Source organism: Sphaerochaeta sp., assembly GCF_050256055.1.
Classification (GTDB): Bacteria; Spirochaetota; Spirochaetia; order Sphaerochaetales; family Sphaerochaetaceae; genus Sphaerochaeta.
Genome location: NZ_JBFWIJ010000021.1, coordinates 1 through 54,059, shown reverse-complemented (window position 1 = coordinate 54,059; position 54,059 = coordinate 1). Strand labels below are relative to the sequence as shown.

50 protein-coding genes and 1 pseudogene are annotated in these 54,059 nt (G+C 51.9%); 38 read left to right on the top strand and 13 right to left on the bottom strand.

Going from position 1 to position 54,059, the window contains the following annotated elements; genetic code table 11:
- The 4 genes from AB7C91_RS09490 to AB7C91_RS09475 form a co-directional block, all read left to right on the top strand.
- Positions 1 to 330, top strand: a 330-nt coding sequence (locus AB7C91_RS09490) for a carbohydrate ABC transporter permease (RefSeq protein ID WP_428590940.1), incomplete at its 5' end; no start/stop codon positions are given.
- Positions 320 to 1,153, top strand: a complete 834-nt coding sequence (locus AB7C91_RS09485; RefSeq protein ID WP_332445896.1) for a carbohydrate ABC transporter permease — start codon at positions 320 to 322, stop codon at positions 1,151 to 1,153. The genes AB7C91_RS09490 and AB7C91_RS09485, both read left to right, overlap by 11 nt.
- 16 nt (positions 1,154 to 1,169) lie before the next feature.
- Positions 1,170 to 2,531: an FAD-dependent oxidoreductase gene (locus tag AB7C91_RS09480; RefSeq protein ID WP_428590937.1), complete on the top strand. Its 1,362-nt coding sequence runs from the start codon at positions 1,170 to 1,172 to the stop codon at positions 2,529 to 2,531.
- Entirely contained in the window at positions 2,528 to 3,535 is a 1,008-nt protein-coding gene (locus AB7C91_RS09475; protein ID WP_332445898.1) for a LacI family DNA-binding transcriptional regulator, read from the top strand. The genes AB7C91_RS09480 and AB7C91_RS09475 overlap by 4 nt, the downstream gene beginning before the upstream one ends.
- On the opposite strand, the gene AB7C91_RS09470 is transcribed toward AB7C91_RS09475, so the two are convergent.
- Positions 3,518 to 4,261, bottom strand: coding sequence for an AAC(3) family N-acetyltransferase (locus AB7C91_RS09470; protein WP_332445899.1), 744 nt, complete (start codon positions 4,259 to 4,261; stop codon positions 3,518 to 3,520). The two genes, AB7C91_RS09475 and AB7C91_RS09470, sit on opposite strands and share 18 nt — an antisense overlap.
- 88 nt (positions 4,262 to 4,349) lie before the next feature.
- On the opposite strand from AB7C91_RS09470, the gene AB7C91_RS09465 reads away from it, so the two are divergent.
- The 6 genes from AB7C91_RS09465 to AB7C91_RS09440 all read left to right on the top strand — a co-directional run bounded on the left by AB7C91_RS09465 (position 4,350) and on the right by AB7C91_RS09440 (position 11,419).
- Complete coding sequence (locus AB7C91_RS09465; protein WP_332445900.1) at positions 4,350 to 5,531, top strand: AGE family epimerase/isomerase; 1,182 nt, start codon at positions 4,350 to 4,352, stop codon at positions 5,529 to 5,531.
- A 195-nt stretch (positions 5,532 to 5,726) separates the two neighbouring features.
- Positions 5,727 to 6,743 carry a LacI family DNA-binding transcriptional regulator gene (locus AB7C91_RS09460; protein ID WP_332445901.1) on the top strand — a complete coding sequence of 339 codons (1,017 nt, stop codon included), beginning with the start codon at positions 5,727 to 5,729 and terminating at the stop codon, positions 6,741 to 6,743.
- 30 nt (positions 6,744 to 6,773) lie between these two features.
- The gene (locus AB7C91_RS09455) at positions 6,774 to 8,060 is read left to right on the top strand and encodes an ABC transporter substrate-binding protein (RefSeq protein WP_428590932.1); all 1,287 of its coding nucleotides are present in this window, start codon (positions 6,774 to 6,776) and stop codon (positions 8,058 to 8,060) included.
- Positions 8,061 to 8,128: 68 nt separating this feature from the next.
- Positions 8,129 to 9,025: a carbohydrate ABC transporter permease gene (locus AB7C91_RS09450; protein WP_428590929.1), complete on the top strand. Its 897-nt coding sequence runs from the start codon at positions 8,129 to 8,131 to the stop codon at positions 9,023 to 9,025.
- A gap of 3 nt (positions 9,026 to 9,028) precedes the next feature.
- The gene (locus tag AB7C91_RS09445; RefSeq protein WP_332445904.1) at positions 9,029 to 9,886 is read left to right on the top strand and encodes a carbohydrate ABC transporter permease; all 858 of its coding nucleotides are present in this window, start codon (positions 9,029 to 9,031) and stop codon (positions 9,884 to 9,886) included.
- Positions 9,887 to 9,898: 12 nt separating this feature from the next.
- Complete coding sequence (locus AB7C91_RS09440; protein ID WP_428590926.1) at positions 9,899 to 11,419, top strand: sulfatase-like hydrolase/transferase; 1,521 nt, start codon at positions 9,899 to 9,901, stop codon at positions 11,417 to 11,419.
- A 10-nt stretch (positions 11,420 to 11,429) separates the two neighbouring features.
- On the opposite strand, the gene deoD is transcribed toward AB7C91_RS09440, so the two are convergent.
- Genes deoD through AB7C91_RS09400 form a run of 8 tightly spaced genes read right to left on the bottom strand, consistent with a single transcriptional unit; the run spans position 11,430 to position 20,186 of the window.
- Positions 11,430 to 12,146: a purine-nucleoside phosphorylase gene (gene deoD, locus AB7C91_RS09435; RefSeq protein WP_332445906.1), complete on the bottom strand. Its 717-nt coding sequence runs from the start codon at positions 12,144 to 12,146 to the stop codon at positions 11,430 to 11,432.
- A 2-nt stretch (positions 12,147 to 12,148) separates the two neighbouring features.
- On the bottom strand, positions 12,149 to 13,630 hold the full coding sequence (locus AB7C91_RS09430; RefSeq protein WP_428590922.1) for a sulfatase-like hydrolase/transferase: 1,482 nt from the start codon (positions 13,628 to 13,630) through the stop codon (positions 12,149 to 12,151).
- Positions 13,623 to 15,029, bottom strand: coding sequence for a sulfatase family protein (locus AB7C91_RS09425; protein ID WP_428590919.1), 1,407 nt, complete (start codon positions 15,027 to 15,029; stop codon positions 13,623 to 13,625). Before AB7C91_RS09425 ends, AB7C91_RS09430 begins: the two co-directional genes overlap by 8 nt.
- Positions 15,026 to 15,865: a carbohydrate ABC transporter permease gene (locus AB7C91_RS09420; RefSeq protein ID WP_332445909.1), complete on the bottom strand. Its 840-nt coding sequence runs from the start codon at positions 15,863 to 15,865 to the stop codon at positions 15,026 to 15,028. The genes AB7C91_RS09425 and AB7C91_RS09420 overlap by 4 nt, the downstream gene beginning before the upstream one ends.
- On the bottom strand, positions 15,862 to 16,764 hold the full coding sequence (locus AB7C91_RS09415; protein WP_332445910.1) for a sugar ABC transporter permease: 903 nt from the start codon (positions 16,762 to 16,764) through the stop codon (positions 15,862 to 15,864). Before AB7C91_RS09415 ends, AB7C91_RS09420 begins: the two co-directional genes overlap by 4 nt.
- A gap of 47 nt (positions 16,765 to 16,811) precedes the next feature.
- Positions 16,812 to 18,110: a sugar ABC transporter substrate-binding protein gene (locus AB7C91_RS09410; RefSeq protein WP_332445911.1), complete on the bottom strand. Its 1,299-nt coding sequence runs from the start codon at positions 18,108 to 18,110 to the stop codon at positions 16,812 to 16,814.
- Positions 18,107 to 19,498, bottom strand: a complete 1,392-nt coding sequence (locus tag AB7C91_RS09405; RefSeq protein ID WP_428590914.1) for a sulfatase family protein — start codon at positions 19,496 to 19,498, stop codon at positions 18,107 to 18,109. The genes AB7C91_RS09410 and AB7C91_RS09405 overlap by 4 nt, the downstream gene beginning before the upstream one ends.
- Complete coding sequence (locus tag AB7C91_RS09400) at positions 19,482 to 20,186, bottom strand: Crp/Fnr family transcriptional regulator (protein ID WP_428590911.1); 705 nt, start codon at positions 20,184 to 20,186, stop codon at positions 19,482 to 19,484. The genes AB7C91_RS09405 and AB7C91_RS09400 overlap by 17 nt, the downstream gene beginning before the upstream one ends.
- Positions 20,187 to 20,557: 371 nt before the next feature.
- On the opposite strand from AB7C91_RS09400, the gene AB7C91_RS09395 reads away from it, so the two are divergent.
- From AB7C91_RS09395 to AB7C91_RS09355, 9 genes are all read left to right on the top strand, one after another.
- Positions 20,558 to 21,520 (top strand): tripartite tricarboxylate transporter substrate-binding protein, encoded by a 963-nt coding sequence (locus AB7C91_RS09395; protein ID WP_428590908.1) that lies wholly within the window; start codon positions 20,558 to 20,560, stop codon positions 21,518 to 21,520.
- Positions 21,521 to 21,583: 63 nt separating this feature from the next.
- Positions 21,584 to 22,108, top strand: a complete 525-nt coding sequence (locus tag AB7C91_RS09390) for a tripartite tricarboxylate transporter TctB family protein (RefSeq protein WP_428590905.1) — start codon at positions 21,584 to 21,586, stop codon at positions 22,106 to 22,108.
- A 9-nt stretch (positions 22,109 to 22,117) separates the two neighbouring features.
- Positions 22,118 to 23,599, top strand: a complete 1,482-nt coding sequence (locus AB7C91_RS09385) for a tripartite tricarboxylate transporter permease (RefSeq protein ID WP_332445916.1) — start codon at positions 22,118 to 22,120, stop codon at positions 23,597 to 23,599.
- A gap of 13 nt (positions 23,600 to 23,612) precedes the next feature.
- A complete protein-coding gene (locus tag AB7C91_RS09380; protein WP_428590902.1) occupies positions 23,613 to 24,989 on the top strand; it encodes a sulfatase-like hydrolase/transferase in 1,377 nt (458 codons plus the stop codon).
- A complete protein-coding gene (locus AB7C91_RS09375; RefSeq protein ID WP_332445918.1) occupies positions 24,970 to 26,100 on the top strand; it encodes a GntR family transcriptional regulator in 1,131 nt (376 codons plus the stop codon). The genes AB7C91_RS09380 and AB7C91_RS09375 overlap by 20 nt, the downstream gene beginning before the upstream one ends.
- A 101-nt stretch (positions 26,101 to 26,201) precedes the next feature.
- A complete protein-coding gene (locus AB7C91_RS09370; RefSeq protein ID WP_428590899.1) occupies positions 26,202 to 27,611 on the top strand; it encodes a hypothetical protein in 1,410 nt (469 codons plus the stop codon).
- Positions 27,612 to 27,653: 42 nt separating this feature from the next.
- The gene (locus AB7C91_RS09365; RefSeq protein ID WP_428590896.1) at positions 27,654 to 28,766 is read left to right on the top strand and encodes an SPASM domain-containing protein; all 1,113 of its coding nucleotides are present in this window, start codon (positions 27,654 to 27,656) and stop codon (positions 28,764 to 28,766) included.
- A complete protein-coding gene (locus AB7C91_RS09360) occupies positions 28,763 to 29,368 on the top strand; it encodes a chromate transporter (protein WP_332445921.1) in 606 nt (201 codons plus the stop codon). The genes AB7C91_RS09365 and AB7C91_RS09360 overlap by 4 nt, the downstream gene beginning before the upstream one ends.
- A complete protein-coding gene (locus tag AB7C91_RS09355; protein ID WP_332445922.1) occupies positions 29,365 to 29,919 on the top strand; it encodes a chromate transporter in 555 nt (184 codons plus the stop codon). The genes AB7C91_RS09360 and AB7C91_RS09355 overlap by 4 nt, the downstream gene beginning before the upstream one ends.
- Positions 29,920 to 29,938: 19 nt before the next feature.
- Here AB7C91_RS09355 and AB7C91_RS09350 read toward each other — a convergent pair whose 3' ends face one another.
- Positions 29,939 to 30,310 (bottom strand): iron chaperone, encoded by a 372-nt coding sequence (locus AB7C91_RS09350; RefSeq protein WP_428590892.1) that lies wholly within the window; start codon positions 30,308 to 30,310, stop codon positions 29,939 to 29,941.
- 123 nt (positions 30,311 to 30,433) lie between these two features.
- Between AB7C91_RS09350 and AB7C91_RS09345 the strand changes: the two genes are divergently transcribed.
- From AB7C91_RS09345 to AB7C91_RS09320, 6 genes are all read left to right on the top strand, one after another.
- Positions 30,434 to 31,843 carry a sensor histidine kinase gene (locus AB7C91_RS09345; RefSeq protein WP_428590885.1) on the top strand — a complete coding sequence of 470 codons (1,410 nt, stop codon included), beginning with the start codon at positions 30,434 to 30,436 and terminating at the stop codon, positions 31,841 to 31,843.
- Complete coding sequence (locus tag AB7C91_RS09340; protein ID WP_428590882.1) at positions 31,840 to 33,312, top strand: response regulator transcription factor; 1,473 nt, start codon at positions 31,840 to 31,842, stop codon at positions 33,310 to 33,312. Before AB7C91_RS09345 ends, AB7C91_RS09340 begins: the two co-directional genes overlap by 4 nt.
- A gap of 90 nt (positions 33,313 to 33,402) precedes the next feature.
- Entirely contained in the window at positions 33,403 to 34,413 is a 1,011-nt protein-coding gene (locus AB7C91_RS09335; protein WP_332445926.1) for a TRAP transporter substrate-binding protein, read from the top strand.
- A gap of 57 nt (positions 34,414 to 34,470) precedes the next feature.
- The gene (locus AB7C91_RS09330; RefSeq protein ID WP_332445927.1) at positions 34,471 to 34,965 is read left to right on the top strand and encodes a TRAP transporter small permease; all 495 of its coding nucleotides are present in this window, start codon (positions 34,471 to 34,473) and stop codon (positions 34,963 to 34,965) included.
- A complete protein-coding gene (locus AB7C91_RS09325) occupies positions 34,962 to 36,248 on the top strand; it encodes a TRAP transporter large permease (RefSeq protein WP_428590878.1) in 1,287 nt (428 codons plus the stop codon). Before AB7C91_RS09330 ends, AB7C91_RS09325 begins: the two co-directional genes overlap by 4 nt.
- Before the next feature lie 8 nt (positions 36,249 to 36,256).
- Positions 36,257 to 37,708 (top strand): sulfatase-like hydrolase/transferase, encoded by a 1,452-nt coding sequence (locus AB7C91_RS09320; RefSeq protein ID WP_428590875.1) that lies wholly within the window; start codon positions 36,257 to 36,259, stop codon positions 37,706 to 37,708.
- Between the two features lie 68 nt (positions 37,709 to 37,776).
- Here the strand turns inward: AB7C91_RS09320 and AB7C91_RS09315 are convergent, their stop codons facing one another.
- Complete coding sequence (locus AB7C91_RS09315) at positions 37,777 to 38,433, bottom strand: helix-turn-helix transcriptional regulator (RefSeq protein WP_428590872.1); 657 nt, start codon at positions 38,431 to 38,433, stop codon at positions 37,777 to 37,779.
- Between the two features lie 334 nt (positions 38,434 to 38,767).
- Here AB7C91_RS09315 and AB7C91_RS09310 point away from each other — a divergent pair, with 334 nt between their 5' ends.
- From AB7C91_RS09310 to AB7C91_RS09250, 13 genes are all read left to right on the top strand, one after another.
- Positions 38,768 to 40,228, top strand: a complete 1,461-nt coding sequence (locus tag AB7C91_RS09310) for a sulfatase family protein (RefSeq protein WP_428590869.1) — start codon at positions 38,768 to 38,770, stop codon at positions 40,226 to 40,228.
- Between the two features lie 36 nt (positions 40,229 to 40,264).
- On the top strand, positions 40,265 to 41,692 hold the full coding sequence (locus tag AB7C91_RS09305) for an ABC transporter substrate-binding protein (protein ID WP_428590866.1): 1,428 nt from the start codon (positions 40,265 to 40,267) through the stop codon (positions 41,690 to 41,692).
- 20 nt (positions 41,693 to 41,712) lie between these two features.
- Positions 41,713 to 42,630 carry a carbohydrate ABC transporter permease gene (locus AB7C91_RS09300; RefSeq protein WP_428590863.1) on the top strand — a complete coding sequence of 306 codons (918 nt, stop codon included), beginning with the start codon at positions 41,713 to 41,715 and terminating at the stop codon, positions 42,628 to 42,630.
- Positions 42,627 to 43,478: a carbohydrate ABC transporter permease gene (locus tag AB7C91_RS09295; protein WP_428590860.1), complete on the top strand. Its 852-nt coding sequence runs from the start codon at positions 42,627 to 42,629 to the stop codon at positions 43,476 to 43,478. Before AB7C91_RS09300 ends, AB7C91_RS09295 begins: the two co-directional genes overlap by 4 nt.
- Before the next feature lie 3 nt (positions 43,479 to 43,481).
- Positions 43,482 to 45,263: a glycoside hydrolase family 2 protein gene (locus AB7C91_RS09290; protein ID WP_332445935.1), complete on the top strand. Its 1,782-nt coding sequence runs from the start codon at positions 43,482 to 43,484 to the stop codon at positions 45,261 to 45,263.
- A gap of 174 nt (positions 45,264 to 45,437) precedes the next feature.
- Positions 45,438 to 46,826, top strand: coding sequence for an amidohydrolase family protein (locus tag AB7C91_RS09285; RefSeq protein ID WP_428590857.1), 1,389 nt, complete (start codon positions 45,438 to 45,440; stop codon positions 46,824 to 46,826).
- A gap of 32 nt (positions 46,827 to 46,858) precedes the next feature.
- Positions 46,859 to 47,860 carry a BMP family protein gene (locus AB7C91_RS09280; protein WP_332445937.1) on the top strand — a complete coding sequence of 334 codons (1,002 nt, stop codon included), beginning with the start codon at positions 46,859 to 46,861 and terminating at the stop codon, positions 47,858 to 47,860.
- A 57-nt stretch (positions 47,861 to 47,917) separates the two neighbouring features.
- The gene (locus tag AB7C91_RS09275) at positions 47,918 to 49,426 is read left to right on the top strand and encodes an ABC transporter ATP-binding protein (RefSeq protein ID WP_428590853.1); all 1,509 of its coding nucleotides are present in this window, start codon (positions 47,918 to 47,920) and stop codon (positions 49,424 to 49,426) included.
- Complete coding sequence (locus AB7C91_RS09270) at positions 49,423 to 50,433, top strand: ABC transporter permease (RefSeq protein ID WP_428590850.1); 1,011 nt, start codon at positions 49,423 to 49,425, stop codon at positions 50,431 to 50,433. Before AB7C91_RS09275 ends, AB7C91_RS09270 begins: the two co-directional genes overlap by 4 nt.
- Before the next feature lies 1 nt (position 50,434).
- Positions 50,435 to 51,373 carry an ABC transporter permease gene (locus AB7C91_RS09265; RefSeq protein ID WP_428590847.1) on the top strand — a complete coding sequence of 313 codons (939 nt, stop codon included), beginning with the start codon at positions 50,435 to 50,437 and terminating at the stop codon, positions 51,371 to 51,373.
- 9 nt (positions 51,374 to 51,382) lie between these two features.
- Complete coding sequence (locus AB7C91_RS09260) at positions 51,383 to 52,150, top strand: MerR family transcriptional regulator (protein WP_428590844.1); 768 nt, start codon at positions 51,383 to 51,385, stop codon at positions 52,148 to 52,150.
- A 53-nt stretch (positions 52,151 to 52,203) separates the two neighbouring features.
- Positions 52,204 to 52,668, top strand: a complete 465-nt coding sequence (locus tag AB7C91_RS09255; RefSeq protein ID WP_428590841.1) for a hydrolase — start codon at positions 52,204 to 52,206, stop codon at positions 52,666 to 52,668.
- 50 nt (positions 52,669 to 52,718) lie between these two features.
- Positions 52,719 to 53,291, top strand: coding sequence for a class II aldolase/adducin family protein (locus AB7C91_RS09250; RefSeq protein WP_428590838.1), 573 nt, complete (start codon positions 52,719 to 52,721; stop codon positions 53,289 to 53,291).
- On the opposite strand, the gene AB7C91_RS09245 is transcribed toward AB7C91_RS09250, so the two are convergent.
- Both AB7C91_RS09245 and AB7C91_RS09240 read right to left on the bottom strand, forming a co-directional pair.
- Positions 53,292 to 53,702, bottom strand: a complete 411-nt coding sequence (locus tag AB7C91_RS09245; protein WP_332445944.1) for a hypothetical protein — start codon at positions 53,700 to 53,702, stop codon at positions 53,292 to 53,294.
- A gap of 136 nt (positions 53,703 to 53,838) precedes the next feature.
- Positions 53,839 to 54,059: pseudogene (locus tag AB7C91_RS09240) on the bottom strand (hypothetical protein); the annotation flags it as partial.

The window sequence follows — 54,059 nt, the reverse complement described above, 5'->3', positions numbered from 1 at the left end:
GATGTCATTGAGGCAGCCCATATCGACGGAGCGAAACGGTTCACTCTCTTTTTCAAGATCAAGCTGCCGTTGCTGATGCCTACCGTCATGATGGTGAGCATCGTCACCATCATCGGTTCGATGCGGGTTTTCGACACCATCAAGCTGATGACCGACGGGGGACCGGAAGGTTCGACGATGGTCATGGTCTACTACATCTATCATCAGGCGTTCCGCATGTTTGACACTGGATTCGCCTCCGCACTCGCCGTCATTCTCTTTTTGATCGTCCTGCTCCTTACCGCCATCCAATGGTTTGCCAGAAAGAAGGTTTCCTATTATGAAGCATAAGCACCTGTCGCAACTGATACCGTATTGGATGCTCCTGGCACTCCTGACGATCCTCTTTGTCTATCCCTTTTGGTGGATGGTCATCAACTCCCTGAACACCAGTACCCAGATTTTCGGCAAACCCAAATTGCTTCCCACTTCCTGGGCATTCTCCAATTACCTGCAGATCTTCGTCGTTCAGCCGTTTGCCAGACACTACGCAAATACCCTGCTGGTTGCGATCATCGGAACCGTCGGCAACGTCTTGTTCGCTTCCCTCGCCGGCTATGCGTTTGCCAGAATGCACTTTCCTTTGCGCAGCCAAGCCTTCCTGTTGTTGCTCACCGCCTTGATGATGCCCATCGAGGTGACTATTGTTCCCTTGTTCTTCCAGATACGCAGTTGGGGGGCTCAGGATACGCTGACGCCTTTGATGCTGCTGGCGATGTTCGGCAGCCAAGGGGCGTTCTCCACCTTCATGCTGCGTCAATTCTACATCACCATTCCCAACGAGCTTGAGGAGGCTGCGCGTCTGGATGGGCTGAATCCCTGGGGTATTTTTACCAAAATCATGCTGCCGATAGCCATTCCGGTACTCAGTTCCGTGGCAATCCTCGCCTTCATAGCAGTTTGGAACACCTACCTGGAACCCTTGGTGTTCCTCAGTTCCCTGGAGAAGTACACCCTTCCCCTGTCTTTGACCAACTTCAACGATACCTACGGACTGCCCCAATGGCATCTGCAGCTTGCAGCCACCACGCTCTCGATTCTTCCCATCCTGGTGGTGTACCTGATCTTCCAGCAGAAGGTCAGCGATGCCATGGTGAACTCCGGTCTGAAATAACAAGAAGGAATACTATATGCACATCCTCACTGAAACAACCTATGATTGCATTGTCGTCGGCGGAGGCATCGCCGGGAGTATGGCCGCCATCGCAGCCGGAAGCAACGGTCTGTCCGTCCTGCTGGTTGAAGAGGAGGGCTATCTTGGGGGAAGCCTGACCGCCTGCGGCACCGGTCCGATGATGACCTTTCATGCAGGTGACCTACAGGTTATCCGCGGACTGCCCGATGCCTTGATCGAGCGATTGGTGCAAAAAGGCCTTTCGGTCGGGCATATCCCTGACTCCACCGGATATACCTATACGGTCACTCCCTTTGATAGTGAGGGAATGAAGCGTGAATTGGAGCTGATGTGCCTGGAAGCGGGGGTGCAGTTGCTCTATCATACCACCGTCATACATGCCGATGTGCAGGATGGGTTGCTCCAGACGGTCCAATGCAGTTGTGCAGGCAATCTGTTCTCCCTTTCGGCGCGTTACTTCATTGATGCTTCAGGCGATGCCGACCTGATTGCGCTAGCCGGCATCCCCTTTGAAATGGGAAGGGAGAAGGACGGGAAGGACCAACCGATGACGATGAATTTCAAGCTGGTTGGAGTCGATATCCAGGCCATCCGGGATATCATGGACCGAGAGGTCTCCTTGTTCCCCTTCCTCGCTGACAAGGCGGGGTTGCAGCATACCGCTTCCCGGCTTTCCTTTTCCGGCTTCCAGGAGCTGATGCGCAAAGGGCGAGCTGATGGTCGTCTTACCTTCGACCGTGACATCGTCCTGGGATTTGAGACCAATGCAGAAGGGGAGGTCATCATCAATATGACCAGAGTCCTGGAACACAGTCCGGTCGATCCTCGTTCCTTGACGGATGCCGAGGTGGAAGGCCGTCGCCAGGTCTGGGAATTGTATGCGTTTCTCAAGGAGTGCATCCCGGGATTCGGCAATGCCCGGATGATCATCAGCGGGCCGAGGATCGGCATCAGGAGTTCAAGAAGGTTGCAAGGAGCATACCGGATCAGCAGCGATGACCTCCTTTCCGAGTGCAGGTTTGAGGACGCAATTGCAGCCTGCGGGTATCCGATCGACATTCATTCACCCGATGGAGACGCTACCAATTCCACCTTCTTCCGATGGGGTGGCTTCTATACCATACCGCTTCGGAGCCTGCTCAACACGGTGGTTCCCAATGTGGTGGCGGCGGGAAGGAACATCAGTTGTGCATTCAGCGCCCATGCCAGTCTTCGTGTCAGTCCTTCGTGTGCCGCAATCGGCCAAGGTGCGGGGACGGCGGTGGCTTTGGCCATTGAGCATGGATGTGACCTTTTCCACCTGCAAAGCGATGCGTTACGTGCTAAGCTGTTGGATGCAGGAGTATTTTTGGGATGAAGGATTTCAAACGGGTTACCTTGCAGGACGTGGCGCGTGAGGCGAAAGTCTCCTATGCCTCGGTTTCGGCGGTACTCAACGGCAAGGATGGAAAGAGCATCAGGGTGGCGCAGGCGACGAAGGAGAAAATCCTCGACTGCGCCAAGCAATTGGGGTATGTCCCCAATATGGCGGCCCGTAAACTGAAAAACGGTTCCAATTCCTTGATCGCCGTGTTCACGTACGAACAGATTTTTCCGGTTGAGTCGGAAAATGAGTATTACCGGTTCTTTGTGGGTATCCAGGAAACAGCGGAAAAGTATGGGTATGACATACTCATCCTCAACAACCGGCCAACCGAGGACAATGCAAGCCGTGTCGTCATGGCCGACGGTGCGGTCATGATCGGGGTGAACCGTGACGACAAAGGGGTGCAGCGTCTGGTCAAGGCAAGCTATCCGCTGGTCTTCGTAGGTCGTCGTGAAGTCTGTGACGCTCCGACCCATTGGGTCACATTCGATTACCAACAGGTCATCGCCGCTATGGTCGGACATCTGCAGATGCTTTGCCGAACTCGGAGTTTGGTGTATGTGGAGGCCTACGAACAGGACCGGGAGCCACGCAGGGACAAGCGGCGCTTTCTCCTCGAAGCGGCAGAAGAGGCCGGTTTGCAGGTAATCAGCATGCAAGCCGACCAGCATTGCCGGGTGGGAAAAGAGGATGTGGCGCAAATCCTTTCGACCGGGGTGGTCGTCTTCGACCGGTTGTGCCTACTCGATCCGTTTGAGCGTCAACTGGAAGCGGCTGGTATCAAATTGGGCATCGATGTCCGCGGCTCGGTACTTGAGGACGATTGGATGGGCGGACACAGTCATTGGACCCGGTGGTCGAACCAACGGCTTGAATTGGGATGCCTTGCGGTGGAGTACCTCTCGCTTCTGCTTCAAAAGCAACCACTGGATGATTTCAATCGGCTTTCACCGCTGCATTTGGTCATTGCAGAAAGTTCAGCGTTCGCCGAATAAATCGGGCTTTTCCGTCAGCAAAACCTTCAGCGCCTCATAGAGAGGTCGGGCTTGGTGGTACAATACCTTTGCATCCCCGAATTCTCCTTCCTTCAGTACCCCGATCTCACGAAGACGGGCTTCCACCCGGGGAAAATTCTCGCCTACATGCCCCGCATGCCTGTGCTGCACCACCACTTCCAACCTTCCGTCAGCGAGGCGGGAGTAGAGGATCTGATTCGTTTCTTCCAGACGGTTTGGGATATCCAGCCATTCTTCCACGCCATGGATGAAGGTGTCGCGGTTCAGCCCCACTCCCACCAGCAGGATGGTGGCGTTGCGGTCAAGCAGCTTGCCCCAACTGCTGTTTCTGGCACAGGGAGTGGTTGTCTTGTGGTCATCCTTGATGAACGCTTTGGCTTCCTTCCCGAACGCGACGACCGAATGGGTGGGATGGCCGGAGCGGACGCCACCGGTTGTCTGACGGGCAAGGTTGGGTATGATGCCGATGTTTGAAGGGGTTTGCTGCACGCTGTAATAAGGTTGTTCAGCATTGACGACGGCCCAGGTGTGGGTGGGAAAAACCATCAGGCCTGGCCTCATGTATTCGACCAAGGTATCGACTACCGTCTGACCTCCCCCCGCGACATCCCCCAGACTTTTATACGAACCATGGAAAAGGGTGGTGCCGTTGGGATCGATGCCCAATGCTTTGAGCTGTGCAAGCAGGCTTTGTTTCGTATGCATGGGGCCATCATGGCAGAACACGTTTCAAGATGCAAGAAGATGACGAGTCCTGAGGATTGGAGTACAATAGTGGCAGTGAGGGCTTTTGATGAAACAGAAATTTGAACAACTGTACCAGCAGTATCGTTCGATGCTGGTGGACAACGTGCTTCCGTTTTGGCTTCGGTATGGATTCGACCGGGTCAATGGTGGTTTGTATACCGGACTTGATCGGGACGGTACGATTCTGGAAACGGACAAATCGGTCTGGTTTCAAGGACGGGCGCTGTGGGTGTACGCAACCGCCTATCGTGAAATGGTGCAGAAAGCAGAGTATCAGGTGCTCTGTGATTCCTTGGTAGGTTTCATCGAGGAGCATTGTTTCGATCCCACCGACGGAAGAATGTACTTCAGGGTCAGCAAGGAAGGTAAACCGGTGGTCAAACGGCTGCGCTATGTGTTCAGCGAGACTTTCGCCATTCTTGGGTTTGCTGCCTACAGCCGTGCGTTCAATAAGCCCGAGTACGCCAAGAAAGCATATGACCTGTACAAACGGGTGCAACTGTATCTGTCCACCGCCGGCATTCTGATTCCGAAATTCGAGACCCCGTCCAAGGGATTCGGGCTTCCCATGATCATGCTCAACACCCTCAGTGAACTGCGGCTTGCCTATCCACAGAAAGAGGAGGAGCTGAATCGGGATATCGACGGGTATATCCAGGAGATCAGGACCTACTTCATCCGACCTGAACTGCAGATCGTCGTGGAACAGTGTAATTTGGATGGGTCGTTGCAACTCGATCATTTCGAGGGGCGGCTGTTGAATCCGGGGCATGCCATCGAGGGTGCTTGGTTTGTGCTCAATGAAGCACGGTACCGTAATGGCGATCCCGATTTGATGAACTTGGGAACAACGATGCTTGACTGGATGTGGGATAAAGGTTGGGACCAGGATGCGGGAGGTATCATCTATTTCAAGGATGCCCTGGGAAGAAGCGCAACCGAGTACTGGCACGATATGAAGTTCTGGTGGCCGCAATGTGAAGCATCAATCGCCAACTTGTCAGCCTATGCGATGACGGGAAAGGAACAGTACCTTCTGCAGTTCGAGGCGGTGCATCAGTACATCGCCGAACATTTCCTCGATCCTGAATACGGCGAGTGGTACGGATACCTGCACAAGGATGGAACACTCTCGACTCCGCTGAAGGGAAATATGTACAAGGGTCCGTTCCACATCCCCCGCATGTATCTGGTGTGCTGCCGGTTGCTTGATGAGTTGCGCCGTTGAGTACCCCCTTGCGTTTCGCTGTTCTCCCATTCCTCTTGTTTCCCTTTTTACCCAAAGAATACTGCATCCACCGTTCCGTTCTTGTGGTGGATGCATTGCCCTTCCATTCTCCTGTTTCTTTTCCTTGACAGAACGCAGGTCGTGTCTTACCCTGTCCATGTACACAGGTGTGTATATTGGGGTGACGATACAATTATGGAACCATTGGACGGACTGAGAACCATTACCAGGAAAGACATCGCCCGGGAAGCCGGGGTGACGGAAACCATTGTCTCGTACGTAATCAACGGAAATCGGTATGTGAAGGAAGAGAAACGGAAGCGAGTGGAGGAGGCGATCGCCAAACTCAACTACCGGCCGAACACCATGGCCCGGGCGCTGAAGGGCAAGAAATCCAACCATATCCTTTTCATCGCCGATGATATCCAGGGTGAATACTTCGGAAAGCTCATCAGCGAGATAGACTCGCTTGCCTACAAGCACGATTACTTCATCACCTTGTGTGCCGATCATCGGGACGAGGACTTCGTCAACCGGATCTACTCCAAGTTCTTCGATGGTATCGTCATCGGCTCGGCGACCTTTCCTCTGGCCAATATCCAACGCCTCATCGATGCCCATATCCCGATCGTATTGTTGGAAATCCGCGATTACCACACCATCGAAGGGACCTTCGGCTTGATCAACACCGGTTTGTACGAAGGCGCGAAGGCAATCGTGCGCCTGCTCTCCGAGCATGGACGCAAACGTCTTCTGTTTTTGGACCGTATCAGCAGCGACGGGAAAGGGAGCGACCTCAGTGACTGGCGTCTGAAGGGATTTTCCCAGGAATGTGAGCGTCTGCATCTGGAGATGCAGGTGGTCACCGGATGCAGATCCGAGGAGGAAATGGCTCAGAAGGTGCGTGACCTGCTTGCAACGGGTTTTGTTCCCGACGGCCTGGTCGGCAGAAACGACCAGACTGCCTTGGTGGGGATGCAGACCTGCAAGCGATTGGGATACAGCATTCCGTCCGATATGGCCTGCGTCGGGTTCGATAATTCTCGGCTCTGTCGTTTTTCCGAGCCGACGCTCTGTTCCATGGAGATCCAGCAAAAGGAGATCGCCAAGGCGGTGATGCATATGCTGATGCATCTAATGGACCATCCACAGGATGGGGGTCATTTGGAGGAGCATCTTTCAACCAGGTTGGTTATGCGTGAAAGCGTATAAGGTATATCGCAAAAACAAAAGGGGAACTGTATGAACATGAGAAAACTTTCCGTGGTTCTGTTGGCTCTGATTCTCGTTGGTGCATCGGTCTTTGCCGCAGGAAAGACAGAACAGGCCGCCACTGGTCCGGTGACGATCAAAGTGGCGAACTATGCACTGCTCGAAAGTGGATATGAACCGTTCTGGAAGCAGGTGAAGACTGACTTCGAGGCCGCCAATCCTGACATCACCATCGAATGGGTGACCGCTCCGTATGGCGAGATCGTCAACCAGGTGGTGAATATGGCCGGCGGCGGGAACAAGGTTGACGCCATCTTCGGGGAAATCGACTGGGTTCCCGGTCTGGTGGATGCAGGGCTTGCCGCTCCGGTACGCGACATCCTCTCTCCGGCTTTCGTCGATGATTTCTATCCGGATGTCCTCAAGTCCTTTGAAGTGGACGGCAAACCCTACGGCATCCCGCTGTATGTCTCTCCGTATGTGTTGTATTACAACAAGAATCTCTTCAAGCAGGCCGGACTCGACCCGAACAAGCCGCCCAAGACCTATAATGAGATGCTCAGTTACGCAGAAAAGCTGTCCAAGCTCAAGGATGCAAACGGCAACAAGGTCTATGCGTTCGGGCAGACCACCGCTTCAGTCCCGGTGTCGGGAGCTTCCCTGACGGCCATGGTCTTCAACTTCGGCGGGCAGGTGCTTGATGCGCAGGGCAAGCTTTCGGTGGACAACCAAGGATTCAAGGATGCCTTCGCCATGGTCAAACAGCTTGATGAAAAGGGCTACAACCCACAGAACGCCAAGCTCAAGGATCTGCGCAACCTCTTCGCCCTCGGTCAGCTTGCCATGTACTATGACCAGAGCTGGGGCTTCAACGGCGTCAAGTCGATCAATGCCGATGCCGTCAACTTCACCGCTTCAGCCGAACCGCTGGTCGGTGGATCCGGATCCGGCCAGAGCCTGTTGCAGGCCCATTGTTTCATCCTGGTGGACAACGGTGCTGCACGACGGGCTGCATTGGACAAATTCGTCGAGTTCGTGATCAGCGAAAAGACCCTCAGTTCCTATCTGCGTGATCTGACTCCCGCTTATCCCGCCAAGAAGTCGATGGCTTCCATGGAAAGCGTCGTGAACAACGGCATTCTCAAGGGAGCATCCCCGGCAGCCGGAAGAGTCCAAGTACAGCCCTTCATCCCCCGCATCAGCGATCTCAACCTTGAGCTGTGCGCGCTTGCCCAGGCGGTGACGGTGGGTAAGCAGGATCTGAACAGTGCCATTGAGAAGTTCAAGAGCACTGCCAGCGTGAAGATTTCCCAATAAGACGAACAAACATCGGGGAGCCGGATTTCCGGCTCCCGTCTGCCAGGAGAAATATGCTCAAACGAAGTATGACACGGTCAAAGCGGGATGGTTGGTTCGCATTCCTGTTGGATGTGCCGGCGTTGGTGATGACCATCGCCTTCATCCTCATTCCCATCCTCGATTCAGTGGTCAAGAGTTTCCAGGATTTCGGGGTACGCAACATCATCAGCGGGAAACCCGGGGTTTGGAACCATTTTGCCAATTACCTCTATCTGACCAAAACCGATCTGTTTGGACGGGCGAGTGCAACCACCTTTGCGTTCGTAATCGGGGTGGTCGTGGTACAATTCCTCCTTTCGCTGATTCTTGCCCTGATTCTGAACACCAACCTCAAAGGGGCCCGGTTTCTCCGCAGTGTGATGATGACCCCCTGGGTGGTCCCGACCGTCATTTCCGCATTGATCTGGATGTGGCTGTTCCAGCCCCAATACGGTTTGGTCAAATATTTGGTATCCTTGGCAACTTTCGGCAAGGTGACTGACTTTGCCATGCTCAACAGCCCCTCTACAGCCTTGGGCGGGGTGGGAATCGCTGCATTATGGAAGCAGATTCCCCTGATGTCTCTGTTGCTGCTGGCCGGGTTGCAGAATGTACCGCAGGATATCCAGGAAGCCGCCATGATCGACGGGGCGGGGAAGTGGCGGAGATTCCTTTCCATCACCCTTCCGTATCTGAGTCCTGTGATCAAAGTAAGCATCTCGATGTCCATCATCGAGAATTTCAAGCAATTCCCGCTCTTCTGGACCATGACCGGAGGCGGGCCGAACAATGCGACCACGACATTGGCCATCCTCAGTTATCGTGAAGCGTTTGTTTCGATGAATCTGGGAACCGGTGCATCGGTTACCACCTTGTGGATGGTGATGATGATGGGCGTGGTCTTCTTCTACAACCGGTTGTTCCGGATCCAGGATATGGGGTGAGAGATGGCACATACATCAACATTGAAACAGGAAGCCGGGCTCTTCACCGTTGCAAAGTATCTTTTGCTTGTCCTCATCCTGCTGTTCCTGTTGTTTCCGCTCTACTGGGTGCTGATCACCAGTTTCAAGACGAACATGGAAGCCTATCGGTTTCCCCCGACGTTCATTCCCCATGTCCCGGTGGTCGACAGTTTCGTATCATTGTTTACAAAGAACAACCAGTTCTTCGTCTATTATCAGAACAACCTGATCGTTTCCCTGTCGGTTGCGTTGCTCTGTTGTGTGTTTGCCATCTTTGCTGGCTACTCACTGGCACGCTTCAAGACACGGTGGAACCGAACGTTCTTCGCCTTGTTGTTGGTATCGCAGATGTTTCCGGTGATCAGTCGGATGATCAGCCTGTATGCAATCATGGGACGGCTTGGAATCATCAACACCCTTGGGGGACTGATCTTCGCCCTGCTTGCTGCACAGGTGCCGTTCTGCATCATCCTGATGGCCAGTTTCTTTGCAAACATCCCGACTGAGATCGAGGAAGCCGCCTATGTGGACGGCGCCGGACGTTGGCGGATTCTATTCACCATCGTCACCCCCTTGGTGAAATCGGGACTGTTGGCCGTGGGAATCTATGCCTTTTTGATGACGTGGGACGATTACCTGCATGCCGCCACCCTGATCCAATCCGACGGGTTGAGGACTCTGTCGGTCGGAATTGCCCTCAGGTATCTCGGCGAACTTTCCTACGATTGGTCATTGGTGAATGCGATTTCCATCATCGGAACGATTCCTGTCGTACTGTTGTTCTTCTTTTTCCAGAAATATATGATCAAGGGGCTGGTCGCCGGTGCGGTGAAGGGCTGATGGGAGTGTGGGATGCCGAGACAAATTGTGTTTTTCATGACGGATACGACGCGTAAGGATATGCTTGGTTGCTACGGGGATCCCCGGATGCAGACACCGAATCTTGACAGGCTTGCCGGACAAGGCATCCGCTACGAGCGGGCCTATGATTGCCAACCGGTATGCGGGCCCGCCCGCTCTGCCCTGTTCACCGGTACCTTTCCCCATTCCAATGGGGTGGTGACCAACAACGCCCCCTTGGGCGATAATGTGAAAACCTTGGGACAGCGGTTGCATGACCAAGGCATCCAGGCTGCCTATACGGGCAAATGGCACCTTGACGGAGGGGATTACTTCGGCCTCGGTGTCTGTCCGGATGGTTGGGATCCCGACTACTGGTATGACATGCATGTCTATCTTGAGGAATTGACGGAAGCGCAACGCAAACGTTCTCGAAAATCGGAAACCGCCTATGATCCCGATTGGACCGAGGACATGACGTATGCCCACCGGGTTTCCGACAAGGCCATTTCCTATGTCGGCGAACATGCAGACCAGGATTTCTTCTTGGCCGTCTCCTATGATGAGCCGCATGGTCCGTGCATCTGTCCTTCCCCGTTCAATACGATGTATGAGGGCTTCCGGTTCGAGGATAATCCCGCCTTCCATGATTCGTTGGAGGACAAGCCGCTATTACAGCGACTCTGGGCAGGAGACGATCTGGCGAAGGATCCGGAGCAGCTGCGCTCCGATTCGCAGATGCTTTCCCTCTTCTTGGGATGCAACAGCTATGTGGACTACGAAATCGGGAGGGTGCTTGCCCATGTGGATGCCGTTGCTCCCGATGCAATGGTCATCTTTACTTCTGATCATGGGGATATGCTGGGATTCCATAGGTTGCAGGCAAAGAATGCGGCATTCTATGAACAGATCACCAATGTTCCCTTGCTTATCCGACCGGCGAAGGGCCATGAGCACAACCAAGGGGTAGTGGTCCACCATCCTGCCAGCCATATAGACTTGGTCCCCACCGTTCTCGATTTCTTCGGTCTTCCGATTCCCAAGCTCATGGAAGGCAGGAGCATGCTCTCCCAAATCGAGGATCCCTCACGGCGGATCAATGAGGCGGTATTCTGCGAATTCACCCGCTATGAGGTCGATCATGATGGGTTCGGAGGCCTGCAGATGATGCGCAGTGTCACCGATGGCCGGTATAAGCTGACCATCAACCTCATGGACACTGATGAATTCTATGACTTGGCACAGGATCCCTACGAGATCATTAATCGCATCAACGATTCTGCCTGTCAACAGGCTCGCAACCATTTGCATGACCTTCTGCTTGAGCATATGGATGCGACGCGGGATCTGTATCGAGGCTACCAATGGGCTGCCCGTCCCTGGCGGGTTGACAAGCAGCCGACGTGGCAGAACAGCGGTCTGACCAGACAACGGGAGAACGAGGAGTACGAGAATCGGCAATGGGACTATGACACCGGCCTTCCGATGGAATCGGCTGTCCGGGGCAAGAAACTCTATGATGTGAAGCGGTGAGAAACCCTGTTCAGGCTTGGACGGCGCATCTCAATGCCAGTTCCATCATGGTATGGAAGCTCTTCTGACGTTCCTCGCTGCTCGATCCTTCCCCTTTGAATGGGAGATCGGAAATGGTCAGCATGCACAGGGCTTGGACATTCGCACGCTGGGCGGCCAGATAGAGGGATGCTGCTTCCATTTCCACAGCGAGTATCCCGTATTTCTGCCAGCTTTTCAGGCTTTCGAGGCCATCCTCTGCATAGAAGGTGTCACTGGAGAGAATTGGACCGGCGTGTACCCGAAGCCCGATCTCCTTGGCCATGGTGAAAGCGGTATGCAGCAAGGCAAAGGAAGCGGTGGGAACCAGGGTTCCCGGTACTTGATAGTCACGGTAGGAGCCATCGTAGCTTGCCGAGACCCCCAATACGACATCACGGAGCTGCATCTGCGGTTGCAAAGCCCCTGCCGTTCCGATCCTGATCAAGGTCTTGGCTCCATATCCCCAAATGAGTTCATGGGCATAGATGCCCATCGAGGGAGCGCCCATTCCAGTTCCCTGCACGGAAATCCGCTTGCCTGCATAGCGTCCGGTATAACCGAACATGCCCCGTACCTCATTATACCGGACAGGATCCTCGAGGTAGGTTTGGGCGATGTATTCGGCCCGCAAAGGGTCTCCGGGAAGCAGGACGATCGGGGCGATCTCATCGCGTTTGGCTTGCAGATGGGCGGTAGGTACGTGCATATTCATCTCCTCTCAGGGTAAAAAAGACTTCGCTGGGGATCGTTGGTCGCAACCAACTGAGCATACAGAAGATCGGAAAGGCCTTGTTTCAGTGATGCATCGCCACTACGATTGCACAATTCATACGGGTCCAGTTCCAAATCATAGAGTTCATCCATATCGTCCTCATTTCGGGTGTATTTGTACCGCTGGGTCACCAGTGTCCTGCTCCGCTTGGTATCGCGGAATCCTTGTCCATAGCTTTCCAGCAGGATGCAGCTTCTCTGCGTTTCTTGCGGGAGACCAAGCAGTGAAGAGCCGAAAAGCTCATCATCTTTCTGCAGCCCTGCGGCCTCGAGGATGGTCGGCATGATGTCCAGCGTGTTGACCAGCTGCTGGGAATGGGAACCGGCGACAATCCGGTTCGGCCAACGGAGCAACAGCGGGATGCGTACCGTTTCCTCGGTCATGAAGCTTCCCTTGTCGAACATGCCGCCGTGGCTGGCAAGGGCATCGCCATGGTCACTGGTCCAGATTACCAGCGTATCATCTGCAAGGCCGACTTCCTCCAAGGTGGCCAGGATGGTCCCGATTGCCTCGTCGATCATTGTCGTCTGCGCATAGGCGATGGCAAGCAGGTGTTGCCATCGCTCCCAGCTGAAGATACTGGGACGCAGCAATTCTCCCGATTCGTCGGCGATGGGCTGGTTCATCCTACGGTAGATGAAGGGCTTGTTTTCCAGGTTATCCCGAAAGCTGCCGTATTCCAGAATATCTGAAGGATTGTAGCGGTCTATGAATTCTTGGGTAGGAAAATAAGGTTGGTGAGGGCCCCAGAAGTCGATTCGCATATGAAACGGTTGCTCTGCCTGTTTTGCCTGGGTTTTCAATGCCTCTTGAGCAAGGTGTGCCAGAAAGAAGCATTCATGCGATCGTTTGTCGGTGTTGGTTGTTCCGAACGCGGTTTCCCCGCACCAGGAACCCCTGCAACGGTAGTCGGTATTTCCCTCATACAGATCGGGAAAATGCCGTGCAGTGTCGGCATTCCAAAACTTCGTGTCGATGGTGTGACTCGCCTCGGCTATTCCCAATTCCTTGCAATATGCAGCATAGGCTTCGGAGGTATAGGGATTGCCGTACCCCGAGGGAGAGAAGCCCTTCGCTCCCATGAGGACTGCGTTTTTCGGTCCTGCATGCCATTTGCCGAACGCATAGGTGGTATACCCTGCCTGGTCGAGAAGTTGCAGATAGGTGGGTTTGGTAAAATCCGTCTCGCTTTGGTTATGAAAATTCCGATGGGTATGCGGATATTCTCCGCATACCAGACTCCGCCTGGCAGGACCGCAGAGCGGGGTGACGGCATATGCCCGATGAAAGGTACGTCCCTGACGGGCGAATGCATCCCGAAACGGGGTCAGGGGACCTTGTCCCCCGTCCCACCCATGCCGGTAATGGAGTTGGTGGTCGGTGACCAGCAGCAGAATATTGGGGCGTCGTTCAGCCATGGCAGGCATCCTCCATCGTGAATCCGAGATGAGCTGTGGTTTGCAGATGGCCGATGATCGATTGTCTGAGTCGGGCTTCCGCTTCAAGGCCTCCCCCGGCTAGGTTGAGGTGTTCAGCAGGGTCTGTAAGTAGGTCGAACAACAAATACGGATCCAGATCCTTGTTGACCACTACTTTCCATCGTCCGTCCCAAGCCATGATCTCCTCTTTGTATTCACTGAATACGATCGTTTGTGATGGTTCGGCTGTCCCTTCCAACAAGGCCCTGAGGCTCTTTCCCTGCTGGGGGTAATCGAGGCACAGGTGTGCATAGTCAACCAAGGTCGGCCCGATGTCGAGCAAGGCGATGGGAGTCTGGATGGTCTTTGCCTGGCTGTTCGAAGGGGACTTGATCAAAAAGGGGACCTCCAAAGCCGGGCCGAGGAAGTTCTGTTTGTAGAGCCGGTTGTAATCGCCGAGCAGCTCCCCGTGGTCGGACGTGAAGAGAACAAGCGTATCATCCCACCATCCTTTCTGGACAAGCAGGGAGAATAACTTCCCGATTTCGTCATCGATGAGGGAAACCTTGCCTGCGTAGTTTCTCCGAACCTGCTCAATGTCCTCACTGTGCAAGGGAGGATGCAATACCTCATGGTCCCAATTCCCCAGGGGACGGTTGGGGTATCGGTCGATGAAGGGTGGCCTTGGAGCTTCCATTTCTTTGGATTGGAAGCGCTTGCTGTACGATGCAGGGCAGTCCCACGGATCGTGGGGACCTCCGAAACTGACGAAGCAAAAGAACGGGTCATCATGGTGGTATGCATCCAGATATGCATGGGCCTTGGTTCCCACATATACATCGGGGTAGAGCTCCAACGGCAACGGTGAAGGTTCGGTGCAGGTATGCTTGCCTTGGTAACGGCGTTCAAGGTCGTCGGACACGCGGGTACGGTAGCCCCTCTCTTCCCAAAGGGCGGTCATATGGCTCAGCAATGCTGCACTGACCCGGGGGCCGGGAATTTCATCGACCGTCTCATATCCATAGTCATGGAGCAGCGGTTCAGCCTCCCGCATATCTGGGACCGATCCATTGTAGGGATAGTAATGGGTCTTGCCGAACACACTGGTACGATACCCTCCCTGTTGCAATGTTTTCACCCAATTTTTTGCGTGCGGGGGGAATGTATGCGGACTGTTGTCCCAGATTTCCATCTGATGGGGATACAGGCCGGCAAGGATGCTTGCCCTGGCCGGAGCGCAGATCGGGGAATTGGTGATGCAGTGTGCAGCCTGCACGGCTTGGGTTGCAAACCAATCAAGATTCGGGGTGTATTTGGTATCGCTTGTCCCCCTGTTGAGGGCATCGAGGCGCATCTGGTCGGTCATGATCAACAAGATATTGGGCCTAGGGTGTTTCATTCCTTCACGCCTCCGCTCGTCATTCCTGCTATGTAGTAGCGTTGGAGCAGGATGAACAACAGAACCACAGGAAGGGTGGAAAGCAAGGAACCGCTGAAGATCAATTCCCAGGCGATGCTCTGGTCGGTGAAGAGATTCGCGATGGCGACGCCCAGCACCTGCCAGCGGTTGCTTCTGAGGATGATCAGTGGCCAGACGTAGGAGTCCCAGGCGAAGAAGAATTTGATCAAGGCCCCGCTGACCAACGCCGGAGCGATGTTCGGCAGCATGATCTTGTCATAGATGCGGGTATGGGGGCACCCGTCGATTACCGCAGCGTGATACAGGTCATAGGGGATTTCGGAGAAATGGCCCATGAAGAGAAAGATCAAAAAGGCATCAGCCAACCAAGGAAGATACAGGGCGGTGAAGGTGTTGCTCAAATGGATGTCCTGCACCACCAGGAAGGTGGGAAGCATACGGGCCTCGAAGGGCACCATCATGGTGAACATGATCAGAAAGAACACCACCTTGCGACCGGGGAAATCGACCATGGAGAGGGTGAAGGCGGACATGGAACACAAGAGGACCGACCCCAGTACCGTAATTGCGCTGAGTAGCAGGGTGTTGATGATGGTCCTGAGAAAGCCGAGCTCAAAAAGCAGGCGGGAGAAGTTGTCCAGCGTCGGGTTGACCGGAATGAAGGTCTTCCAGCTGATCGGAAGTACATAGCGGAACAATTCGCTGCGACTTTTGAAGGCTGATCCGAGCATCCAAAGGTACGGAAGAAGGAATACCATCGCAAGAAGGAGCAGAGCTAAGGTTGCAAGGATTCGAGTTCCTGCTTTCTTATTCATCTTCTTCCCCCTTTGGAGCCGGAGAATTTTGTCTGCATCAGGGAAATTATGATCAGAAAGAGAGCCAGCAGCACTGATTGGGCCGAGGCATACCCAAGCTGGTTGTAGACGAAGGCGTTTTCATAGATATCCATCACCACGACCCTGGTCGCATCCATGGGCCCTCCGTTTGTTGTCATCAGGATCGGACCGAAAACCTGGAATGAGCGAATGGTGGTGGTGATCAAGACGAATGCAAAGGTTTTGGAGAGTAGTGGTATGGTGACATACCAATGTTTCTGCCAACCAGACGCCCCATCGATCATGGCGGCCTCATACAAGGTCGGGGATATGGCCATGAGTCCAGCAAGGAAGAACAGCATGGTCATTCCCACGTTTTTCCAGACCGTGATCAGGACGATGGAGAAGAGTGCCTGCTTCGGATCGGTCAGAAAGCCTTGCATCGGAATGCCGAACAGGGAAAGCACTGCGTTGATCAGGCCATTGGAAGGATGCATCATCAACCCGAGAATGGAGGTGACGACCACCATGCTGGTGACCACCGGCAGCAGGATGATGGTACGCAGCAGGGATGTCCAGCGCTTGGGTTGGTAGATCAAAATTGCCAGGAGAAACCCGATGACGACCTGCAGGGGGACCCTGAGCAGAAAATACTGGACCGTAGTCAGGGTGGAGTGGAGAAACCTTCCATCCGTTATGGCTTTGAGATAATTCGCATTTCCCACGAAGGTCTTGGTTCCTGCCATCAAATTTACTTTCAGGAAACTGTACCATGCTGCAATGAGGATGGGGATGAGCTGAAAGACGATGGTAAGCAGGATGGTGGGCAGGCAGTTGATCAGGATTGCGGCAAGCAGATCCTTTTGCTTGCTTCCCCGTTTGTAGACGTATCTATCCATGCAGGCACTCCTGGCAGGAAGGGATCACCTTCCTGCCGTTACACTGGTTACATTGAACGAGCTTGGGTCTCAAACTCGCTTATTTTCGTATGCACCGTCTTTTCGACATCTGCTCCGGCGGCCAAATCCAAGAAGAGGTTGAACCCCATAATCGAATTGTACAATACGTAGGCGGGGGTGTTCGGACGTGCTTGGCCGTAGGTTGCCAGAAGATAGGAGAAGGTTTTCTGGTACGGATCCTCGAAATACTGGGGATACCGCTTATCGAACCCGGTCCTGGAGAGCAGGTCGCTTCCCGATACATCAAAGTAGGCCTTGATGCCTGCATCCGAACCCGCGAACTTCACAAAGTCCTTGGCTACCGTGGGGTTTTTCGACTTTGCCGAGATTGCGTAGGTGAAGCCACCGGAATGCGTGAGCGGGGTCTTGAAGTAGGGAAGCGGCATGATGCCCCATTGCAGGTCGGGGAAGTTCTTTTCCAAATCGTGGGCTGAACTGAGGAATCCGACGAAGGTGGCTGACTGACCGGTGCCGAACGCATCAGGCACTTCAGCGGTGGGAGCAAGCTTTTTCGTGGTATACAGGCTCTGGTAGAATCGGTACGCCTCCATGGCCTCGGGGGTGTCAGCATAGCCGCTAAGCGTCATCCCGTCATCGGAAATCGCCTTGAACGTCGCTGAACCGGGAAGGCCGTTGCTTCTGATGATCGGGGTGAGCCAGAAGTCGCCTCTACCTGGATTGGAGAGGAAGGTCAGACCCCAGATGGATTTCCCGGTCTTCTGCTTGACTGCAGCGACGACCTTCTCTACATTCGCTTCCCAGACCGGCCAGGTCCAAGGCTTGTCCAACGGAGCGGCTTCAATGCCGGCCAGATCGAAATAGGTCTTGTTGTAGAACAATGCCGAAGCAGCTTCACGGAACGGGTAGGCATAGATGTTCCCGTTGTACCGCACCGCATCGATTGCACCGGTGATGAACTGTGATTGTTCGGAAGCGGGAAGAATGTCATCGATGGGAAGCAGGGCACCGTAATACGCATAGTTGCTGATGTCCGGCGATCCGGTGGTGATGATATCATCGACATCGTTGGAAGCCCACATGACCTGCAACTGCTCCTTGTACCGGTTGAAGGGTACCGAACGGATAGTGATGGTCACCTCGGGATGCAGTTTGGTATAGGCGTCGGCTACAGCCTGTACCCCTTCCGGGACTCCCGGGCTTTGGGGAACCAGGAACTTGAGTGAGGATGCTGCAGGTCCTCCTTGTTCGGCTTGGCCGGTTGCAAACAGACTCTGGCCACCCAAGAGACAAAGCACAAGCAGAAAGGCGATGGTTGCGTTTTTCATAGTGAGTACTCCTTATCATAGTCCCACGCTACGTGTGGGTTGAAGTGCGGGAGGTCGGTACGTGTCCCAGCGTGCTTCTCTTCCGAGAACCGGGCAAAATACGCATCGATTTGACATCGCATCGTGGTGATCATTTTCTCATGACGATGATCGTGGTAGAGATTGGTTCGTTCTTGGGGATCCTGTTTCAGATCGAAGAACAGATTGTTCTCTTCCTGCGGATGGATGACCAGTTTGTACTGCTCGCTTCTGGCCATCCGAACCGGTCCGTATTCCCCGAACTGCAAGGTTTTCGGATGAAATTTCGAGCGGGTATTGGTCAGGGATGCAAGAAAGCTGAGACCCGGGCTGTTCCTGCGTTCCGCAATCGGGTCTTCCAGGCAAAACAGTTCGCAGATGGTCCTGAATACATCGGTATGGTCGACCATCTCGGTACGCTTCTGCTTGGAAAGCAGGAGGGAAGGGGCGTGGAAGATCAAGGGGACGCGGATTGATTCTTCGACCATGTTCAAGGGGTAGGATGCATTGCCTTTGCCCCACAGTCCATGCTGACCGCAGTTCAGTCCATGGTCTGCGGTGTAGATGACCACAGTGTTCCGGTCCAACTGCCGGTCCGCCGCCTCCTGCAGGATGGCTCCCACGCTGGTGTCTATTTCCGTTACCCCGGCATAGTATTGGCTGCGTGCCAATCTCGGGTTTTCCCGGGTTGCATCGGTTGCCTCATTGACCAGCACCCCGAACGGATATTGCGGTCCGGCCTGAAAGGATGATGGAATCTTGGAAAGGTATGGTTCGACCAGACGATCGGGGTGTCCACTCCATGGGCTGTGGGTGGCATAGTGCCCGATGACCAGAAAGAGCGGCTTGTCCTGTGTACGGTTTCTCAAAAAGCTCTGGGCTTCTTCGGTGATGATCGCCGAGAGCAGGCCTTGTCGTACTTCCGGTTCACCGTTGCGGTACCACGTCCGTTTCCCTTGGTGCAGGATGGGGTAATCGGGGCCGAGGGTGAAACTGTAGTCGAAGCCCTGCTTCGCGATCCGCTCCTGGCCCAGATGCCATTTCCCGATCAATGCGGTTTCATACCCCGAGCGCTGGAACAGCTGGGGAAGCAGGACCTCGTCCTGCATCCAGTTGAAGTCAACGTCGAAATTTGCCGTGGTTCCGATATAGTCGTGTACCCCGTGTTGGGAGGACGTGCGGCCGGTCATCAGGCATGCTCGTGCGGGGGAGCAGACCGGAGTGGGGGTGAATGCATTGAGCATCTGCACCCCGTTGTTCGCCAGGTAATCGAGATTCGGTGTATGGACTTCTTCATTTCCGTAGCAGCCGCAGGCCCAGGCGGCATGGTCATCGGAGAGAAAGAGGATCAGGTTAGGAAAGTTGCTCATAACTGTAATTCTCCAGATAGGTGGTGATTTGGTGCATATGGTGTTGATCCAGATGAATTTTCTTTTTGACGATGACTCCCATGCCGTCCTCCACCAGTTGGCTGCACAGGCGGTAGATGGTCCTCAGGCTCAACCCCAATTCTTCGGCCAACTCCTCACGGGTGTCCTTGACGACGACATGCGAACATTTCTTGAGTTGGGGGGCGTAGGTTTTCGCCAGATATTGGAGCAGGATGATGTATTTGGGGTATACATGTGCTGAACCCATGGAGAAAAACGCCGGATACAGCTGGTTGGCAAAGGCCTTGACCACCAATCGGAAGGCATGGACATCCTCTTCCATCCACTGGGCGAATGCGGTTTTATGCATTCTGATGAATGAGGAAGGACAGATGGTCATGACTGTGGATGTGGCCTTTTCCTGACCGGAAAGCAGTTCCAACAGACCGGAAAATCCCGGGGCTTCCTTTGCTGCATAGGCGAAGATGCGGTTGTTGTCGAATTCATTGATGATGCGTAGCGATCCGTTGTACATGAGGTAGACGTAAGGGTTGTTTTCCCCTTTGGTGATCAGACGTTTGTTCTCCTCGACCTGGCAGATTTCCATTTTGGCGAGAAACCGTTTGGGCATGGCTTGGCAATATTGTTTGAGCCAAGGGGATTGTTCGATGCATGTCTGGATATCCATAGCCAACCTACCTTCCGTATCTTTGTTGTACTGGGCCTGTTCGTATCAAACAATGCCATATGGCAGGTTGTAAAGAAAAAGTGCATGCATTTTCATTTTTTCTTTCATACGTAGATAGGCGTGTATGTATTTCTTTACTACAAGCATAGATGCATCAGCTCATTGCGAAGGGAGTTCTCTGTGGGCACTCCAGGTTCGACCACCGGAAAATGGAAATTTTCTGGTGTAAACAGGCAAATGTTTCAAGACAAGTTGCGGGTGTTTGTTTCAAAACAATACAACTTTCGTTAAAATACGCGAAAATCTGCATTGCTTATCTCTGATTCAATGGTAGGCTTTTTCTAGACAAAACAAACAACTTGGAGGAAATTATGAAAAAAGCTGTACTTGTACTGCTGCTTGCCTTGTGCCTGCTGGGAACTCTTGGGGCGGCGGGAACCGCCGAATCCTCTGTCGATACCTGGCCGAGTGAAGCCGTAACGGTCATCTGTCCGTGGGCTGTCGGCGGTGTCGCTGATATCGTGAACCGAAAGGCCGCCACTTTCGGTACCGAGGTGTTGGGCCAGCCGATTCTTGCAACCAATGAGCTGGGAGCAGGCGGCAATGTCGCCTTGACCAATTATCTGAAAAACAAGAGCAATTCCTACAATCTGATTTTCGGTGCAGAAGGTGCGTTCTCCATTGCTCCCAATGTGGATGGATCTGATGCAATCCAATTCACCTATGATGATTTTGTTCCCATCATCAACCTCTATTCCGCTATCTTCGTCATGACTGCTGATGCGAAACTCAACGTCACTGATCTGCCTTCCCTGAAGACCTATGCACAGGGAAAGAAAATCAAGATTGCCGTGAACGGAGTCGCCGGTTCGGAAGCTTTCCTTGCCAAGGCTCTGGCGAAGGAACTGGGATTTGATCTTGAGCTGGTCAGTTACAACGGAGCCAATCTGGCCCTTGATGCCGCTGCAAAGGGGGAGACCGCCTTTGCCATCTCCCATCAGTCCCAAGCAAAGGGAAGTGTTGAGGCAGGTATTCTCAAGCCGGTGGTGGTCTTCGACGAGAAGGGCGTGAACAACGACGTATTCAAGAACGTCAAGGGCGTGGGTGAGTACGGGTATACCGCATACTTCCGCAACCGCTGCTTCATCCTCGCCCGCAAGGGTACCGACCAGAAGATCATCGACAAGGTCAGAAATGCATACATGACCATTCTTGAGAAGCCGGAGATGGTTGCTTTCTACAAATCGATGATGATTGAAGTCGATCCGATGGACAAGGCTTCGATCGATCAGCACATTGCATCGGTTGCCGAAATCGTGAAGGCGAACCGGTAGGTTTGGGTATTTTGTTCCGGGCTTTTGGGAAGCCAAAGGCCCGGTTTCTTTCTGGGAGGTCGTATGAAATCAGTACTGCAGGTACTCAGGTCACTTGATGAGAAACTTACCGAGTGGGGGAGGATCTTGGAGGGCAAAACCGTCCGGTTCCATCCTTCTCTGGTCGGTCCCGTGTTGTTTTTAGCCATCGGCATCCTTGGTTTTGTGGTGATGCCGTCGCAAGTGAAGATCCAGGAAGGCAATGCGACGACGGCCCGGACATTTCCCACCTTGATGCTTTTGATCATCATCGTCTGTTCGGTCATCCTGCTTGCCCGGGAGGTATTGAACATCATACGGGGCCAAGAACAAAACGTAGTGATCCTAGATCTGCTCACCGAAGTGAAAGCCCTGCTGTTGCTGGTGATGTTGCTTTTGTATACTCTCTTGATCCCGGTGTTGGGATTCATTCTCACCTCGATGCTGTTCGGCTTTGCGATGTTGGTCTTCTTTCGGATCAGAAAATGGAGTTACTACCTCATCGTGACGCTTGCCGCACTTGGCATCGGGTTGCTCTTTCAAGTCGTCTTGAACGTTCGGTTACCGTAGGAGGCTGGTATGGAAATGTTTGTGCAAGGATTTATGGCTTTCTTCTCATGGTCCAGCTTTCTGTATATGAACATCGGCTTGCTGCTTGGTTTGATATTCGGCGCCATCCCAGGGCTCACCGTCATCTTATGCATCGTCCTGTTTCTTCCCTTCACCTATACAATGGGACCGATCGATTCCTTTATGTTTCTGTTGGGAATCTACTGTGCCGGAGGGTATGGTGGATCCATTTCCGCAATTCTGATCAACACCCCGGGGACTCCCCATGCTACGGCGACCATGGCGGACGGCTATGCCTTGACCCGGCAGGGTAAGAGCAAGAAGGCGTTGAACATCGCCTTGCAAGCTTCCACCTTCGGGGGAATGGCAAGTGCCTTGACCCTGTTGTTTTTCGCCCCGCAGGTTGCAAAGTTCGCCCAGAAAATGGGAACCCCGGAATACTTTCTTGTGTGTTTGTTCGGATTGACCGTCATTGCAGGCGTTTCGGGCGATTCCTTGCTGAAGGGATTCATTTCCGGTGCCGTCGGCTTGCTGATTTCCACCATCGGGCTTGATCCCATGACCGGGAGCACCCGCTTCATCTTCAAGAACATCAATTTGTATTCCGGCTTTGACTTGGTGATCTGTCTCATCGGATTGTTCGCTTTGAGTGAGGTGCTTTCCAAGAGCAAGAAGAGCAATCAAGTGACCATTTCCAGCTTGGAAGCGGTCAAACAGGAAAAGGGGACCATCAGCGCAAAAGAATACAGGCAGATGACGTTGCCTGCATTGTTCTCCGCCGTAGTGGGGATCATCATCGGGATCATCCCGGGTACCGGGGCTTCGATGGCCTCGTTCGTCAGTTATGACCGGGTGCGGCAGATGAGCAAGCACAAGCAGGAGTTCGGTAATGGGGCCATAGAGGGAATCGCTGCAGCTGAAACGGCAAACAATGCGGTCACCGGTGCCACGCTGATCCCCCTGTTGACTATGGGCATCCCCGGAGACGGTGTGGCTGCCATCATGCTTGGTGCGTTGATGATCAACGGTTTGACTCCGGGGCCGAACCTGTTCAGCGAGCACGGGGTAACCATGTACGCAATCATGATCGGGCTTTTGTTCGTCAATCTGTTCATGTTTTTGCAAGGAAAGACCTTGACCAAGTATTTCGCCCGTGTGGTGAGCGTGCCGGTTTCCATCCTTACCCCGATCATCGTCATGTTCTGTTTCGCGGGTGCATTCTCGGTGAACAATTCCCTGTTTGATGTAAAGGTAACCATCGCGTTCGCCATCCTGGCCTATGTGTTCTCCAAACTGGGGTTCTCCACAATCCCCATTCTGCTGGGACTGGTCCTCGGAGACATTACCGAAGAAAATTTCAGACGAGCCTTGATCCTTTCCGACGGCAGCTGGTCGATTTTCGTCCAATCGCCGATATCCATAGCATTCCTGTTGCTCATTGCTTTGACGGTGGTGCTGGTGGTGCGTGGAAAGTTCAAGAAAGCAAAGTAAGGAGCTGTGTGTAATGTCCAAACCGAATATCGTGTTCTATTTCTCCGATCAGCAGCGGTTCGATACCTGCTCTTGCTACGGGCAGGAGCTGCCGATCACTCCGAATCTTGACCAACTTGCCGCTGACGGGGTCCGGTATGCCTATGCATTTTCCCCCCAACCGGTCTGCGGTCCCTGCAGGGCCATTTTCCAGACCGGACTGTATGCCACCCAAACCGGGTGCTTTCGCAACAGCAAGGCGTTGCCCGCCAAGGTGAAAACCGTTGCCAATTATTTTGAGGAAGCGGGGTATCAGACTGCTTACGTCGGCAAATGGCATCTGGCGTCGGAAGGAAACCTGGAGGAAAAACCGTATCAGGATTACCAGACCAGAGCCATTCCCGAGCACCTGCGCGGTGGGTACACCGGGTTCTGGCGCGCCAGTGATGTGCTTGAATTCACCAGCGACGGATATGGCGGGTATGTGTTTGATGAGCATAACAACCGTTGTGATTTTACCGGGTATCGCGCCGATTGCATTACCGACTATGCACTCGAGTTCCTTGATCAGCATGCGCTGGATCCAAAGCCGTTCTTTCTCACCGTTTCCCATATCGAGCCGCATCACCAGAACAACGCCCATCACTATCAGGGGCCGAAGGGGTCACGAGAGCGATTCGCTTCCTATACGCTTCCCGAGGATCTTCGCTTGCTCGGTGGTGGGGATGCACCCGAGGAGTATCCCGACTATCTGGGGGCATGTGAGCGCGTTGATGCGAATCTGGGTAGATTGGTGGCCAAGCTCAAGGAGCTGGGCATCTATGAGAACACCTGCATCGTCTATACATCCGACCATGGGTCCCATTTTAGGACCCGCAACCAGGATGGGCATCTGAACGGGTATGATGACTACAAGCGAAGTGCGTGCGACAGCGCCCTGAGGATCCCCTTGGTGGTTAGGGGCCAGAAGTATCGGGGAGGCAAGGTGGTTCAATCCTTGGTCAGTACCGAGAGCATCCCCAAGACGCTGCTCGCGTTGGCGGGTATCGAGGTGGGGGATCGGATGATCGGCGAGGACCTGGCCATCCATCTCGACGGTCCTGTGGAAGGCAGGGCGAACGAAGTGTTCGCCCAGATCTCAGAGAGTCGCGTCGGACGGGCCATCCGTACCGAACGGTATGCCTATGCCGTGTATGCTCCTTCCCTCAACGGTGGGGAATTCCCTGCTTCCGACCGGTATGTGGATGATTTCCTCTATGATCTGGAACGAGATCCGTATGAACAGGTCAATGTGGTCTGTGACCCGGCGTACCGGCATGTTACACTGCAACTCCGGGAACGTTTGAAAGCATGGATCCTGAAAGCGGAACAGAAGGAAGTGGTTCTTGAGGATGGCTGTGAAGAAACCTGAACGTGAGAAGAAATATGAATCGGTGCAACGGTATGTGCTGACCTTCATCGACCAGAAGAAATTCACCGAGGATGTACGTCTGCCCTCCGAACACTTTTTGTGCCGAAAACTGGGAGTGAGTCGGGAGACGGTTCGTACCGCCTTGGCGAAGCTCGAGGAGCAGAGGATCGTCTATAAACGCAAGGGAAGCGGGACGTATGTCAACAAGAAAGAATTCCTTGCCCAACAGAATCTCCTGCCTTCGGGGAAGATCAAGATAGGGGTCATTGTCCAAGGACAGGACTACAATGCCAACAAGAACCTGCTCAAGGGCATCAAGGAGGCCTTGGCGTCGGAATCGGTGGAACTGAAGATTTTCTATACTGACAACAAGTTGGCAAACGAACGGAATTGTCTGCTTGCCTGTTCCTCCGGCTTCCATGGCTTGATCGTGGACGGGGTGAAGGCAAGTATCCTGAATCCTAATCTGGATTGCTATTCGGCTTTGTACGACAAGGACATCCGGGTCATCTTCTACAACAATTACTATGCCGGCTCTCATTTTCCCAAGGTTACCATTGCCGACGGCCAATGTGCTGATGCCTTGGTCAAACGGTTGGCAGAGAAAGGGCATCGGCATATAGCCGGTATCTTCGTCTATGACAATTATCAGGGTATCGAGAAATACAAGGGGTATGTGCAGGCATTGCAAACCTACGGGGATGTGTATGATGACCGGTATGTGAAATGGTACATCTCTGATGACACCTTGGACGCCAAGGAGTTTTCCCGGACCCTGTGGCGGTTTCTCCAATCAATTCCTGAGTGTACAGCCTTGGTCTGCTGCAATTACATGATACTCAAGACGGTGCTGTCGCTGCTTGAGCATCATCACAAGGAGGTGCCCAAGGACTATTCAGTGGTTGCCTTCGACTACTCCGATACCGATTGGATGGACAGCGGGATTACTGCCAGCATCCATCCGGGGTTCGAGATGGGATTGGAGGTCGGCAAGCGGATCTTTCGGATGATCGAGGACTCTTCCTACAAGATCCATGAGTATTCCTATACGTTCAAACCTACCATCTATGAGGGTTGGTCGATCAAGGACCTTGGACAAGCGGAATCTTGAGCATGGGCTGGTGTCGTTCGGTTGTGTGTTCCCTGGATTGCCCGTACACTGATGCTATACAGCCTCGTTGTATGGATTGATCAAGAGAGAAGGACCTTGCCATGAAACGAATTGCCTGTGCTTTTCTGTTCGGGGTTTCCGTTTTCCTGATGCTCATCGGATGCGTGTCGGCCATGGAGGAAATGCCGGCCGAAAAGCCCGGTCTGGCGGTGGTTGCCTCTCCCCAGCGGTATACGTTATATCCTCTGGTGCCCCGGTTCGGGGATGTGGTGGGTCTGACGAATGCCACCGGATATACACTCACCAGTTTCGACTTGTTCAATGCGACGATGTTGGAAGCACAACCGGATACGGAGAATCTGCTGACTTCGGAACTGGAGGATGGTCAGTCGGTTCTGATCGCCTTGTCCGGACACCCGACGCTGAAGCAGCAGCTGTTGCAAGAAAGCGCGGAGGTTTTTGTCTACAATGCCTACGATTGGGAGGGTGACCTGTATTGGGGATCATTCGACCCGGAAAAGGATGCATGGAACATCGTATTGACGTTGGATCAGTTGGACCAGGAGGCTTCGCTTGAGGACATCCCTTCCTTCGGGCCTACGATTGTGGTGGCCAACCATACCGACGCTGTGTTGCAGAGCCTGTATATCGGGCATGTGCCGCCGCAGCAGATGGATGGATCGCAGACCAATCTTTTGGGCACGCAGAGTTTGGATGCCAATAAGGAAGCCCGTATTGCGGTGGCCGATTTGCCCGAACTTGCCGAGGACCTTGTCTTCGATGCTTATGCTACGCTGTATGTGACCGCCTTTGACCGTGAAGGCAACCGCTATATGAAACTATGGCATCCGACTACTGACCGTTGGGCCGTCGCCCTGGATTATGAAGCTCTGTCCTATCCTGGTGAAGGGCAGTATCCGCTCACCATCGCCAATGAGACGGGACGAACGCTTTGGTACTTGTATGCACTTTCCGAAGCAGCATATCAGGCTGGTTCGTATGCAGGTGATCTGCTTGGGTTGGATTTGCTTGGGGAAGGGGAGGAGACTACCGTCGATCTCGCCAACCTGGAGGATCTGGCGCAGGCACTGCGTGGGGATGCCGATGAAGCGGTGCATATTGTGGGATTGGACAGCGACGGGGCAACCTATCATCGGCTGTATCGACCTAGAGAAGGCACTACCTATCTGGTATTGGGCAGTGAGGATCTGGTGGGAGTACCACAGGAGGGGGGTCCCACTCTGCTGGTACGCAATGAAACCGGCGAGGATCTTTGGTTTCTGTATGTGAGCAGTGTGGAGCTGACTGAGCCGGAGCAGGGGGGCAAGGACATGCTGGGTGATGCCATCTGGGAGAACGGTACCTTGTTTTCCTTCTCCCTTCCCCCGATTGAAAGTGAAACGGTCATGTATCTGTATGCATATGATTTGTACGATACGGTGTACCACAAGACATGGAAACTCAGCGATGGGTGGGATGTAACGTTTAGAGAGGAGGATGTGTCGTTCTGAGGTGTCTTGCCTAGAATTTGATTACACGCTATACACAGATACATGGGAATAAGAAGAAACCAGCTGACGATGATGATCAAACCTGCTTCGGCGGCTTGCAATCTTGCTTGTGATTATTGTTTCTACCTTGATGAAGCCCACAGTCGGGAGCATGCAGTATTTCCCATCATGGAAGACGATGTGGTGCAGGCCGTCATCAAGAAGAGTCTTGATGAGGCGAAGCATTGCCAGTTCGTATTCCAGGGAGGAGAGCCGTCCTTGGCCGGCCTTGGTTATTTCAAGCGGTTTGTCCAGCTGGTGCAGGAGTATCGGAAGGAAGATTCGACGGTCAGCTATGCATTCCAGACCAATGGTCTGCGTTTGGATGCCGAGTGGGCCCGGTTCTTCAAGGAACACGATGTGCTGGTCGGCTTGTCCTTCGACGGCAGTCCCCGTCTGCATGATCTGCATCGCTTCGATTCCCAAAGACGGGGCAGCGGCAGGTCGGTCGCTTCCGCGCTTTCCCTATTACAGCAGGAAGGGGTGCAATTCAATGTGCTTTCGGTGGTTACCGATGCTTTGGCCCAAAATATCAGGCAAGCCTATACATACCTGGTCAACCATGGGGTCTTTTACCACCAATACATCGCTTGTATGGATCCGTTGCAGGGTGGCAAACAGTTTCTGTCCGCCCAGGTGTACGGTCGGTTCCTAAAGGAATTGTTCGACCTGTGGTTTTCTTCCTTCCAGACGGGTCGACCGGTTTCGATCCGGTTTTTCGATAATTTGGTAGGCATGCTTGCCGGGTATCCTCCGGAAAGCTGTGATATGGGCGGTGTGTGTTCTGCAAATTATGTGGTGGAGAGCAGCGGGGATGTCTACCCCTGTGATTTCTACTGTCTTGATGACCAGCATCTGGGCAATATCGTCGTCGATCCGTTTGCCCGGCTTGACCAAAAGCGGACCGAACTTCGGTTCATCGAGGATTCCCCCAACAGGATTGATGAGTGCGCATCCTGCCCTTGGCGTTTTTTGTGCCGTGGTGGGTGCAAACGTTACCGCACGCAGGAAGGATATCGTTTCTGTACTTCGATGCAGGAGTTTTTCCCCTATGCCATCGAGCGGCTGCAGTTGGTGGCTGGACAGGTATCGGGGCCGAAGGAGAAAAGTGTATGAAAAGTGAACTGATCAGGGAAGAGCATAAGAAACCGACGATCAATCTTCGGTTCTATCTCTCTCTGTTTTGGACGACGTTCACCCTCAGTTTGTTCACATTTGGTGGTGGCTTTGTCATCATCAGTCTGATGCGCAAGAAGATGGTGGTACAGCTTGGCTGGATCAACGACGAGGAGATGTTGGATTTTGTCACCATCGCCCAATCCTCGCCCGGGCCGATTGCGGTGAACGGGTCGTTGATGGTCGGCTATCATTTGGCGAAAACCCCCGGTGCCTTGGTCGCTGCCTTGGGGACGGTGCTTCCTCCGATGATCGTACTTACCTTGGTCAGCCTCGGGTATTCGGCGGTACAGGACAATGTCTGGATAGCCGCGGCATTCCACGGGATGCGTGCAGTGGTGGCAGCCATCGTACTGCAGGTGACCTGGGCGTTGTTCAAGCCGTTTCTGGAAAAGAAGCAATTAATCTCCATCGGTTTGTTTCTGGCCAGTTTCATTGCCCTGTATGTGTTGAAGCTGAACATTATGTTGGTGATGGTCAGCATGATTCTCCTCTCGGTTGTCCAGAGCATTTATGCACTGCGTAAGGAGAAGAACCTATGATGGTGTTGTTATGGCAGCTTTTTATTGCATTCTTCCAAGTCGGTGTGTTCAGCATTGGAGGCGGGTATGCAGCCATGCCGCTCATCCAGGCGCAGGCGGTTGTGCATCATGGATGGTTGACCCCCATTGAGTTCGCCAATCTGGTTACCATCGCCGAGATGACTCCCGGTCCGATTGCCATCAATTCCGCTACATTCGTAGGGATGCAGGTTGCCGGAGTTCCCGGGGTGATCGTGGCTACCTTCGGCAATGTGCTTCCTTCGGTCATCATCATGCTGATCCTGGCCAAATTATATGAGAAATACAGTAAACAGACGTTGATGAAGCGCATTCTGGAAGGCGTGCGTCCGGTGGTGGTGGCAGCCATCTTCACGGCGGGCCTTTCCTTGCTGCAGCTTGCACTGGGGCAGTTGACCCAACCCGATCTATTCGCCGTGGTGGTTTTCATCCTTGCCTTTATTGCCTTGAACAACAAGAAATTTCCCATCGGCCCGATCGCCTTGCTTGCTCTGGGGGCGGTGGTGGGCATCGGGTATGCTGCTATTGTGTGAATAGGCGATTCAACAGTCCCTATTTTCTCCAAAAGGTGGTGCAGTCGGCTTTGTCAGCCATGTTGAAACGGATGATTTCCTCCAACAAGGCATAGTTGACCGGCTGTTCCCATTTGATGCGTATGAACTTAACGCTGTGTTCATACCCTGCAGCAATGACTTTCTCCGAGAATTGGCGGATGCCTTCCCCCTCGGGTGCAATGGCGAAGTGTTTCTGGGCGGCACTGAAACCGAGGATGAACGTGCCGTGGTCGGTGAACATCGGCTGGCCCCAGGCAAACCGGGGTTTGAGGTTGCTGAACGTATGCAGTACCCATTCCAGGACGATTCTCAGTTGTTTGCTGTGCTCAGCATTCGGTATTGATGCAAGATACGTTTCAAATTCTTCCATGAATGTATCTCCTTTCCCATATCTTACTGAAATGATGGGTTGTGTTCCAGTACAGGGCCATCCTTCTGTTTGCTGTGATTGACGCCGGTCGTATGCGCTTGTATAGTGGCTGCATTGCCTACTATGAAAAGTATACGTAACCTAGTTGTACTGAGCTTCAGCATCCTCCTTGTCTTTTTGACACTGAGCCTTTCCGTCTTCTTTCTTCTGGGTACGCTGCAGGATCGTGCCCATCAGGCATTTCTTGAGAAGAACGAGGCAATGCTTATGTTGTCACGGACTGTTTCGCATATGAATGTTCTCTCCAGTACGATGCTTCGCGCTTCTTCAGCCGAATTGGTAGCAGACTATCAGAAGGCGATGCTGGAGCTTGAACAGGAAATTTCCACGGTTCGCTCAATCCCGGAAGTCGACGGTGAATTGAAAGAGGTATTACGGCGTTTGTCCAATTTCAATGAATACCAATACGAGTTGGTCAAGGATGCCAGCGTAAGTGCCTATGATAAATTCACGTATATACGGGACAGTGTGATCCAACACCAGATGGCGGTGGAAGAACTCGTTTTGGAATTGTATACCCGAACCTCCAATACCTTTGCCTCCTATGAAAAACGCTTGAGTACCATTGAATATTCCTTTTGGATACTACTGGTCACCAGTTTGGTGTTCATGATTTTCTCTGCAATCCGTGCTGCGAAGCGGATATTGCTTCAGATGCAGCAGATTCAGTCGGCTGCTCACCGCCTCGCTGCAAATGATTGGTCGACACCCGATATACCAGGCTCTGGTTTTCTGGAGTTTGACGAACTGGCCGTCAGCATGAACCGGATGAAACGTGAAATCCTGCAGTATTTGCAACAACTTGAGCAACAGGCTTTGAAAGAAAAGGAACTGGGTGACAAACTGCTGGAAGCCGAACAACAGGAGAAATATCTCATCCAAGCGCAGTTGGCGAACCTGCGTGCTCAAATCAATCCGCACTTCCTGTTCAATGCATTGGATATCATCGGGAAAGTTGCATTTCTCAATGATCCCGAGTTGGCGATGGAGTTGATCGAAGCGGTCTCCAAGATACTACGCTATTCCTTGGATGCCACAGATGTTCTGGTTCCTCTGGCTGATGAGCTCTCGGTGATCAAGCAATACCTGCTTTTGCAACAGGTCCGCTTCGGAGAGCGTGTGACGATCGAATATGTGATAGAAACGCTGGCCGAACAAGCCCGGATGCCGGCGATGATCCTGCAGCCGCTCATCGAGAATTGCTTCAAACATGGAATGAAGACCAAGACAGACCTCCATATACGGATCGAAGCGGCGTTGGTTGGTTCCGATCTTTCATTGATCATAGAGGATTCCGGTGAGGGATTCGATCCTGCTGTACTGCCGAATGCAACATCCCATATCGGTCTGCAGAATGTCTCGACCCGATTGCACCTCCGCTACAAACGGGAAGGGTTGTTCTCCATTGAGAGTGAAAAGCATTCCCATACAATCGTCAGGTTGACTATTCCCCAAGGGGAGGAAATCGCATGAACATGCTCATTGTAGAGGATGAGTTGATCGAGCAGCAGGCCTTGACCAAGATCCTTAGGCGGTTGTATCCCGGTACAACCCTTGTCTTGGCGTATGCGGTCGATGGCGTGCAGGCGGTGAAAACCGCCAAAACATTCAAACCTGAGATCATCCTATTGGATATCCAACTTCCCCTTTGCGATGGGCTTGAGGTTGCCCGAAAGATCCGTCTGTTCGACGAGGAGGTGGAGATTGTGATGATCACCGCCTACAGCAAGTTTGAATATGCACAGCAGGCGGTGAAAAACAATACCTATGACTACATCATCAAACCGTACTCCATCAAAACCATCAAAACGTTGATGGAAGGATTGTTCGATCGTGTGGAATCGAAGCGACAGAAGGCCAGAAAACTGGAGGAAAACGGGAAGTTGAAGGTGGCGCTCCAACAGGAATTCCTTCAGAAACTCTATCTTGGAGCCTTGCTTTCCAAACAGAACATACAGGATTATGTAGGACTCTTGGGGCTCGAGCATACCCATTTCGTACTGGGTATGTTTGTTCGGAAACAGGGAGACGGCGCCCTGTTCTTTCACTATATCGAGGAATTGGAACGAACCTACGAGGTGTGGCATATCCATTCGGAATTTCAGACACTGCACCTCGTGTTGTTCCTCAGCAGCCAGGAAGCACACCTGCGTAAGTATATGACGGTGCTCGGCCAAAAGCGATTGGATGGAACATTTGTCTCGGGGGCCCCTACCGGTGCATGGTATCAGTTGCCATCCTTGTATAAGGATTTGCTGACAAGCGTTTCACAGGCGTTGCCGCAGGAGATATCCAGCGAAGGGATATCCCAAGGCATGGCCCAAGCTGTGCTGGCAAAGGATGAATCGAGTTTCCTGGATCTTGCCCATACACTTCCCTCAATTCCTGCCTTCCAGACGATGCCCGAGCTGGTGTTGCGGAGGAATTTACTTGTAATCTGCATGCGCATCATTCAGCAAATCTACAGCGTAGGGGATGTCCAGGCTTCCAGTCTGTATCAGGAGGTGGGTTATCCCATCCTCCAGGAGGAACAAGGGACGTTGCAGCAAGCGTGGCATGAGTTCTTTACGTTCCTGAAATTCCTCTATTCCTTTGTCCAGGAAAATATAGCCACCCGGAATGAGCGATTGCTTTCACAAGTGAAGCATCGGATCAACGAATCGTATGCACAGTCGCTCTCCTTGGAAGTGCTTGCATCTGAGGTAAGCCTGAGTCCGAGTTATCTTTCAAGAATTTTCAAGACGATCGAAGGAGTCAATTTGAAGGATTATATTCTCCATGTTCGGCTTGACAAGGCAAAGCAAGGGCTGTTTTTGGGAAAAACCGTGGAGGAGGTTAGCTCAGAATCGGGTTTTTCCGATCCCGCATATTTCACCAAATGCTTCAAACGTGTCACAGGCCGTACACCCCGGGAATTTTTGCAGGAAAAGCGGGGAGAATGACAAGAATTTTCTGGTTCTGGACAATTTCTTCCCTCACCGACTTTTTTGTCATCCCTCTACCATGAGTGCATCATACATAGGAGTGTGTATATGAAAAAAATCGTATTGACCTGTATGCTTGCCGTTCTCATGGTCACTTCCGTTTTTGCCAACGGACAAGGTGAATCGAAGTCTGCGGAACCCCAAAAGATGATATTGAAAGTCGGTTTGAACAATCCGATCACCCATCCTTTGGACCAGGGTATCGTAAAATTCGGTGAGATTCTCAAGGAAAAGTCCAATGGACGGTTTGAACTGCAGATTTTCCCTGGTGGACAGTTGGGAAAACCCGCTGTACATCTGCAATCATTGCAGAGTGGTGTCCTGGATATGACCATGATCATGCCGGCAACCCTTGCCGACTATGGTGCAGAGGATCTGAAGGTATTCACCTTCCCGTACCTGTTCGACAGCGTCGAACATGCCAGAGCGTTCCAAAAAACGGAAGCCGGACAGAAATTGTTTGACAGCATCCAGTCCTCAGGCACCAGAATGGTAGCGATCGGGTCATACCAAGAGTCTGCACGCCATTACTTCTTCACCAAGAAGAAGGTCACCAAGGTTTCTGACATGAAGGGGCTGAAGATCCGTGCCAATGAAGGTGCCATTGCACTGGAGAATATGGCAGCGCTTGGCTGCAATCCGGTTTCCATAGCATTCACCGAGTTGTACAGCGCGCTTCAAACCGGAATCGTGGATGGGGCTGAGCAGCCGCTTTCCGGGTTCTACAACAACCAGTTCCAGGAAGTCGCCAAATACATGGTACTCGATGGGCATGAACTGAGTCCGAACATCGTTCTGTTCTCCGAGATTACCTGGAACAAGCTGTCTGCAGCTGACCAGAAATTGATCAAGGATGCATTTGCAGAATCGGTTCCATATTTCAATGAACTATCCGACTCCCAGGATTCCGTGTTGATGGAAAAGATTCTGAATTCCGGTGTGGAGGTCTACAAGCCGGAGAATCCTGCGGAATGGAGAGCTGCTGTACAGAGTGTATACGACAAGTACGGTGCAAAATATGCTTCCATCATCGAGCAGATCAGGAACACCACGTATTAAGTTGCAGGAGGCCAGGCAGCTTCGGCTGTCTGGCTATCCATATGCGGGAGTAATAGGATGTCTAGCCTTTCCTTGAATACCGGGTTACAGCGGCTTTCCCGGTGGTTGTATGCAGTGTTGGAGTTCTTGGCAAAAGTCATTTTCGTGCTCATGGTGGTTTCCGTCACCATCGCGGTCATTGGACGGTTTGTCTTCAAGAAATCACCCAGTTGGACGGAGGAAATTGGAATTCTGAGCCTTGTCTGGCTCTGTTTCCTTACTGCTGCAATGGGTATCCGCGATGGCTCGCACATGCGGATGACCATCATAGAATACCTGTTCAGTGCACGAGTGTGTTTGTTTCTGCACAAGGCTGCCTATGTGCTGTTGATCCTCCTGTATCTCTTGTTCATCGCTGTGGGATATGAGGCGATCATCATGATGGCGCGTTCGGTACTTCCTGCCACTCATTTACCCCTTCCCGTCATGTACGGTTCCGTTTTTGTATCCGGAATTCTGGGACTGGTACTGGCCTTGGCCAAACTATTCGATACGGAGAGTTGGAAATCATGAATACACAAGCGATTCTCCTTTTGCTCGGCTCCTTTGCCGTACTGATTGTCGGTGGCATGCATATCGCCTATGCCATGATTGCAGCTTCGGTTGTGACCATTCTGTTTTTGCATATTTCGCTGATTGCCTTGGTCACCACTTTGATCGACGGGATCAACGGGTTCACCTTCCTTGCAATTCCCTTTTTTGTACTTGCAGGCGAGATCATGGCCCAGGGGGGTATCTCGGATCGCTTGATCAAGCTTTCCAACGCCCTGGTCGGATGGATGCGTGGCGGGCTTGCCATGGTCAACATTGTTGCCAGCGTGTTTTTCGGGGGTATCAGCGGAAGTGCTACTGCGGATACCGCCAGCCTCGGATCAATCCTGATCCCTATGATGAAGAAAAACGGCTATGACGGGGAGTTTTCCACGGCAGTAACCATGGCCAGTTCAATCGAAGGTTTATTGATTCCCCCCAGCCATAATATGATCATCTATGCAATGGCTGCCGGAGGGTTGTCGATAGGCAAGCTATTCATGGGTGGCCTGATCCCCGGCCTTGTATTGGCCTTGGCTCTCATGATTTTCTCGTTTTTCCTTTCACGGAAGCGCAATTATCCGAAAGGTGATGCCTTTGCAATCAAGAATGTCCTCGTTTCCCTGAAGGATTCCATTTGGGCACTTATGACCATCCTGATTGTTGTCCTAGGAGTGGTCACCGGAATATTCACCGCAACCGAGTCGGCAGCCATTGCTACGCTTTGGGCTTTCGTCGTGACGTTTTTTGTCTATCGGGAGATTCCCCTCAAGGCATTCGGAGGAATCCTGAGGAATGCGCTTCGGGTCCTCTCCAACATCCTGATCCTCATTGCGGCGGCCGGGACCTTTGGATTCGTGGTTGCCTATCTACAGATTCCGACGTTCATTTCCCATGCAATTCTCGGACTCACCACGAACAAGGTGGTCATCCTGCTTCTGGTCAATCTGATTCTGTTGTTGTTGGGAATGATTATGGGCATGGCTTCCATCATCGTCATTATGACTCCCATCCTGTTGCCGATTGTAACGCAGCTTGGTGTGGACCCAATCCAATTCGGAGCGATCATGATTCTCAACTGTGGCATCGGCCTGATCACTCCGCCGGTGGGTGGTGTGTTGTTTGTCGGAAGTGGTCTTTCGGGGATAAAGATCGAACGTTTGGTCAAGGAGATGTTGCCGTTCTATGTGGTTATGGTTCTGGTGCTTCTGTTGATCACCTTTATTCCCCAGATCACCTTGTTCATTCCGAACTTGATCAACTAGGAGAACGTATGAACCGAAAGAATGTATTGTTCATCTGTACAGACCACTGGCCGGCTGCGTTGTTGGGTTGTCATGGCAATGAAACCATCATGACGCCGACGCTGGATTCACTGGCTCGGGATGGTATCGATTTCCAGCAATGTTACAGCACCTGTCCGGTATGCATCCCGGCTCGAAGGTCGTTGATGACCGGTGTCTTTCCCAAGACCCATGGAGACAGGGTGTATAGCGATACAATGGAAATGCCCAATCTTCCAACGCTTGCCCAGTCGTTCAAGGCCGCCGGATATCAGACGATGGGGGTGGGGAAACTTCATGTGTACCCACAACGAAACCGCATTGGTTTCGATGATGTGATCCTCGTCGAGGAGGGAAGATACGAATTCGGGACGGTGGATGACTATCAGATCTGGTTGGGGGAGAAAGGGTATGTAGGTGAGGAATTCAACCATTGCATGGGAAGCAATACCTACTACACGCGGCCTTGGCATCTGGATGAACAAGCTCATCCCTCGGTATGGGCGACCCAGATGATGGCGAAGCAGATCAAGCGTAAGGATCCCACCAGACCCGGCTTCTTCTATATTTCCTATCAGTTCCCCCATCCTCCTTTAGTTCCGCTGCAATCGTATTTGGATATGTATGATCAAGAGGAATTTGACACTCCCCCTGCGGGATCTTGGGTGAATGACCAGGCTTTGTTCCAGGCATTGGGAGAGCAAGCAGCTCACTATGATGAGCGGGACATCAAGCGGGCATTACGGGCTTTTTATGCCCAATGTACGTTGATCGATCATCAGATTCGGTATTTGATCGGTACGCTTCGCGAATGCAATCTGCTTGATGATACCATCATCGTGTTCACCAGTGATCATGGGGATATGTTGTTCAACCATGGGATGGTGGCCAAACGTCTCTTCTACGAACAGTCGACCCATATTCCCTTGATTCTTTCCGGAAGGCTCCTTGAGGACAGACGAGGGGAGAAGAATTCGGATCTGGTCTGTCTGGAGGATTTGATGCCTACGCTTCTCGATCTGTGCGGTATCCCCATCCCTGAATCTGTGGAGGGGCTGAACATCTGTACCAAGCAGAAACGAGAATACCTGTACGGCGAATGCGGAGAGGGGGAGAAAGCGACTCGGATGATCAGATGGGAATCCTATAAGCTCATTTACTATCCGTGGGGCAATACCAGTCAGCTGTTTGACCTTTCCAATGATCCGAAGGAATTGCAGGATCTTGCGCAAGATCCTCTGCATCGAGAAGTGCTGCAGCGTATGCAGCGCATGCTCATCGACAATCTGTATGGATCTGATCTTCGATGGTTGGAACAGGGTGTATTGGCCGGTATACCCGAAAGGGTTTTCGTGGAAAAACCCCAATATGGATTGTACAACCAACGGGGTCTGCATTGGCCAGCTCCCAGTGGATATGCAAATATCGGTAAGAATGTGTGACAGGATTGCTGCTTCTTCAGGTATGTGGAGATGCAGCATACTGGTATAGCTTTTGTTGTTCCAAGCTCTCAGAGTGAACGCCGGAAATCGCTCGGGGAAAGGTGAAAGTAATGGGAGAAAGCTGTGGAGAACGTAGACGTCGACTCGTACCCGATCACTTCCGCCACTTGTGAGATGGGACAATCGATGTTCTGTAGCAGTGAACGGGCATGCTCCATCTTCAATTCACGGACTTTCATTCCTGGGGATTTTCGATAGAATACATGGCAGAGTCGGGAGAAATGGGCCGGGCTAAGATCCACTTCCTTGCACAAGGCATCCAAAGACCACCGCTGTTCCAGTGATGCAGATACCTGCATCCAGAGCTTGGAGAAGCTTTGCTTGTAACGAAGCAGGCCGGGATCGCTGTTTTCCTGCAATTCCCGTTGTAGGGTAAGGAAGAATAGTTGGGCATACAGCTGTTGTATCGTGGAGCGCTCCGAAGCATTTTCCAATTCTTCGGCAAACATATCTTCCAAGTAATATCTCAGTCTATTTGCATAGGGTGTGGTCCGCAAAGCCCAATCCTGGGATGGCGGTACCAACCAGGAATTTTCCTTGGAAATTTGCAGCCAGATGAGTTTCCAGGGAACTTTCCCGACGGGACGATGTATGTGCCCTTGCCCGTCAGCATGAGAAAAATACAAATCTTGTTCCTTGGTTATGATTTTTTGTCCATTTTCCATCAGATATTCTCCGGACCCGGATAACGTAATACTCAGGATATGATACTCCCTATATGCTGGGCGACGAGCACAAAATCCAGAGACAAGAGTACTTATTCCACCCTGTAAGATAGACATTTGTTTAAAAATACTTGCTGAGAGGACTGATTGAGGGATGAAATGCTCGACACAGGATGGAGGTATCTTGTTGTATTCTGATCGTATTTTCATGGTGATAGGATATCATGTAATTCAAATGTTTCAATGAAATGATAAGAATTCAAAACTTTTGGATAATTCATCATATTGTGCCGGCACTTCAGAGACCCTACTGTTGAGACAAAGGGAACATTTGATGAATACGAATCGAGACAAACGACCGAATATCCTTTGGGTTTGTACTGACCAACAAAGATTTGATACACTCGGGTGCTATGGGAATCCATACGTACATACGCCCAATCTTGACGCACTTGCAGCTTCTTCCGTGTTCTTTGAGCAAGCCTATTGCCAGAGTCCCGTTTGCACTCCCAGCAGGGCGAGTTTTCTTACCGGACGGTATCCGGTAACCGCTCGGGGGCGTCAGAATGGTGCAGATATTCCCGATTCGGAAGTATTGGTGACACGATTGTTGAAAGATCATGGGTATACCTGTGGATTGTCGGGCAAATTGCATCTGAGTGCATGCAATCCGCAGAGTGGTTGTACAACCATGGAACGCAGAATTGATGATGGATATGATGAGTTCCATTGGTCGCACGACACCGCTCCTGTCTGGGGGTTGCACAATGAGTACTATCGGTGGCTTGCCGATCAATGGGGCACCAGCTATAAGACTACCCCTCGCCAAGAAACTACATGGGTTCAGGACGGCATGCCTGAAGAGCAGCATCAAACAACGTGGTGTGCACAGAAAGCAATCGAGTTTATGCGCCAGCACGCTGATGATGGTCAGCCCTGGTTGTTCAGTGTCAATATGTATGACCCGCATCATCCGTTTGATCCCCCGAAATCATACCTTGATCGCTATCTTTCTTGTTTGGATGGCATCCCTTTGCCGAAGTATGTACCGGGTGAGGAAAACGACAAACCGATATGGCAGCGGCAAGACCACACAGGTGCATACAATCATCATGCAGGATATCCGTTCTCCGAGATGACGGAATTGGATCATAGGATGGTGAAAGCTGCGTATTGGGCAATGTGCGATCTGATCGATGCCCAGGTTGGCAGAATGATTACGGTATTGAAAGAAACTGGGCAATGGGAAAACACCATTGTGATCTTCATGAGTGATCACGGTGAATTGCTTGGAGATCATGGAATCTACTTGAAAGGTCCATTCTTCTATGATTGCAGTATTCATGTACCGTTGCTTATCAGCTGGCCGAATATGCTTGCTCCACAACGGGTTCCTTCCTTGGTTGCTCTGATGGATCTTCCCCAGACCCTTCTGGAACTCTGCAATCTTCCCCCCTATGATGCCATGCAAGGTAAATCGATGGTTCCGTTGTTGCAGGATCCAACAAACTTGCATCGGGACCATGTGTTCTGTGAGTATCTGAATGCCATGCCGTGGCATACAGAGCCGAAGGCCTTTGCTTCCATGGTTCGGACGCAACAGTACAAATTGGTGGTATCTCACGCATTGCCTTCCGAGGGTGAACTGTATGATTTGTCAGTCGACCCGTCGGAAACTCATAATGTGTACCACCATCCAGAATATACCGCGGTGAAATTGAAGCTTATGGAACTGTTGCTCCATGACTGGGCTTCCACCGCAGATCCTTTGCCAAAAAGGAGATCAGATTGGTAATCATCAGAATGGTGATGAATAAAACGGAGGAATTATATGAAAAAAGGAATGGTTGTCTGGTTGCTGGTTTTGTTTGCTGCAACATCCATGCTCTTTAGTGCGGGAACTTCTGAAAAAGAAGCCGTATCTCAAAGCTCAAGCCAACCCAAAACGTTGGAATGGTGGGATCATTATCTTCCCTTGGCTCCCTTGCATCAAGAAATTTGGAATGCCTATGAAGCCAAAACTGGGGTGAAAGTTAATTATACGCAGTATGATCCGGCCAAGCAGAATGATGCATTGCTGTTGGCTTTCCGTTCGGGTCAATGCCCTGACGTATTTTCCATGACCTTCCCGGGGAACCCTGAACCAGCGATGTATAAGGATGGTTGGTTCTCGCCCATGGCTATTACAAAGGACCAGCTTCCAAAGCAGATTCAAACCTCCTTGTTCGAGGGATATACCATGTTTGGGGGAAAGGTCTACTCATTCCCGACCATGAACAACCTGAATCACAATGTTCCGCTCTGGTATCATACGTCTATGATCAAGGAATCCGAGGTTCCTGCTACATTTGATGCAATGCGGGCATTAGCCAAGAAAATTACCCAGCAGTCAAATGGGAAGGTCTATGGTGTCATTCTCCCGATTGCCTTCACCTCTCGCATGAACGATTCCATCAAGGATTGGCTGAATGCTGTAGGAAGTCCTGGATACATCGATTGGAAAACAGGGGCGTATCAATTCGATTCTCCCCAAATGTTTCAGGTGTTTGCATTCTTGACCGGACTGAAAGATGATGGTTCTGTGCATCCGTCATCAGTCAATTTGGATATGCGTGCTGCGAGAGAACGTTGGGCTGCGGGTGAAGCTGCCGTCCTGTTTGATGGTTCCTGGAATATTGGTGTGATAAAAAGCAATTTCTCGGCAATCATTGATGATGTCGGTGTAGCTGAGCCGGTCCGCGCTGATGCATCCAAACCGTATACCATCTATCGCACTCCGCCCAAGGGAACCTTCTTCATTTCCAGTCAATCGCACGCTGTACAAGAGGCTACCGATATCCTCATGCAATTGACAAGCAAAGACTATTATAAAAAATTGGCTGAAAGAATGGACCAGCCGCCCTTGGATTTATCCGTGGTTGATACCGCGAATGTACATCCTACCTATAAGAAGGTAATCGACATCTTTGCAAAGACAATGGCATATGAGCCTGATCCTCTGCTCCGCAACCCTGCAATTGGTGATGTATATGCTGAGATGAGGGACATTCATCCAAATCCTGCTGAAATCCTTCAAGGATACTATGCTGGAGCAATCAAGGATTGGAAGGCTGAACTCAAGAAATACAATGCAGCGATGACAAAGGAACGGGAACGTGCCGTCAAGAAAGTTCAGGATGCCGGTGGCAAGGTATCGTTGCAGGATTGGGTGTTCCCCAATTGGGAATACGGCATGAACTTCACCACGGATAAGTATTGAGCGATTGAAAGGGGTTTTTGATGAGTAGTAAGAATTCAGTAAACGGGAAAACTCCCTACGGATGGATTTATCTGTTTCTCTTGCCGACATTGGTATTATACGGGGTGTATTCCTTGTGGCCGGTTCTTGCTACTCTCTACTACTCCTTTCTGGATTGGAATGGATTCCAGGTTTCCGGAGTCTGGAATGGTCTGGGGAATTATGCAGAACTACTCTCGGATTCATTGTTTTGGAACAGCTTGAAAGCGACTGTGTGGTTTATTCTCATTGTGGTTCCCCTTAGATTCTTCATTTCATTATTCTTCGGAATTTTATTGAATTGGAGCAGATTACGCTATAGATCGGTTTTTCGTACCCTGTTGTTCATTCCGGTCGTTACCACCAGTGCGATCGTTGGCACCATCATGAATATGATTTTCGATCCTATGAAAGGTCCCTTCAATCTGCTGCTGTCGCAATTCGGTTTGATCCAAGGCCAGACGCATTTCCTGGGTTCAGCGGAAACTGCGTTGGTTACTGCCGGGTGCATCTGGGTATGGAAATGGCTTGGGACATCAATTATTTACTGGATTGCTAGTTTGCAGAGTATTCCGAATGAACTCTATGAAGCTGCGCATATTGATGGAGCTGGTGCATGGACTATATTCAAAAGCATCACCGCACCCCTGCTGGTTCCGTTCGGCATCATAATATTTGTTTTGACGCTGAGTGATGCGATGCGTGTTTTTGATCTCATGCTGACGCTTACCGGTGGAGGTCCGTTCTTCAGGACGGAAGTGATTGAACTCTTCATCTATCGCTGGGCATTCGGGGCATCGGTCCCGAGGCTGGGGTATGCCAGTGCGGCTGCTACCATATTTGGTCTTGTGTTTATGATTCTCACCATAGCACAACTCACCATCGGCCGACGATCACAACTTGGAAGGGGTGAAGAATGAGTGCACAACGGCGAATAGTCCCTAGGAAAGCAATTGGCCCCATCGGGGTATTTGTGTTGCTCGCAGTCTTTTGCTTTGGATGGATTTATCCATTTTTATGGATGATCAGTGCATCCTTCAAGGACTCCTTGGAACTCTTTCAGAAAGGGTTGCAGCTCCTTCCTGACTCATTCAAGTTCGATGCCTATGTTCGAGCATGGACGAAGGGAGGATTCAGCAAGTATTTTGTGAACAGTGTCTGGACAACCGGGATGTCAATCATGTTGGTGGTAGCCCGGTGCGCCCTGGCAGGGTATGTGCTGGCGATGTACGACTTCAAAGGGAAAACGCTGATCCTTTCGGTTCTGATCGCTACATTCCTGGTTCCCACAGGTACTACGATTATTCCCATCGTGGGATTCAGCCAAAAAATGGGTCTGCTGAATTCACGGACAGGATTGATTCTTGCCATGTCAGGTGGCGGACAGGTGACCTCCATACTCCTGTACAAAAGCTTTTTTGAACGGGTGCCCAAATCCCTGACAGAGGCCGCAATCGTTGATGGCGCCGGTTTCATGACGGTATTTGCCAAGGTGATTCTTCCCATGTCGGGACCGGTAACGGCGACGGTAGTCATCCTTACGTTCATGTTTGCCTGGAATAATTTCATGCTGCCCCTCGTGTTCACCTTTGGCGATCCAGCCTTACGGACACTTCCAGTAGGCATGCTGGCCTTCCAAAGCGCAAATGAAACCGATTGGTCCGGTATGGCCGCTGCCGGTACGTTGAGTCTGCTTCCAATTGTGGCCACGTTCATAGCCCTTCAGAAATACTTTGTCTCCGGTATCGCCGGGGCAGTGAAAGGATAATATATGGATATACCAAGAAATGATTACCCGAGGCCTCAATTTCAGCGTGCAGATTGGTTGAATCTCAATGGGCAATGGACGTACAAAATCGTCAAACGTCCCCAATATTTCTCAAATCAGGTGCAGTATGATGCACTTGAACGAAGCACAGGGTTTGAACGGGAAATCCTTGTCCCGTATTCACCCGAGAGCAAATTATCCGGGGTTGGGGAAAAGGATTTCATCCCGTTGATGTATTATCATAGAACACTGGATATCCCTACTGATTATTGTGACAAAAGAATAGTACTGCATTTCGGAGGCGTCTTCTACCATGCAGAAATATTCATCGATGGAAGGTTTGTAGATTTCCATGATGGGGGGAGCAGCTCATTTTCTGTAGACATCACCCGGTATGTAAAACCAGGTTGTTCCCATCATCTTGTTGTCAAGGTAACCAGTAATCTTTGGGATGGCAGTATCCCTTCAGGAAAACAAAGTTCATTCTATGAATCATATAAATGTTTCTATACACGCATCACCGGTATTTGGCAGACCGTTTGGATGGAAGCGATTCATCCTTGTGCATTGAAAAAAGTGCGTACCGAAACCAATATCCATACCAATATGTTGATCTGCACTCCGGAATTCTATGCTTGCAGGAACGGTGCAAATCTGCAGATTGAACTGTTCTCAGGTACAACCTGCGTTGCATCGCGTATCGAACCCATGCGGGAAGGAATTCCTTTGGAAATATCGGTTCCTTCGGTTGAGTACTGGGATGTGGAGCACCCGACACTCTATCCTGTAGTGTATTCGCTTCTGGATGACCAGGGAACTATCCTTGACCGTGTCCAAGCGTATGTCGGGTTTCGGGAAGTCTCTATTCTTGATGGGATTCTGTATTTGAATGGGAAAAAACTGTATCAACGATTGGTCCTGGATCAAGGTTATTATCAAGACGGGCTGTGGACGGCGCCTTCGGATGAGGCCTTGAAACACGATATTCTTTTGGCAAAGGAACTTGGATTCAATGGGGCTCGGCTCCACCAGAAAGTGTTTGAGGAACGGTATTATTACTGGGCAGATGTGCTTGGGTACCTGTGTTGGGGGGAAAGTCCCAGCTGGGGGTTGGATTATAATACGGAAGGTCTGCCGGCTAGGAATTTTCTCTCAGAATGGGCTGAGATCATTCTCAGGGATTGCAATCACCCGGCTTTGATCGTCTGGACACCTTTGAATGAAACATTCCAATTCACCAAACCTTTGGTGCACCGTAGGTTGCATCGCGATGCATATTCCTTGTGCAAGTTGCTCGATCCTTCACGACCGGTGAACGACAGCAGCGGATATATCCATTTCGTCACCGACCTCTGGACGATTCATACCTATGAACAGGATCCCCATAAACTGAAGCAGTTGTTGGCGTTGGATGCCATGGGCAAACCGTATCGCAATTATCCGGAATGTGAAGCGGAATATTCCGGCCAACCCTATTTGGTGGATGAATATGGGGGAATCAAGTGGGATCCACAGACCCAAGCGAGTGATTCGTTGGCTCAAGGGCAGAACATGGTCTCTTGGGGCTACGGAAAAGCTCCGCTGACGCAAGAAGAATTCCTTGAACGTCTGCAGGAGCAGACACGTGTGTTGCATGAGCTGCCGCATATTAGTGGGTATTGTTATACGCAGTTGACTGATGTCGAGCAGGAAAAGAACGGATTGTATTTCTACAATCGTACTTCGAAGTTTGATGCGCAGATATTGAAAAGTATTTTTACGTATATCCCGGAATCGTATCGATAAAACTATCCGGCGTACCTGGTTCTTTGCCATGTACGCCGACGGATCGCTTTCTCATTCTCTCCATGTATCCTTTCTGCAAATCTGAAACTTTTTCAGAATTATTGGAAAAATTCCTTGACCCTATAGTTACTATAGGCTTTATCGTGCACCCATCAAGTACAAAAGGAGTACGTGATGGGACGGAAAAAATTGATTCGTAAAGTACGGGCGATCGTCTCCTGTGATGCACAAGACCGAGTCTATACTGATTGTGACTTGCTCATCGACGGGTATCAGATTGCCCAGATCGGACCAAACCTGGATGCAGTCGGCTGTGAAATCCTGGATGGGGAGAACTACTTCATTTATCCGGGGCTGGTGAACACGCATCATCATTTCTTTCAGACCTTTGTACGGAATCTGCTCACCATTGATTATCCGAATCTGTTGGTCGTCGATTGGTTGGACCGCATCTATCCGATTTTCGCCCAGATCGACAACGAAGTCATCTATCATTCTTCCTTGGTTGCCATGGCCGACCTGCTCAAACACGGTTGCACCACAGCATTCGACCATCAATACTGCTATACCCGAAAAACAGGAACTGCCGCGGTAGACCGACAAATGGAAGCTGCCTCTCTGTTGGGAATCCGCTATCATGCCGGTCGAGGCTGCAATACCTTGGAACGCTCGAAAGGCAGCACCATCCCTGACGAGATGCTGGAAACCACCGACGATTTCCTCTCCGACTGCCAACGGCTTGTCGAACGGTATCACGACCCCAAACCAAACAGCATGAGCCAAATCGTCATTGCTCCCTGTCAGCCGATCAACAGTTATGAGGATACCTTCAAGGAATCCGTCAAACTCGCCCATAGCCTTGGTGTACGGCTGCATACACACCTTGGCGAAGGGGAGAATCCCATCATGCTGGAGCGTACCGGGATGAGAACCTTGGATTGGGCGCAGTCGATCGGTTTCGTCGGACCCGATGTTTGGATAGCCCACGGCTGGGAGCTGGAACGGGCAGAATATGCCATCCTCGCTGAAACCGGTACCGGCCTTTCCCACTGTCCGGCACCTGCCGTGCTCGGAGGCTTCCCCATCATCGATATTCCCGCCCTCCAGCACGCCGGGGTGAATGTGTCGCTTGGGTGTGATGGCTCGGCTACCAATGACAGCTCCAATCTCCTGGAGACCCTGCGCATGGCATATCTTGCACAATCGTATCACAGCAAACAACGCGGCGGCGCTCCCAGTGCATACGAAATGCTCAAACTGGGGACGGTAAACGGAGCGAAGACACTGGGACGCGAGGATATCGGAAGTTTGGAAATTGGAAAAGCCGCCGATCTCTTTGCCGTGGACGTCTCCAAACTCGAACTGGCCGGTACCCTGCATGACCCGAGGAACCTGATCGCCCGTGTCGGAGCAACCGGTCCGGTCGCCCTTACCATGGTCGGCGGCAAAGTGGTGTGGCAGGACGGCCGATTCACCCAAGCCGACGAGGCCTCTCTTGCCCAAAAGGCCGAGAAGGTATGTACGGAACATCTGAGAAAACAGTTTCCCTCAATCTTTGGTTGAGAATGCGATAGCACATACGAGGAGTGAACACCATGAAGAATGTATTGCTGGTACTGTGTCTGGTTCTGTGTTTGGGGATATCCACCTTGACAGCCGGAGGAGCTGCTGAACAGAGTAAGGACGATGGAACTTTGAAAGTAGCCTTGCTTTTAAGCGGTCCTGCCAATGACCAGGGCTGGAATGCCGTGGCTTTCGCCGGTCTCAAGGAAGCGGAGAAAGAATACAAGCTTGAAACTGCATATTCGGAGAACGTGGGAATCGCCGACGGGGAAGCCGCCTTTCGTGACTATGCAGCCCAAGGGTATGACTTGGTGATCGGCCACGGCTTCCAATTCGGAGATCCTGCCGTCCGTGTTGCTGCCCAGTTTCCGAAGACCAAATTCATGGCGATCGAGTCCAATACCTCCGCTTCGAACGTCGCCAGTTATGTGATGGCCTGTGAGCAGGCTGGGTATTTGATGGGAATGCTTTCCGCCTCACTGTCCAAGACCGGGGTCATCGGCATTGTCGGAGGATTCGAACAACCCTCCATCGTCAAGGTGCTGGAAGCATACAAACTGGGTGCGAAGGCGGTGAATCCATCCATCAAGGTCCTGGAAGCCTATATCAGCAGTTTCACTGATGTTTCCTTGGGCAAGGAGGCCGCGCTATCCATGGCGGACAGCGGTGCCGACGTACTTTCCCATTGTGCCAACCAAGCCGGAACCGGAGTAATCAAGGCAGCAGAGGAACGGGGATTGCTGGCAACCGGAGATTCCTACGACCAGAACTCCATCGCACCGAATACGGTTGTGGCATCCACCATTTACAGTGTACCCGCCTTGGTGTTGAATGCTGTACAGAAAGTGTCCACCAATACCTATGAAGGCGGCGTGTTCAACCTGGGCATGAAGGACGGGGTCGTGGATATTTCCGGATACAACAGTTTCGAGGCGAAGATTCCGCAGACGGTGAAAGACAAGATCTCCGCAACCAAATCCCAGATTCTTGCAGGAAGCTTCACCGTTCCCTTGATCGAAGTACGCACCCATTGATTACAATTCCCCCTGCTTTCCGTTTAGCGGGAGGCAGGGAGTGGGAGAGGAGGTTGTATGCCGTATTTGACCATGACCGGAATCACCAAGCAATTCTTTGGCAAGGCAGCCAATGATGCTGTGGATTTTAGCCTTGAACGAGGGGAGATCCATGCATTGCTTGGAGAGAACGGGGCGGGTAAGACAACCTTGATGAATATTCTCTACGGAATCTACCAGATGGATGCAGGAAGCATCCATCTGGATGGAAAGATCGTGAATATCAAAAGCCCGAAAGATGCACTGGGCCTGCATATCGGAATGGTGCATCAGCACTTCACCCTGGTGCCCACCCTTACCGTCAGGGAGAATATTACCCTTGGACTAAAAAGCCCGGGTTACCCGTTTGTGCATCGGAATATGCTGGACGAAGAGATTTCCGCCTTGTCCGAACGATATGCGCTGAGCATCGACCCGAAGGCGTTGGTCGGTCAGCTTTCGGTAGGGCAGCAACAGCGTGTGGAAATCATGAAAGCACTCTATCGGAAGACGGATCTCTTGATCTTGGATGAACCGACGGCGGTCCTTACCCCTTCGGAGGCTGAGGGGTTGTTTGCCGTATTGCATCAGCTTGCTGAAGAAGGCCACTCGGTGATCATCATCACCCATCACATTGATGAAGTATTGCACCATACCGACCGGGTCACGATCCTTCGCAATGCACGGAACATCCAGACGGTTTTGACCGACCAAACCAATGAACAGGAGCTCAGTCAGTTGATGATCGGGCGGAAAGTCCAGAAAACGCAACACCGTATCTCGTCTTCCGCTGTCAGGCAGCCGGCATTGGTGTTGGATGGAATCCAAACCCAGGAAGGAATGGTGGGACCGCTTTCTTTGACCCTTCATGCAGGTTCCATCGTGGGTATCGCCGGGGTGGATGGAAACGGACAGACCGAACTTGCAGAGGCCATTATGGGCATCAGAAAGCTCAGCAAGGGTTCCGTGCACCTTGATGGTGTGGACCTCACGCATCTGAGCATCCAGCAACGAAGACAAAAAGGCATCGCCTACATCAGTGACGACCGACATCGTGACGGATTGGTGCTGGATATGGACCTAAGGGAAAATCTGTTGCTTTCCTTTCATCAAAAGCCCTCACTGAAGCATCATCATCTACTGGACCGTACTGCCTTGGATAAAGCTACCGAACAGGCGGTCGCCTGCTATGGGATCAAGACAGCTTCCCTTTCCTGTCCATTGCGGTATCTTTCCGGCGGGAACCAACAGAAGCTGATTCTTGCCCGTGAACTCGCCGATGATCCAAAGGTGGTGATCGCCTGCCAACCCACACGAGGGTTGGATATCGGCTGTACAGAGGAAGTCCATAAGACCTTGCTGACCTTGCGCAGCCAAGGCTGTGCCGTATTGCTCCTATCCTCCGACTTGGAGGAAATCCTGGCGATCAGTGACCGTATCGGAGTGTTGTACAAAGGAACTTTGATGGATGTATTTGAAAATGAGCAGGTGGACTTGACCAGACTGGGATTGTTGATGGCCGGGCTTGGAAACGGGAGGTTGCAGTGAAACGTTCCCTTCTGACGTCGGTCTTGCTGACCGTCTTGGTATGTATCGTATCGCTGGTCTGTATTGCAATGGGGGGAAGTAGCATCCCGAAGGCGCTTTCCAGTTTCGTAAAAGGCATTGCAGGTTCCCCCTATGCCTTGGCAGAGGTATTGGTCAGAGCCACCCCTCTGATTTTCGCAGCACTCGGTGTTTCGATCGGGTTCCGCACGGGGTTTCTGAATATCGGGGCCGAAGGGCAGTTGTATATGGGTGCAATCGCCATCACAGCGGTGGGTTTGAAGTGTTCTTTTCTGCCGTCCTTTCTGTTGGTTCCGCTTGTTCTGGCCGCAGGGTTTCTTGCCGGAGGCCTCTGGGCATTGTTTCCCGGGTTTCTGAAAGCAAAGTTCGGTTTGAGTGAGGTGATCAACACCATCATGCTCAACTACATAGCCATCAATGTGGTGGGGATTCTGGTACGAACATCCTTGAAGGACCCTACCTATCCGTATCCGATGTCACCGATGCTCCCTTCGTTTCTCTCGTTCCCGTTGTTGCTTCCTCCCACCCGCCTGCATGCAGGGTTTTTGCTTGCTCTGATAAGTGCACTCTTAGTCTACTTGCTGATGTTCAGGACAGCTACCGGATTCTGCATGAGGGCGGTTGGGTTCAATAGCCGTGCGAGTCTGTGCAGCGGCATTTCCGTTGGGAAGCAAGTTCTGCTCTCCTCGCTGCTCAGCGGTGGGCTCGCCGGACTTGCCGGAGTGTCTGAAATTGCCGGGTTGCATCATCGTCTGCTGGAAGGGATCAGTCCGAGCTATGGCTATATAGCCATTGTGGTCGCACTACTGGGACGCAACCATCCCTTGTACATCATCATTGCCTCTTGTTTGATCGCCGCCCTGCAAGTAGGGTCCATGGCCATGCAACGTGCCAGTGGGGTGCCTACTTCCATTGCTTCGATCATTATGGGGCTTGTCGTGGTCATGCTGCTCATCCAACAGCAGTTGCTGAGGCAGAAGGAGATTTGAAATGGACCATGCAGTTGGCGTACTTGTTTCCACATTTTTTGCAGCGACGGTACGAATGGCTACCCCGATTACCCTTGCTGCCTTGGGCGAAACCGTCAGTGAGAGATCCGGAGTGAGCAACATCGGACTGGAAGCGATCATGCTCAGCGGATCATATTTCAGTTTCTCAGCCATGTTTGCGACCGGCAGTGTTCCCCTCGGACTGTTGTGTGGTATCGCAGGAGGCCTTGCTGTCAGCCTGCTGCATGCGGTCTTGAGCATTCGCTTCAAAGCCGACCAGACCATTTCCGGACTTGCCCTGAACTTCCTGTTTCTCGGCCTCACCAGTTTCCTGTTCCTTCTTCAATTCGGTAAGACGACGACCTTGCCCTCAATTCCTGTTCTCAAGCCGATCGCCATCCCCCTGCTTTCCTCACTTCCCCTGGTTGGGGATGCTTTGTTCAACCAAGATCCCTTTGTGTATGCAGTCTATATAATCACTGCAGTCATGATGGTGATCTTCTACCAGTCGGAATGGGGTGTGGTGCTTGAAGCGGTGGGGGAGCAACCTCGCGCTGCCGACAGTGCGGGCATCAGGGTACAGCGGGTGCGGTATTTTGCCTGTATCGTAAACGGGGTGCTCGGCGGATTGGGTGGAGCTTATCTGACGATGGTGAAATTGGGATTCTTCATGGAAAACCTTACCTCGGGCAAGGGTTATATTGCGCTGGTGGCCGTCCTGCTCGGCAGACGCAATCCTCTTGGTGTCGTTGCTGCCTCCTTGGTCATCGGGTCCGCCGAGGCACTGCAGATCAGACTGCAGACGATGGGATCGAACATTCCTTCCCAAGCATTCGGTATGCTCCCGTACGTGGTCACCATTCTGGTACTGTGCTTTTCTTTCGGTAAGACTCACAATCCTTCGGCTCTGGGCCTTCCGTATGAACGAGACAAACGCTAGACTTTCTGCATGAAGGATTTTTTCACCATCGGCGAATTGGCGACGTTGTTCGGTGTAGATGTACAGACGCTTCGGTACTACGACTCAATAGGTCTGTTGGTTCCCGTTCACCGTGATGCGAAAACCGGGTATCGGTTGTACAAGTTCGACCAGATCTACCAGGTGGCTTCCATACGTTACCTGAAGCGGTTAGGGTACTCGCTTGAGCAGATCAAGAAATATTTGGACAGCAGAACCCTCGACCATACGATCGAACAGCTGAAGGACCAGTCCTTGTTGCTGAGAAGACGCTACAATGAATTGATGGAGATCGACAGCGCCATCCAACGAAAGTTGGAGTTCATCAAACAGCAGCTTCCCTCGGTCGATCTTGCCCATGTCATGGTCAAGACGTTTTCCGACCGGTATTACCTGAATATCGGTTCGGAAGAATCGCTGTATGGTTCGGACGTGTTTTATTTCCATCCCACCCTGGTGTTTTATCAGGGGAAGGAAAAGCGCTTCGGTGCGTTTCTGTTTGAATACCAGGGAGGAAGCCACCTGCAAACTGAAGTGATGCGGATCAAGGCAGGGTCGTTTCTCTGCGCTTACCATCAGGGTCCGTACGAATTGATCGGGGAGACGACAGAGCGCATCCGTTTGCAGGCAAACGGGCGCTTGCTTGCCGATTGGGAGGTGAATTTCAATATTCTTGACCAGTTCGTCGAACGGGACAATACCCGCTTCATCACCGAGATTCAGATTCCCATCCTTGATGACCCTCACTTGGAGATCTGATGTCTTGGCGAAAGACCCAACCGGGTGTACCCTGTCCGTAGGAGGACTGTGGTATGGATGAAAATGTGTGCTGTCCACCGTTTGATCCGACTCCCTGGAAAGATACCCTGGTTTCGTTTGATGATCGCAAATTTGTGAAGAAGCGGGTACGCACCTTTTTCTTCATACCGCTCAATTTCGGTCAGGTGATGCGCACGGCCCAAGCACAGATAGAGAGGGCGGGAGCGAAGGTAGTGGACAATATGGCGCTGAGCAATCACGTATCGCGCTGGACGATGGAAGTCCTGGTTGCCGTCGATCGGGAAGTTCCCGGTCAAAAGATGGCATTTCTGAAGGGACAATTGTTGAGCAACGTATATGAGGGTCCGTTCAAGAATACCGGCATCTGGTGCAAGGATTTCGAAGCGTTGGCGAAAAAACGGAACGTTCCCATCCATACGTGGTACATGTGGTACACGACGTGTCCCAAATGTGCAAAGAAGTATGGCAAGAACCCTGTGGTGATACTCGGAGCATGACGATGGAAGAATTTCCAATGAAACAGGCCTTGGTGTAGGTTGCTCTGAGTTTGTACCAACAGGGGTATGTAGCCGGCAGTGCCGGGAATCTCTCGGTCCTGCTGGATGATGGTTCCTTGCTTGCCACTCCTACCGGATCCTCCTTCGGCTCCTTGGTTGAGGCGGACATTTCTCATTTCACCAGGGATGGGCTTTTGCTGGGCGGCAAGGCCACCACCAAGGAAGCGGCGTTTCATCTGGCCTGTTATGCTTCCCATCCGAATGTCCGCGCAGTCGTGCATCTGCATTCCACCTATGCCACTTTGCTTGCAAGTACCACCGGATTGCAGGACGGACAGCCATTCGTCCCATTCACTCCGTATTTTGTCATGAAGGTCAATAAGGTGGGCATCCTGGAGTACCGGAAACCCGGTTCTCCCTTGATTGCCCAGGACATCTTCGACAAGAGCCAATACTCCACCTATTTGATGCAGAATCATGGGTTGATCACCTGTGCAGCCTCGCTTTTCGAAGCTCAGTATGCAGCTGAGGAATTTGAGGAGAGTGCCAAGCTTTGGTATTTAGGTAGGGCACTGCCTATCAGAACATTGACCCAGGAAGAGATACGGGAATTGAACCGCTGATCATGAGGTCCACTCCACATTCACTGCGGTTGTCTGGTCCTCCAATACGGAGACGCTGATTCCCAATTCCTGGCGCACGATGTACGGAGTAGGGTCGCTCTGTGCTCCAATTTGTTGGGTAAGCTCATAGACATTACAGACCCAATTTCCCGTGTTGAGCAGCGGAGAAAGAAAATGGCCGCTATTCCCTTTCAACGTCGACCCGGGAATGCTTTGTACCGCAAAACTCGTTCCATCGGAATCGTTGGTTCCCGTGAAGTGGTAGTAGTAGCCTTCGTTGATATCCAGAGGTGCAATGGTAAGCTCAATGGTTCCATTGCTTGGCTCAGAAACGGACTGTTCGCACCCGGTGAAGAGCATTCCCAGAATTAAGATGGTTCCGAACAGCATCAAGGAGAGGGCGTATTTCATACAGGGCCTCCATGCTTTGCTTGGTGTGTTTTCGTTCCCTGTGTTTCAGCATAGGGGAAGAATGGATTGAGCGCAAGCAAGAACAACAATAACCCCCCCCATCCTAGGGGGAGGTTCTCTCTACCTGTGATGCCGCTTATTTGGTGGAAGGGAAGCGGACCAACCGTTTCTTCATGGGTTTCTTGTTCTCGGTGAAATAGTTGAGCACCATGACCAGGATCAATACACCGCCCCAGATGAGAGAGATGTAATAACTGCTGATGGTGGGGAACCGGTTGAGTCCGGTCTCGAGTAAGCGGAGCAGGATGATTGCCAGCACCACTCCGCTGATCCGTCCTTTCCCTCCGATTGGGTTGA

Bases quoted from the DNA above. Each gene is read 5' to 3' on its own strand.
- AB7C91_RS09465 (WP_332445900.1), top strand. From the start codon at position 4,350: ATGAAACAGAAATTTGAACAACTGTACCAGCAGTATCGTTCGATGCTG.
- AB7C91_RS09470 (WP_332445899.1), bottom strand. From the start codon at position 4,261: ATGCATACGAAACAAAGCCTGCTTGCACAGCTCAAAGCATTGGGCATC.
- AB7C91_RS09340 (WP_428590882.1), top strand. From the start codon at position 31,840: ATGAACATGCTCATTGTAGAGGATGAGTTGATCGAGCAGCAGGCCTTG.
- AB7C91_RS09365 (WP_428590896.1), top strand. From the start codon at position 27,654: ATGGGAATAAGAAGAAACCAGCTGACGATGATGATCAAACCTGCTTCG.
- AB7C91_RS09375 (WP_332445918.1), top strand. From the start codon at position 24,970: ATGGCTGTGAAGAAACCTGAACGTGAGAAGAAATATGAATCGGTGCAA.
- AB7C91_RS09440 (WP_428590926.1), top strand. From the start codon at position 9,899: ATGCCGAGACAAATTGTGTTTTTCATGACGGATACGACGCGTAAGGAT.
- AB7C91_RS09485 (WP_332445896.1), top strand. From the start codon at position 320: ATGAAGCATAAGCACCTGTCGCAACTGATACCGTATTGGATGCTCCTG.
- AB7C91_RS09335 (WP_332445926.1), top strand. From the start codon at position 33,403: ATGAAAAAAATCGTATTGACCTGTATGCTTGCCGTTCTCATGGTCACT.
- AB7C91_RS09425 (WP_428590919.1), bottom strand. From the start codon at position 15,029: ATGAAACACCCTAGGCCCAATATCTTGTTGATCATGACCGACCAGATG.
- AB7C91_RS09400 (WP_428590911.1), bottom strand. From the start codon at position 20,186: ATGGATATCCAGACATGCATCGAACAATCCCCTTGGCTCAAACAATAT.
- AB7C91_RS09475 (WP_332445898.1), top strand. From the start codon at position 2,528: ATGAAGGATTTCAAACGGGTTACCTTGCAGGACGTGGCGCGTGAGGCG.
- AB7C91_RS09280 (WP_332445937.1), top strand. From the start codon at position 46,859: ATGAAGAATGTATTGCTGGTACTGTGTCTGGTTCTGTGTTTGGGGATA.
- AB7C91_RS09295 (WP_428590860.1), top strand. From the start codon at position 42,627: ATGAGTGCACAACGGCGAATAGTCCCTAGGAAAGCAATTGGCCCCATC.
- AB7C91_RS09450 (WP_428590929.1), top strand. From the start codon at position 8,129: ATGACACGGTCAAAGCGGGATGGTTGGTTCGCATTCCTGTTGGATGTG.
- AB7C91_RS09430 (WP_428590922.1), bottom strand. From the start codon at position 13,630: ATGGCTGAACGACGCCCCAATATTCTGCTGCTGGTCACCGACCACCAA.
- AB7C91_RS09260 (WP_428590844.1), top strand. From the start codon at position 51,383: ATGAAGGATTTTTTCACCATCGGCGAATTGGCGACGTTGTTCGGTGTA.
- AB7C91_RS09355 (WP_332445922.1), top strand. From the start codon at position 29,365: ATGATGGTGTTGTTATGGCAGCTTTTTATTGCATTCTTCCAAGTCGGT.
- AB7C91_RS09455 (WP_428590932.1), top strand. From the start codon at position 6,774: ATGAACATGAGAAAACTTTCCGTGGTTCTGTTGGCTCTGATTCTCGTT.
- AB7C91_RS09420 (WP_332445909.1), bottom strand. From the start codon at position 15,865: ATGAATAAGAAAGCAGGAACTCGAATCCTTGCAACCTTAGCTCTGCTC.
- AB7C91_RS09310 (WP_428590869.1), top strand. From the start codon at position 38,768: ATGAATACGAATCGAGACAAACGACCGAATATCCTTTGGGTTTGTACT.
- AB7C91_RS09350 (WP_428590892.1), bottom strand. From the start codon at position 30,310: ATGGAAGAATTTGAAACGTATCTTGCATCAATACCGAATGCTGAGCAC.
- AB7C91_RS09330 (WP_332445927.1), top strand. From the start codon at position 34,471: ATGTCTAGCCTTTCCTTGAATACCGGGTTACAGCGGCTTTCCCGGTGG.
- AB7C91_RS09405 (WP_428590914.1), bottom strand. From the start codon at position 19,498: ATGAGCAACTTTCCTAACCTGATCCTCTTTCTCTCCGATGACCATGCC.
- AB7C91_RS09345 (WP_428590885.1), top strand. From the start codon at position 30,434: ATGAAAAGTATACGTAACCTAGTTGTACTGAGCTTCAGCATCCTCCTT.
- AB7C91_RS09305 (WP_428590866.1), top strand. From the start codon at position 40,265: ATGAAAAAAGGAATGGTTGTCTGGTTGCTGGTTTTGTTTGCTGCAACA.
- AB7C91_RS09415 (WP_332445910.1), bottom strand. From the start codon at position 16,764: ATGGATAGATACGTCTACAAACGGGGAAGCAAGCAAAAGGATCTGCTT.
- AB7C91_RS09315 (WP_428590872.1), bottom strand. From the start codon at position 38,433: ATGGAAAATGGACAAAAAATCATAACCAAGGAACAAGATTTGTATTTT.
- AB7C91_RS09360 (WP_332445921.1), top strand. From the start codon at position 28,763: ATGAAAAGTGAACTGATCAGGGAAGAGCATAAGAAACCGACGATCAAT.
- AB7C91_RS09320 (WP_428590875.1), top strand. From the start codon at position 36,257: ATGAACCGAAAGAATGTATTGTTCATCTGTACAGACCACTGGCCGGCT.
- AB7C91_RS09395 (WP_428590908.1), top strand. From the start codon at position 20,558: ATGAAAAAAGCTGTACTTGTACTGCTGCTTGCCTTGTGCCTGCTGGGA.
- AB7C91_RS09300 (WP_428590863.1), top strand. From the start codon at position 41,713: ATGAGTAGTAAGAATTCAGTAAACGGGAAAACTCCCTACGGATGGATT.
- AB7C91_RS09390 (WP_428590905.1), top strand. From the start codon at position 21,584: ATGAAATCAGTACTGCAGGTACTCAGGTCACTTGATGAGAAACTTACC.
- AB7C91_RS09480 (WP_428590937.1), top strand. From the start codon at position 1,170: ATGCACATCCTCACTGAAACAACCTATGATTGCATTGTCGTCGGCGGA.
- AB7C91_RS09255 (WP_428590841.1), top strand. From the start codon at position 52,204: ATGGATGAAAATGTGTGCTGTCCACCGTTTGATCCGACTCCCTGGAAA.
- AB7C91_RS09325 (WP_428590878.1), top strand. From the start codon at position 34,962: ATGAATACACAAGCGATTCTCCTTTTGCTCGGCTCCTTTGCCGTACTG.
- AB7C91_RS09290 (WP_332445935.1), top strand. From the start codon at position 43,482: ATGGATATACCAAGAAATGATTACCCGAGGCCTCAATTTCAGCGTGCA.
- AB7C91_RS09460 (WP_332445901.1), top strand. From the start codon at position 5,727: ATGGAACCATTGGACGGACTGAGAACCATTACCAGGAAAGACATCGCC.
- AB7C91_RS09410 (WP_332445911.1), bottom strand. From the start codon at position 18,110: ATGAAAAACGCAACCATCGCCTTTCTGCTTGTGCTTTGTCTCTTGGGT.
- AB7C91_RS09380 (WP_428590902.1), top strand. From the start codon at position 23,613: ATGTCCAAACCGAATATCGTGTTCTATTTCTCCGATCAGCAGCGGTTC.
- AB7C91_RS09245 (WP_332445944.1), bottom strand. From the start codon at position 53,702: ATGAAATACGCCCTCTCCTTGATGCTGTTCGGAACCATCTTAATTCTG.
- AB7C91_RS09370 (WP_428590899.1), top strand. From the start codon at position 26,202: ATGAAACGAATTGCCTGTGCTTTTCTGTTCGGGGTTTCCGTTTTCCTG.
- AB7C91_RS09265 (WP_428590847.1), top strand. From the start codon at position 50,435: ATGGACCATGCAGTTGGCGTACTTGTTTCCACATTTTTTGCAGCGACG.
- deoD (WP_332445906.1), bottom strand. From the start codon at position 12,146: ATGCACGTACCTACCGCCCATCTGCAAGCCAAACGCGATGAGATCGCC.
- AB7C91_RS09445 (WP_332445904.1), top strand. From the start codon at position 9,029: ATGGCACATACATCAACATTGAAACAGGAAGCCGGGCTCTTCACCGTT.
- AB7C91_RS09275 (WP_428590853.1), top strand. From the start codon at position 47,918: ATGCCGTATTTGACCATGACCGGAATCACCAAGCAATTCTTTGGCAAG.
- AB7C91_RS09385 (WP_332445916.1), top strand. From the start codon at position 22,118: ATGGAAATGTTTGTGCAAGGATTTATGGCTTTCTTCTCATGGTCCAGC.
- AB7C91_RS09285 (WP_428590857.1), top strand. From the start codon at position 45,438: ATGGGACGGAAAAAATTGATTCGTAAAGTACGGGCGATCGTCTCCTGT.